Source organism: Flavobacterium sp. AC274 (genome assembly GCF_979258275.1).
This window is the reverse complement of the sequence record NZ_OZ409852.1, coordinates 5,536,458-5,594,128: the sequence shown is the minus strand read 5'-3', so window position 1 is coordinate 5,594,128 and position 57,671 is coordinate 5,536,458. Positions and strand designations below refer to the sequence as shown.

At 33.6% G+C, this 57,671-nt stretch carries 28 protein-coding genes and 7 pseudogenes (1 of these 35 only partly in view); 20 read left to right on the top strand and 15 right to left on the bottom strand.

Features of this window, described 5'->3' with window-relative positions:
- Positions 1 to 385 precede the first annotated feature (385 nt).
- Positions 386 to 6,082: an alpha-2-macroglobulin family protein gene (locus ACZZZT_RS25180; protein ID WP_463462333.1), complete on the top strand. Its 5,697-nt coding sequence runs from the start codon at positions 386 to 388 to the stop codon at positions 6,080 to 6,082.
- A gap of 133 nt (positions 6,083 to 6,215) precedes the next feature.
- Positions 6,216 to 8,590 (top strand): annotated as a pseudogene (pbpC, locus tag ACZZZT_RS25175) (penicillin-binding protein 1C).
- Positions 8,591 to 9,208: 618 nt separating this feature from the next.
- Here the strand turns inward: pbpC and ACZZZT_RS25170 are convergent.
- Positions 9,209 to 10,753 carry an Rne/Rng family ribonuclease gene (locus ACZZZT_RS25170; protein WP_463462332.1) on the bottom strand — a complete coding sequence of 515 codons (1,545 nt, stop codon included), beginning with the start codon at positions 10,751 to 10,753 and terminating at the stop codon, positions 9,209 to 9,211.
- A 405-nt stretch (positions 10,754 to 11,158) separates the two neighbouring features.
- Entirely contained in the window at positions 11,159 to 11,449 is a 291-nt protein-coding gene (locus ACZZZT_RS25165) for an HU family DNA-binding protein (protein WP_042566188.1), read from the bottom strand.
- Positions 11,450 to 11,588: 139 nt separating this feature from the next.
- Between ACZZZT_RS25165 and mutY the strand changes: the two are divergent.
- The 4 genes and pseudogenes from mutY to gldD all read left to right on the top strand — a co-directional run bounded on the left by mutY (position 11,589) and on the right by gldD (position 14,986).
- Positions 11,589 to 12,634: pseudogene (mutY, locus tag ACZZZT_RS25160) on the top strand (A/G-specific adenine glycosylase).
- 35 nt (positions 12,635 to 12,669) lie between these two features.
- Positions 12,670 to 13,109: pseudogene (locus ACZZZT_RS25155) on the top strand (single-stranded DNA-binding protein).
- A gap of 22 nt (positions 13,110 to 13,131) precedes the next feature.
- Positions 13,132 to 14,424, top strand: a pseudogene (locus ACZZZT_RS25150) (gliding motility-associated protein GldE).
- 1 nt (position 14,425) lies between these two features.
- A complete protein-coding gene (gene gldD, locus ACZZZT_RS25145; RefSeq protein ID WP_463462331.1) occupies positions 14,426 to 14,986 on the top strand; it encodes a gliding motility lipoprotein GldD in 561 nt (186 codons plus the stop codon).
- Between the two features lie 68 nt (positions 14,987 to 15,054).
- On the opposite strand, the gene ACZZZT_RS25140 is transcribed toward gldD, so the two are convergent.
- Together ACZZZT_RS25140 and ACZZZT_RS25135 are read right to left on the bottom strand one after the other, a co-directional pair.
- Entirely contained in the window at positions 15,055 to 15,516 is a 462-nt protein-coding gene (locus ACZZZT_RS25140) for a VOC family protein (RefSeq protein ID WP_463462330.1), read from the bottom strand.
- A gap of 137 nt (positions 15,517 to 15,653) precedes the next feature.
- Positions 15,654 to 16,031, bottom strand: a complete 378-nt coding sequence (locus tag ACZZZT_RS25135) for a heavy-metal-associated domain-containing protein (protein ID WP_463462329.1) — start codon at positions 16,029 to 16,031, stop codon at positions 15,654 to 15,656.
- 101 nt (positions 16,032 to 16,132) lie between these two features.
- Between ACZZZT_RS25135 and ACZZZT_RS25130 the strand changes: the two are divergent.
- Positions 16,133 to 16,998 (top strand): annotated as a pseudogene (locus ACZZZT_RS25130) (DMT family transporter).
- A 92-nt stretch (positions 16,999 to 17,090) separates the two neighbouring features.
- Here the strand turns inward: ACZZZT_RS25130 and ACZZZT_RS25125 are convergent.
- Complete coding sequence (locus ACZZZT_RS25125) at positions 17,091 to 19,139, bottom strand: insulinase family protein (RefSeq protein ID WP_463462328.1); 2,049 nt, start codon at positions 19,137 to 19,139, stop codon at positions 17,091 to 17,093.
- A 12-nt stretch (positions 19,140 to 19,151) separates the two neighbouring features.
- Positions 19,152 to 20,474: a M16 family metallopeptidase gene (locus ACZZZT_RS25120; protein WP_042566197.1), complete on the bottom strand. Its 1,323-nt coding sequence runs from the start codon at positions 20,472 to 20,474 to the stop codon at positions 19,152 to 19,154.
- A 275-nt stretch (positions 20,475 to 20,749) separates the two neighbouring features.
- On the opposite strand from ACZZZT_RS25120, the gene rplU reads away from it, so the two are divergent.
- The 3 genes from rplU (at position 20,750) to ACZZZT_RS25105 (ending at position 23,275) form a co-directional block, all read left to right on the top strand.
- Entirely contained in the window at positions 20,750 to 21,193 is a 444-nt protein-coding gene (gene rplU / locus ACZZZT_RS25115; protein WP_042566198.1) for a 50S ribosomal protein L21, read from the top strand.
- Positions 21,194 to 21,217: 24 nt separating this feature from the next.
- The gene (rpmA, locus tag ACZZZT_RS25110; RefSeq protein ID WP_017497241.1) at positions 21,218 to 21,478 is read left to right on the top strand and encodes a 50S ribosomal protein L27; all 261 of its coding nucleotides are present in this window, start codon (positions 21,218 to 21,220) and stop codon (positions 21,476 to 21,478) included.
- 510 nt (positions 21,479 to 21,988) lie between these two features.
- The gene (locus ACZZZT_RS25105; RefSeq protein ID WP_463462327.1) at positions 21,989 to 23,275 is read left to right on the top strand and encodes a hypothetical protein; all 1,287 of its coding nucleotides are present in this window, start codon (positions 21,989 to 21,991) and stop codon (positions 23,273 to 23,275) included.
- A 60-nt stretch (positions 23,276 to 23,335) separates the two neighbouring features.
- Here the strand turns inward: ACZZZT_RS25105 and ACZZZT_RS25100 are convergent, their stop codons facing one another.
- Both ACZZZT_RS25100 and ACZZZT_RS25095 read right to left on the bottom strand, forming a co-directional pair.
- On the bottom strand, positions 23,336 to 26,062 hold the full coding sequence (locus ACZZZT_RS25100) for a hypothetical protein (RefSeq protein WP_463462326.1): 2,727 nt from the start codon (positions 26,060 to 26,062) through the stop codon (positions 23,336 to 23,338).
- A gap of 51 nt (positions 26,063 to 26,113) precedes the next feature.
- Positions 26,114 to 26,695, bottom strand: coding sequence for a MiaE family protein (locus tag ACZZZT_RS25095; protein ID WP_463462501.1), 582 nt, complete (start codon positions 26,693 to 26,695; stop codon positions 26,114 to 26,116).
- Between the two features lie 113 nt (positions 26,696 to 26,808).
- Between ACZZZT_RS25095 and ACZZZT_RS25090 the strand changes: the two genes are divergently transcribed.
- Complete coding sequence (locus ACZZZT_RS25090) at positions 26,809 to 28,053, top strand: glycosyltransferase (protein WP_463462325.1); 1,245 nt, start codon at positions 26,809 to 26,811, stop codon at positions 28,051 to 28,053.
- A gap of 327 nt (positions 28,054 to 28,380) precedes the next feature.
- Here the strand turns inward: ACZZZT_RS25090 and ACZZZT_RS25085 are convergent, their stop codons facing one another.
- From ACZZZT_RS25085 to porU, 6 genes and pseudogenes are all read right to left on the bottom strand, one after another.
- On the bottom strand, positions 28,381 to 30,243 hold the full coding sequence (locus ACZZZT_RS25085) for a hydrolase/aminopeptidase (RefSeq protein ID WP_463462324.1): 1,863 nt from the start codon (positions 30,241 to 30,243) through the stop codon (positions 28,381 to 28,383).
- 90 nt (positions 30,244 to 30,333) lie between these two features.
- Complete coding sequence (locus ACZZZT_RS25080) at positions 30,334 to 31,980, bottom strand: dihydrolipoamide acetyltransferase family protein (RefSeq protein ID WP_463462323.1); 1,647 nt, start codon at positions 31,978 to 31,980, stop codon at positions 30,334 to 30,336.
- A 6-nt stretch (positions 31,981 to 31,986) separates the two neighbouring features.
- Positions 31,987 to 32,985 (bottom strand): pyruvate dehydrogenase (acetyl-transferring) E1 component subunit alpha, encoded by a 999-nt coding sequence (gene pdhA / locus ACZZZT_RS25075; protein ID WP_463462322.1) that lies wholly within the window; start codon positions 32,983 to 32,985, stop codon positions 31,987 to 31,989.
- Between the two features lie 158 nt (positions 32,986 to 33,143).
- Positions 33,144 to 33,626 carry a cytidine deaminase gene (gene cdd, locus ACZZZT_RS25070; protein ID WP_463462321.1) on the bottom strand — a complete coding sequence of 161 codons (483 nt, stop codon included), beginning with the start codon at positions 33,624 to 33,626 and terminating at the stop codon, positions 33,144 to 33,146.
- A 73-nt stretch (positions 33,627 to 33,699) separates the two neighbouring features.
- A complete protein-coding gene (gene porV / locus ACZZZT_RS25065; protein ID WP_463462320.1) occupies positions 33,700 to 34,908 on the bottom strand; it encodes a type IX secretion system outer membrane channel protein PorV in 1,209 nt (402 codons plus the stop codon).
- A 40-nt stretch (positions 34,909 to 34,948) separates the two neighbouring features.
- Positions 34,949 to 38,784: pseudogene (gene porU / locus ACZZZT_RS25060) on the bottom strand (type IX secretion system sortase PorU).
- Positions 38,785 to 38,997: 213 nt separating this feature from the next.
- Between porU and gldJ the strand changes: the two are divergent.
- Together gldJ and ACZZZT_RS25050 are read left to right on the top strand one after the other, a co-directional pair.
- A complete protein-coding gene (gene gldJ / locus ACZZZT_RS25055; RefSeq protein ID WP_073394946.1) occupies positions 38,998 to 40,680 on the top strand; it encodes a gliding motility lipoprotein GldJ in 1,683 nt (560 codons plus the stop codon).
- 119 nt (positions 40,681 to 40,799) lie between these two features.
- Entirely contained in the window at positions 40,800 to 42,083 is a 1,284-nt protein-coding gene (locus ACZZZT_RS25050) for a UDP-N-acetylmuramoyl-tripeptide--D-alanyl-D-alanine ligase (protein ID WP_463462319.1), read from the top strand.
- A 58-nt stretch (positions 42,084 to 42,141) separates the two neighbouring features.
- Here the strand turns inward: ACZZZT_RS25050 and ACZZZT_RS25045 are convergent, their stop codons facing one another.
- Positions 42,142 to 45,021: a triple tyrosine motif-containing protein gene (locus ACZZZT_RS25045; RefSeq protein WP_463462318.1), complete on the bottom strand. Its 2,880-nt coding sequence runs from the start codon at positions 45,019 to 45,021 to the stop codon at positions 42,142 to 42,144.
- A 344-nt stretch (positions 45,022 to 45,365) separates the two neighbouring features.
- Between ACZZZT_RS25045 and ACZZZT_RS25040 the strand changes: the two genes are divergently transcribed.
- From ACZZZT_RS25040 to ACZZZT_RS25010, 7 genes and pseudogenes are all read left to right on the top strand, one after another.
- Positions 45,366 to 48,488, top strand: coding sequence for a SusC/RagA family TonB-linked outer membrane protein (locus ACZZZT_RS25040; RefSeq protein WP_463462317.1), 3,123 nt, complete (start codon positions 45,366 to 45,368; stop codon positions 48,486 to 48,488).
- Between the two features lie 17 nt (positions 48,489 to 48,505).
- Complete coding sequence (locus ACZZZT_RS25035) at positions 48,506 to 50,029, top strand: RagB/SusD family nutrient uptake outer membrane protein (RefSeq protein ID WP_463462316.1); 1,524 nt, start codon at positions 48,506 to 48,508, stop codon at positions 50,027 to 50,029.
- Between the two features lie 187 nt (positions 50,030 to 50,216).
- Complete coding sequence (locus ACZZZT_RS25030; protein WP_463462315.1) at positions 50,217 to 51,677, top strand: glycoside hydrolase family 30 protein; 1,461 nt, start codon at positions 50,217 to 50,219, stop codon at positions 51,675 to 51,677.
- 36 nt (positions 51,678 to 51,713) lie between these two features.
- Complete coding sequence (locus tag ACZZZT_RS25025) at positions 51,714 to 53,168, top strand: glycoside hydrolase family 30 protein (RefSeq protein ID WP_463462314.1); 1,455 nt, start codon at positions 51,714 to 51,716, stop codon at positions 53,166 to 53,168.
- Between the two features lie 32 nt (positions 53,169 to 53,200).
- Positions 53,201 to 55,468 (top strand): glycoside hydrolase family 3 N-terminal domain-containing protein, encoded by a 2,268-nt coding sequence (locus ACZZZT_RS25020; protein ID WP_463462313.1) that lies wholly within the window; start codon positions 53,201 to 53,203, stop codon positions 55,466 to 55,468.
- A 73-nt stretch (positions 55,469 to 55,541) separates the two neighbouring features.
- Positions 55,542 to 57,299 (top strand): cellulase family glycosylhydrolase, encoded by a 1,758-nt coding sequence (locus tag ACZZZT_RS25015; RefSeq protein ID WP_463462312.1) that lies wholly within the window; start codon positions 55,542 to 55,544, stop codon positions 57,297 to 57,299.
- 143 nt (positions 57,300 to 57,442) lie between these two features.
- Positions 57,443 to 57,671 (top strand): annotated as a pseudogene (locus tag ACZZZT_RS25010) (endonuclease/exonuclease/phosphatase family protein); it runs 610 nt beyond the window's last position.

Sequence of the window (57,671 nt, the reverse complement as noted above, 5' to 3'; positions counted from 1 at the left end):
ACAAAAATAAAAACGTTGCTTTTAAACAATGGTGTGAAGGAATAAAATTTTACGGAAATTATAGTGATGATGTTATTATAATTATGAGTAATAATCAACTTTTTTATTCAGCCAATACCGAGGAGCATTTTTGTGAGATGGATGAAAATTTGTCTAAATTAGGTATAGAAATGTGAAACATTTTTTCTGCTAAAAGCTATCAATAATTCTTTCTTTTCATTTCTGAAAAATAATTCAGGCAACTGAATTTTCCTCTTAAATACTTCGGAAAATAGTATACATTTACTAGAATATAATTAGTGTTTTGTTAATATGATTTTAAGATCATCAAACCGCATTTTCTTTATATTTAACAGTATTTGTAACAATTAACTCCTTTATCAAAGTGAAAGCAAGAAAATTAGTTTACGTGTTTTTTGTGTTTTTAATTTTTCAGGCCTGTGGCAAAAAATCAGATTTCAACTCTGATTTTTCATTATTCAAAGAGTACATAACAAGTTTTACAGGCGGAATTGTCTCAGCACAATCGGATATTCGTGTTGTTCTGGCTTTCGATAAAAAAGAATGGAAAGTAAATGAGGTTTTAGACAATGATTTGTTTGATATTTCGCCAAGTGTCGACGGAAAAATAGTGGCACTTTCAAGCAATACAATTGCTTTTATTCCAGAGGAAAAACTAAAAGCAGGAACAGAATATCAGGTAACATTACACTTAGATAAGTTAATTGAACTTCCTAAAAAAACAGATGATGATAAAACAGATCTTTCTGATTTTAATTTTACTGTTAAAACTGTAAAACAGGATTTTACCATCAATACGCTGGATATTCAATCTTATAGTAAAGAATATCAATATCTGAATTGCGTTCTTAAAACTGCAGATGATATAGATTTAGAAACAGCCCAAAAATTGGTTGAAGCTTCTCAAAACGGAAATAAGGTTAAAATTAAATTTAATAAAACGCCAAATTCAGGAAAAGAATTTAAGTTTATAATTGATAGTATTCAACGATTAGATTCAGAAAGTAATCTGGAGATTGCATATGATGGAAATGATTTTGATATCGACCAAAAAGGTAAAATGGATTTTCCAATTACAGCTATTAATGATTTTAAGATTGTCAAAGTCGATATTCCGGATGATAATAATCAACAAGTATTGATCAATTTTTCTGAACCATTAGAAAAAGGTCAGGATTTTAAAGGATTGGTTTCCATACAAAATACCAATAATCTGAAGTTCTCAACTCAGGGAAATGTCCTGAAAGTATATTTCAGTAATCAAAAACCAATTGAAGAAGTTGTACACGAAGTTGAAGTTGAAGTTGAAACTGAAGCTATTGCTGTAGATTCTACTGTTGCTGTAGTTGATTCTGCGAGTGTTGCTGTAGATACTGTTGCGGTAGTAGAACCTGTTGTAGAGGAAGAAGTTGTATCAGAACCAGAGCCGGAATCAGCAGTTGTTTCAGGTGAATTATTATTGGAAGTTTTTCAGGGAATCGAGAGCCAGTACGGTCAGAAAATGAAAAACAATTATTCTGAAAAGATTTCTTTTGATCAAATAAAACCAAATGTTCGTCTTATCAAAAACGGAACAATCCTGCCAAGTTCAAGTAATTTAAAATTGAATTTTGAAGCCGTAAATTTAAGTGCTGTTGATGTAAAAGTCTATAAAATTTATAAAAATAACATTTTACAATTTCTTCAAAATAATGAACTAAACGGAACACAAAACCTAAAACGAGTTTCGCAGCCCATCGCTAAAACGAGACTTAATCTTAAAGAAAATTCATTAATAAATCCGAGTAAATGGAACACTTTTGCTTTGGATTTGTCTAAAATTATAAGTCCGGAACCCGGCGCAATTTACAGAGTTGAGTTCTCTTATAAAAAAGCCTATTCTTTATACAAATGCGAAAGTTCTGAAAGCGATGATAGTTCTTCAGAAGAAGAGGAAGAAGTCGATGAAAATGACGTAAACTACAGTGGAAACTCTTACGACGATTATTATTATGATGATTATGAATGGAGAGAAAGTCAGGATCCGTGTACAGGTTCGTATTATTACAATGCCAAGATAGGAACCAATATTTTAGCTTCAGATTTGGGAGTAATTGCCAAAAGAGGCGAAAATAAATCATATTTCTTTGCTGTAAATAATATTATTACAACCGAACCGGTTTCAAATGCAAGAGTTGATCTGTATAGTTTTCAGCAGCAAAAACTGGCAACAGCAGCAACAAGCAGTGAAGGAATTGCTTCATTTCAGTTAGATAAATTTGCCTATTTTGCCATTGTCACTTTAGGAAATCAATCGACTTACGTAAAACTTGACGACGGGAATTCACTTTCGGTAAGTAATTTTGATGTTTCCGGCGAAACTTTACAAAAAGGATTAAAAGGGTTTATTTACGGAGAACGTGGCGTTTGGCGTCCGGGCGATAATTTGTATTTATCATTTATTTTAAATGATGCTGCGAATAAATTACCCAAAGCGCATCCGATAAAATTCAGGTTAACAGATCCGAATGGAAAAGTGACGTATCAAACCGTACAAAAAACGAATGAATTAAATCATTACGCTTTTACGGTTCCAACAGATCCCGATGCGCCAACCGGAAATTGGGAAGCGATGGTAAGCGTAGGCGGAGCAAAATATTATAAAAGCATCAAAATAGAAACGATTAAACCAAATCGTTTAAAAATCAAGAACAGTTTTAGAAACCCTATTTTATCTTCAACGCATGCTAATACAAGTAATCTTGAAGTAACCTGGCTTCACGGTGCTATTGCCAAAAATTTGAATGTAGAAATGCAGGCTAAATTTTCGCAGCAAAGCACAACTTTCAAAAATTATCCTAAATATGTTTTTGATGATTTAGTACGTCAGTTTAGTACCGAAGAAGTGAATGTTTTCTCCGGAAAATTAGACGCAAACGGAAGAGCATCCGTAAATATAGATCCAAAATTACAAGGTCAGGCACCGGGAATGCTAAAAGCCGCGTTTGTTACCAAAGTTTATGAAGAAGGCGGAGATTTTAGTACAGATGTTATCTCGACAACTTATTCTCCGTATAAAACATATGTGGGAGTTAAATCGCCTGAACCAAACAAATACGGAATGCTGGAAACCAGAACGGCTAATAAATTTGATGTTGTAACAGTGGATGAAAATGGAAGACCAAAGTCTGTTAAAGATCTTGAAGTAAAAGTATACAAGGTTGAATGGCGTTGGTGGTGGGATGCCTCAAGCGATAATTTATCCAATTATAATTCATCAGAAGCAACAACATCTTATAAAACTTTTAAAGTAAACACAGATTCAAGCGGAAAAGGAAGTTTTCAATTTGCCTTGACAGATGAAGAATGGGGACGTTATTTAATTCGTGTTTCAGATGAAGCTGGCGGACATGCATCTGCATTAACTGTAAATATCGATTGGCCAATCTGGTCTGGAAAAACCAGAAATACAGATGCTTCTACTGCCAATATGCTTGTTTTTTCTACCGATAAAAAAGAATATGCTGTAGGCGAAAAAGCGCAAATTTCGTTTCCTTCGAGTGAAGGAGGACGCGCATTGGTTTCGATAGAAAACGGATCAAAAGTAGTGCAGACGCTTTGGGTTGAAACTAAAAAAGGCGAAACAAAAGTTGAAGTTCCGGTTACAGCCGCAATGGCCCCAAATGTGTATTTTAATATTACACTTTTGCAACCACACGCAACGACCAAAAACGATTCGCCAATAAGAATGTACGGAATTGTTCCGATTGAAGTTGTGGATAAAAACACGATTCTTTCTCCTAAAATTTCCATGCCGGATGTTTTAAAACCGGAACAAACATTTTCTTTAAAAGTCAATGAGCAATCCGGAAAAGAAATGACCTATACGATTGCAATTGTCGATGAAGGTTTATTAGATTTAACACGTTTTAAAACGCCAAATGCCTGGGATAGTTTTTATGTCAGAGAGGCTTTGGGTGTAAAAACCTGGGACGTTTACAATGATGTTATTGGTGCATATGGCGGAAAAGTAAATCAGATTTTCAGTATTGGTGGAGATCAGGATTTAGGTGGAGGAAAAGCTAAAAAAGCCAATCGTTTTAAACCGGTTGTGGTTTATCTGGGACCTTTTAAATTAGAAAAAGGACAAACAAAAACTCATCAGATCAAATTACCAAAATACATTGGTTCGGTAAGAACAATGGTTGTGGCGGGAGATGCCAATACAAGTGCTTACGGAAGTGTCGAAAAAGCAACTCCTGTTCGTAGTCCGTTGATGGTATTGGCTTCATTACCAAGAAAAATTTCACCATCAGAAAAAGTAACGATTCCGGTTACGGTTTTTGCAATGGAAAAAAATATTAAAAATGTTTCAGTTCAGATCAAAACCAGCAATGGATTAAAAGTAATTGGAAGTGCGACACAAAGAGTAACATTTGCACATCCAGATGAAAAGATGGCTTATTTTAATCTGGCCGTAGGCAGTTTAACCGGAATTGGAAAAGTGCAGATTGTAGCCACATCGGGAAGTGAAAAATCGGTTTATGATGTTGAGATTGATATGACGAATCCAAATCCGGTAACGAATACTTTTACAGATGTAATTTTAGAACCTAATAGCTCTAAAACAATTAGCTGGAAAACGTTTGGAGTTTCAGGAAGTAATAAAGCTAAGTTGGAAGTTTCATCAATGCCAACAATTAATTTAAACGGAAGATTACAGTTTCTTATTCAATATCCACATGGTTGCGTAGAGCAAACTACTTCCTCTGTATTTCCGCAATTATTTTTAAATGAAGTTGCTGATATTGATGGTACACGTTTACAACTGATTCAAAAGAATGTTACGGCCGGAATAAATCGATTGGGAGGTTTTCAGTTGCCAAACGGAGGACTTTCTTATTGGCAGGGAAATGCGCTTGCCGATGATTGGGGAACTTCATACGCTGGACATTTTATGATTGAGGCAGAGAAAAAAGGTTATGTTTTACCAATTAATTTTAAATCAAAATGGCTTTCATACCAACAAAAAGAAGCCAAACAATGGCGATTTGAACCTCGTTATGGAAATGATCTGGCACAAGCTTATCGTTTGTATACATTGGCTTTGGCTGGTTCTTCAGATTTATCTTCTATGAACAGATTAAGAGAAACAAAAGGAATTTCTAATGAAAGTAAATTGCGATTGGCTGCCGCTTATATTCTGGCAGGACAAAAATCAGCAAGTCAAAACCTGTTTTTACATAGTAAAATTGAAGATGAAACCAGTGATTACAATTACTATTATTATGGTTCAAGCGCCAGAAACAGAGCAATGGCTCTTGAAACGATGTTATTGTTAGGGCAAAAAGAAAAAGCATTTGCAATGGCTATAAAACTGGCTAAAAACATGGCAAGTGACCAATGGATGAGTACGCAAACAACAGCATATTGCCTATATGCAATGTCTAAATTTGCGGCAAATAATGGTGCCAAAGGAATTGATGTTCAATTTAGTAAAGATGGAAAATCTCAGGTAGTAAAAACATCAAAAACAGTTGCTGACAGAAGTTTGGTGGTAAAAACAGGATCAAACAGTATTACTTTAAAAAATAATAAAAAGAACACCATTTATGTTCGTGTATTAAACACAGGAATTTTACCAATTGGGCAGGAAAATGTTGTTCAAAATGATGTTTCGGCCGGAATTGTTTTCAAAAATCGTAAAGGCGGAACAATAGATGTTTCGAGAATTACACAAGGAACTGAATTTGTTGCAGAAGTTACGGTTAGAAATCAACGAAATGAGCATGTTGAAAATGTAGCATTGTCTCAAATTCTTCCGTCTGGGTTTGAAATCGTAAATACCCGTTTTACTGACTACGGAGATGCAACAAACAATATTGCAGATTATATTGATATTCGTGATGACAGAACAAATTTCTATTTTGGAATGAAAGCAGGTGAGACCAAAGTATTTAGAATTCTCCTGAATGCATCTTATTTAGGAAATTATTATTTACCGGGATTGCAATGCGAAGCGATGTATGATAATACGTTTTTAGCAAGAACTAAAGGATTTTGGGTTGAGGTTGTGAAGTAAATATATTGCCCACGGATAGAACGGATTAAACGGATTTACACTGGTTTTTAGTTTTGTTTTTCAGATTTAATAAAAAAATAATCTGTGTAAATCCGTTTAATCCGCACAATCAGTGGGCTAAAATGAAATTGTTTTGAAAAATAAACTTATAGCGTTCTTTCAACGCATTTTATACTGGATAAAAAGAAATAAAATAAAATCAGCAATTGTATTTTTACTCTTGCTGATTTATTATTTCTCGTTGCCACGAACTTTATTTCACGAACCTTATTCTACCGTTATCGAAAGTGAAGAAGGAGAATTATTAGGCGCAAAAATTGCTCGTGACGGGCAATGGCGTTTTCCGGAACAAGATAGCGTTCCCGATAAATTTAAAAAATGTATCGTTTATTTTGAAGATGAATATTTCTATAAGCATCCCGGTTTTAATCCTGTTGCAATGGTCAATGCTATCAAACAAAACCGAAAAGCCGGAAAAGTAGTTCGCGGTGGAAGTACATTAACACAGCAGGTAATAAGGCTTTCTCGAAAAAGAAAAAGCAGAACTTATTTCGAAAAATTCATTGAACTTATTCTGGCAACACGTTTAGAATTAGGTTATTCTAAAAACGAAATTTTAGATTTGTATGCCGCGCATGCACCTTTTGGTGGAAATGTTGTTGGACTTGAAATGGCTTCCTGGCGTTATTTCGGATTAAAATCTACTCAGCTTTCGTGGGCAGAAAGCGCAACATTAGCAGTTTTGCCAAACGCGCCAAGTTTAATTTATCCCGGAAAAAATCAGATTAAATTATTAGAAAAAGAAATAGACTTTTGTTGAAATTAAATCAGGAAGGTATAATCGATAAACAAACCTATGAACTCTCTGTTGATGAGCCATTGCCCGGAAAACCGTATAATTTGCCTCAAATTGCGCCGCATTTATTACAGCGCGTTGCTAAAGATCAGGAAGGGACAAAAGTAAAAACCACGGTTGATTATGCGTTGCAAAACAGGGTAAATCAAATTGCGAAATATTATTATAATCAATACAAACAAAACGAAGTCAATAATCTGGCAATTTTGGTCATTGATGTCAAAAACAGAAATGTAATAAGTTATGTTGGGAATGCACCAACAGATAAAGATCACCAAAAAGATGTTGATATTATTGATGCGCCAAGAAGTACCGGAAGTATTCTAAAACCTTTATTATATGCTGCAATGCTCGATGATGGTGAACTTTTGCCTAATACTTTGGTCGCAGATGTACCAACGCAAATTGCGGGTTATACGCCAGAAAATTTTAATCTAACTTTTGATGGAGCAGTGCCTGCGCATAGAGCTCTGTCCCGTTCGCTAAATATTCCGGCAGTTTTAATGCTGCAGGAATTTGGCGTAAATAAATTTTATGAAGAATTGCAAAAATTTAAATTAAGAGATATAAATAAAACACCTGATCATTACGGATTATCGCTTATTCTTGGCGGAGCCGAAAGTAATTTATGGGATTTATGCCGTTCATATGCAAACTTATCTTCGACGGTAAATTATTATACTAAAAGTCACGGAAAATACAGAACAAAAGAGTTTGCAGAACTGAATTACGAAAATAATTTTGAGGCTGATTTTGGAGACGAAACGAATCAGAAGAATATTTTAGGTGCCGGCTCAATTTGGCTGACGTATAACGCAATGGAAGAAGTAAACCGACCGGAAGGAGATGAAGCCTGGAAATTTTATGACAGTTCGTTAAAAATCGCATGGAAAACCGGAACCAGCTTTGGTAATCGAGACGCCTGGGCTATAGGAACAAATTCAAGATATGTCGTTGGTGTTTGGGTTGGAAATGCAACAGGCGAGGGAAGACCAACTTTGACAGGCGTTACAAGTGCGGCTCCTATTTTGTTTGATGTTTTTAATTTACTGCCAAGACAAAAATGGTTCGAAACGCCTTATAATGATTTAGATGAGGTAGAAGTTTGTAAATTAAGTGGTTATCTGGCAAAAGAAGGATGCCCGAAAATAAAACAATGGGTCAGTAAAAAAGGAAAAACAACAGCAATTTGTCCGTATCATAAAGTCGTGCATTTAGATCAAACAGAACAATTTCAGGTTAATAGCAGTTGTGAAAATGTTGAAAATATAGTAGTTAAAAATTGGTTTATTCTGCCTCCGGTTATGGCTTGGTATTACAAAGGCAAACATATAGAATATTTGCCATTGCCTCCTTTTAAGGAAGATTGTATGGGATCGCAAACCACCTCAATGGATTTTATTTATCCGAAAGTAAACAGTAAAATTTATCTAACGAAAGATTTTAATAGTGAAATACAGCCGGTAATTTTTAAAGTAGCTTATTCGCAAAGAGAAAATAAATTGTTTTGGTACGTTGATAATGTTTACAAAGGCGAAACAAAAGTTTTTCATGAAAAACCAATTTTGATGACAGCAGGATTTCATTATGTTACCGTAGTTGATGAATTTGGAAATGAAATAAGGAGAAAAGTTGAAATTGTGAGAGAATAAAAAACTAAAATATAATATATGAAACAAACGTGTCTGTATCTGATAATTATTTTAGGATCAGTATTTTTTAATTATCATTATGGCTTTGGATTCTTTTTTAAAAATGGAGAATTTACTATTTTATGGCTTTTCTTTTATACGCTTCTTTTACCAATTGGTTCAATGTTACATCTTTTTAATAATTACGCATCATCTTCAAACTTTCGTCAAAGTAGTTTATTTGTTTTTTTAGTTTATTTATTGAGCGTTCTTGTGTCTGCTTTTGAATATTTTGATTTTAAAAATTTCACAATATTGGGTGATGGTGAAACAAAATTTGTTATTAGTTCGATTTTAATAGTTTGCTTTATATCTGCTTATAGTTCATTTTTCTTTGCTCAAATAAAAAATATAAGTAAATAATCTTCTTATAAAAACGAGTGCCTAGCCCAGATAGAAGTGAAAATCCTTTTATTTTTTTCTTTAAAAAATAAAAGATTGTAACGGATAGCTGGAAATTGCTCCTAAAAAACAGCCACGAATTCACGAATTAGAACTTATAATAATTTGTGAATTCGTGGCTAATAAAATAAAAAGGCACAAAAAAACCGCCAATCTTTCGAGAGGCGGTTTCTTGTTTTATTCTTTGATAGCATTTCCTTTTTTGTCGTAGAAATGATATTCTAGGTACGTGTAAGCGTCACGAGGTATGATTTTCACCCATTTCTTATGTTCAAAAAACCATTTTGAACGTAATGATGGAAAACCTTTACTGAGGTATGCAGCCACAAACGGATGTACATTAAGTACAACACCCTTGTGGGTTTTTAAAATTCTTTCTAAATCAGAGGTGATTTTATCAATGATTAAAATTGGCGCTTCAATTTCGCCATGTTCATTGTTTGGATCTTCTTCTCTAGTTTTAATATTAACTTCGGGTCTTACTCGTTGTCTCGTAATTTGAACTAAACCAAATTTACTAGGCGGTAAGATTTTATGCTTTGCTTTATCGTCGCTCATTTCTTCTCGCAAGAAGTCGAACAAAACCTTCCTGTTTTCAGGATTAGACATATCGATAAAATCAACTACGATTATTCCGCCCATATCACGCAAACGAAGTTGTCTGGCAATTTCAGCGGCAGCGATCATATTTACTTCCATGGCGGTATCTTCCTGATTAGTCGCCTTATTAGAACGATTTCCACTATTTACGTCTATAACGTGAAGAGCTTCAGTATGTTCGATAATAAGATAAGCGCCTTTGCTCATTGAAACCGTTCTTCCAAATGAAGTTTTGATTTGTCTCTCTATATTGTATTTCTCAAAAATTGGAGTGTCGTTTGATTGATAAAACTTAACAATCGATTGTTTTGAAGGTGCAATCTCTTGCAGATATTCCTTCGTTTGATGGTACAACTCTTCATCATCTATTTGGATACCGCTAAAGGTATCATTAAAAACATCTCTTAATATTGAAGAAGCTCTGTTAAGCTCTCCTAATACTTTTGATGGATGATGAGCAGTTGGTAATTTTTTACACATTGCAGTCCATCTGGCAAGCAGGTTCTGCAAATCTTTTTCTAATTCGGCTACGTTTTTGCCTTCGGCTACTGTACGAACAATAACACCAAATCCTTTTGGTTTGATAGATAGAACAAGTTTTTTTAGACGATCCTTTTCTTTTTTGTCTTCTATTTTTTGTGAAATAGAAACTCGGTCAGAAAACGGAACGAGAACAATAAATCTTCCTGCCAATGAAAGCTCAGCGCTTATTCTTGGACCTTTGGTAGATATAGGTTCTTTTACAACTTGAACTAAAACAGATTGATTGGCACTTAAAATATCAGTAATGATGCCATCTTTGTCAATCTCTTTTTCAAACTGAAAGGTTTTTAGGGAGAAATCTTTTAATTTACCTGCGCTTACAAGTTTTATGAATTTCAATTGAGAAGCTAAGTTAGGTCCTAAATCGTGATAATGTAAAAAGGCATCTTTTTCGAAGCCTACATTTACAAAAGCAGCATTAAGTCCGGCAACTGGTTTTCTTATTTTGGCAATAAAAATATCACCAACCTGAAAGTTGCTTTTCTCTTCTTCTTTATGTAATTCAATTAGTTTTCCATCTTTTAATAAGGCAAAATCTACGGCTTCAGAACTAGATCTAATGATTAATTCTTTATTCACACTGTAAATTTTTATCTGTTTTTTCAGAAAATAGAATATAGAGAATAGAAAATAGATTAAAAAAATCTAAAATCTATCCCGATAGCTATCGGGACTAAAATCTAAAATCTTATCTACAGATGGATTAAACAATATTTTTAACAGGTATTGAACCCGGGGAAAAGAAGATTAGTAGAGAATAGAACAAAGGAATAGATTTTTACGTCTATTTTCTATTTTCTTTACTCTTTCATCTTTTTTTCAATTTCAATGAACGTTAAAAAGAAAAAAGTAGTTTAAAACTACTTTTTCTTTTTGTGACGGTTAGCTCTCGCTCTTTTCTTTCTTTTGTGAGTAGCTACCTTATGTCTCTTTCTTTTTTTACCACTTGGCATATCGTGTCGATTTTATAATTAATTAATAGTATTATTTTGCTTCGTTGTTTGTTTTTACTCCTTCTACAAAAACTTTTGCAGGTTTGAACGCAGGAATGTTGTGCGCTGGAATTTTGATAGTGGTGTTTTTAGAGATGTTTCTTCCAGTCTTTTCAGCTCTTGTTTTTACGATAAAACTTCCGAAACCTCTTAGGTAAACATTGTCACCAGTTTCTAATGAAATTTTAACTTCTTCCATAAAAGTTTCTACTGTTGCTTGAACATCTCCTTTTTCAAGACCTAGTTTCTCTGAAATTTTCGCTACGATATCTGCTTTCGTCATTTTCTTTCCTATTTTATTTATAAATGATGTACTATTTTTTTGAGTTTGCAAATATAGGAATTAAAAAAATAATTAATCAAGCTAATTCGTTAAATTTTAATTACATAAACATTTACTTTTGTATTCTAAGTATTTTACGATGGATTTTTCTAACATATTGATAAAATGGTATTTACAAAACAAACGTGATTTGCCTTGGCGAAAAACGACCAATCCGTACCTAATTTGGCTATCAGAAATAATGTTGCAACAGACTAGAGTTGCGCAGGGAACGCCTTATTTTTTTCTTTTTCAGAGGAATTTCCTACGGTATTTGATCTCGCAAATGCCCACGAAGAGCAAGTTTTGAAACTTTGGCAGGGTTTAGGGTATTATTCTCGCGCCCGAAATTTGCATAAAACGGCTCAATATGTGGCAAATGAGTTAAATGGAATTTTCCCTCCTTCTTATACTGAATTGTTAAAATTAAAAGGTGTTGGTGAATATACAGCCGCTGCAATTGCTTCTTTTTCTTATAATGAACCCGTTCCGGTAGTAGATGGAAATGTATTTAGAGTGCTTTCCCGTTATTTTGATATTGAATCTGATATTACATTACCGGCAACCAAAAAAGAATTTACAGAACTGGCACGTCAATTAATGCCAAAGGACGATCCTGCAATTTTCAATCAGGCAATAATGGAATTTGGTGCTTTGCAATGCGTCCCTAAAAGTCCGAACTGTTCTGTTTGTGTTTTTTCAAATAGTTGTCTGGCATTACAAAAAAAGAAAGTTGATGTTTTGCCTGTAAAGACTAAAAAGGTAAAAGTAACCAATCGATTTTTTAATTATTTAATTTTAGAAGATGTTTTGGGTAATACTTTAATCCAAAAGAGGACTGCAAAAGGGATTTGGCACAATCTATATGAGTTTCCACTTTTAGAAACTGAGGATATTGTTGATTTTGATTTTGTTTCAAAAGCAGTTCAAAATGATATATTTTCAAACTATACTGTATTAGGTATAGAAGACTGTAGCCACGCAACGATTATTCATAAACTTTCGCATCAGCATTTGCATATTCAGTTCTGGAAAATTAAAATCAAGGAAATAATTGAAAATGGAGTAGACTCAGTTAGTTTGGAAACATTTCCTTTTCCTATTGTGATTTATAATTTTATAAAAAAGCAAGAAATAAATTGCTAAAAAAATGTATCTTTGAGATAAATACCACAAAAACTATGAACGGAACATTAAATAAAGTGATGCTCATCGGCCACTTAGGCGATGATGTAAAGATGCATTATTTTGATGGAGGAAATTGTATTGGACGTTTTCAGTTGGCAACAAATGAAGTTTATATTAATAAAACGACCAATGAAAAGATAACCTCTACAGAGTGGCATAATTTAGTAGTACGCAATAAAGCGGCTGAAATTTGTGAAAAATATCTCTCTAAAGGAGATAAAATTTATATCGAGGGACGCATAAAATCGCGTCAATGGCAAGCCGAAGACGGAACTACAAAATATACAACCGAAATTCAGGTTACGGAGTTTACTTTCTTGACTACCAAAAAGAAGTAGCAAATCATAAACAAAATCACGAGTCAGAATCCGCAAAAAATGCTAACTTTGAAGCGAGTAACGAAGGCTTGCCTATAAATGATTTGCCTTTTTGATTGTTTAACTAATCTTTTTGATTTGGACCCGGAGCCCAGTTTATTTTTTCTACTAACTTAGACATCAATTTAATTATTGGTTTTGTCGGAATATTTATTTTGCTGTTCTTATCAGCAATTGTATCAGGTGCCGAAGTAGCGCTTTTTTCTTTATCTCAAAAAGACATCGAAGATACTTTACAAGAAGATACTTCAAAAGGAAAAATTATTTCCAATCTTTTAGATAAACCCAAAAAACTCTTAGCCACTTTATTGGTAGCCAATAATTTTTTCAATATCGGAGTTGTTATTTTATTCTCTTTTATTGGACAAAACATTTTTGCAAATGTTATTTCACCTGTATTTAAGTTTGTTTTAGAAGTTACTTTGGTGACAACTTTGATTTTGCTGTTTGGTGAAGTTTTACCTAAAGTTTACGCCAGCCGAAACAATGTAAAATTTGCGAAATGGGCAGCATACCCAATTTCTTTTTTAGATAAATTACTCTCGCCAATAAGTTTGCCTATGCGTCAGGTTACCTTATATTTGCAGAATAAATTAGGGAAACAGAAGAATAATTTTTCGATCAATCAGCTTTCCCAAGCTTTAGAGCTTACAGATTCTGAAGGGACATCAAGCGAAGAGCAAAAAATACTCGAAGGAATCGTATCTTTTGGAAATACGGATACAAAACAGGTAATGAGTCCAAGAATTGATATTTTTGCATTAGAGATATCAGAATCATTTGCTTCAATTTATCCAAAGATAATCGACAAAGGATTTTCACGAATTCCTGTTTATAAAGACAATATCGATCAAATAGAAGGCGTTTTGTTTGTTAAGGATTTATTGCCCCATATTGATAAAAAAGAGTTTGAATGGACATCTTTATTAAGAGAGCCTTTTTTGTTCCGGAAAATAAAAAACTGGACAATTTATTAAAGGATTTTCAAAGTCTTAAAAGCCATTTGGCCATTGTGGTTGATGAATATGGCGGAACATCCGGATTGGTTTCTTTAGAAGACGTTATAGAAGAAATTGTAGGTGATATAAGTGACGAGTTTGATGATGAAAACCTGAATTATTCTCAAATAGATGAAAAGAATTTTCTCTTTGAAGGTAAAATCAATATGAAGGATTTCTACAGAATTGTAGATGTAAATGAAGATATTTTTGAATCACATAAAGGTGAAGCCGAAACGTTAGCTGGTTTTATTCTTGAAATCCTGGGAATTTCCCTAAAAAAGACCAAAAAATAGCGTTTGAGAACTGTATTTTTACGATAGAAACAGTTGATAAAAAACGTGTAAAACAAATAAAAGTAACAATAGAATAAAATGCTTAAAAGAATAATTTCAGTAGCGACAATTTTACTAATACTAACACTTGTAAGCTGTAAAGATGATGTGATGCCAAAACCGGCAAGTTTTTTACGTTTGGATTATCCTGAAGCTACATATGCTAATTTTGAAGGTAATTGTCCGTTTTCTTTTCAAATGAATGAAGCTGCGATTATAAAAGGCGAAAAAAATTGTGGTTTTGCAATTACGTATCCCAAAATGAAAGCTACCATTTATTTAACTTATAAGCCAGTAAACGGCGATATCGAAAAATTGCTTAAAGATGCTCAGAAACTAACTTACGAGCATGTAATAAAAGCTGATGATATATTAGAACAGCCATATTTAAACCCTGAAAAAAAGGTTTACGGAATGTTTTATCAAGTTGATGGAAACGCTGCTACAAACTCTCAATTTTACGTTACAGACAGTACAAAGCATTTTATAACCGGATCGGTTTATTTTTATGCTAAACCCAATTTTGATTCGATTATGCCGGCAGCCAGTTATATAAAAAACGATATGCGACAGTTAATGGAAACATTAAAATGGAAATAATAAAAAAAGCATTCAACTGAATGCTTTTTTTATGTTTTAAAGTGATGTAATTAAAAAATTGTATTGAACTAAGAAGCTGAAAATGCATCATTCATAAACTCCTGAAGTCCTGCTTCTTCGAGTATCTCGATTGAGAATTCTCCAAAACGTTTTGGAAGCCAAATAATTCGAATTCCGCTGGGAGAATTAAGGCTTTCCAGTGATAAAGGATTTTCATTTTCATCTTCCGGCTGAACACCCTTAGATACCAATTCATCAAAAACTTTTTCAATATCCGGAGCAGAATAACAATGACGATAAATAGTTCCTTCACCTTTAGTATCTAATAGGTTTTTTAAATTTCCCGAAAAAGGCTTCACCAGCATAAATCGTTCCTGACCCATTTTCACAACAGCATATTCGACATGAAGTTCTCCTCTTTCCCAAGTGAATTTCTTTGAGATTTCGGCTCCGAGGATTTGTCTGTAATAATCACAGGCCACCTGAAGGTCTTTAACTAAAATGTCTATATGGCTAAATTTAAGGTTCATTATTTTTTATATTAATTTATTATTGCTGTGAGTGAAATCGATTAAAATAATTCAAAAAAAAACAGTAGTAATGCTGAGTTTACTACTGTTTGAAATGTATTATTTCTTTTGTTTTTAAGTACTCTATAAATCTTTTATTAAGATTTGATATTTGAAGTTTTATATGTTTTTCCATCCCCTGTTTCCTGAACCACTTTAGTTAAATTTTCAGGGTTTTGAATTGTTTTGTCGAAAGTAACCGTTGCTGTTTTTTTATCAAAATCAACGGCAGCTTTTTCAACTCCTTCAAGATTTGATAGTTCTTTTTCAATAGTTTTTGCACAACCTACTGCACAAGTCATTCCTTCGATTGTAAAACTTGCTGTTTGTACATTTTCGGGAGCAATTGCTTTATGTTCTTTAGTAACTGTTTTGTCAGCATTTATTACTGCTAAACTTTTATCTTCTTCTTTTTTACAGCTTACAAATACTAAACCTGAGATTGCTAATGCCGTGATGATTTTTGTGAATTTCATTATATTGATGTTTTAAATTAGCTACATGATGTTTACAAAATTAATAAAAAACAGAAGGTCAGTTCATAAAATAATTACAAATTTGCAGTAAAACACTATTTATGGATGCAAAACAATTAAAATGGTTTTATTTATTCTTGCTTTCGTTAATTTGGGGAAGTTCTTTTATTTTAATTAAAAGAGGATTAGTTGGTTTAACAGCGATTCAGGTAGGTTCACTCCGAATTATTTTTGCCGCTTTGTTTTTACTTATCGTGGGATTTTCGAGTTTAAAAAAATCTCCCGCCGTCAATGGAAATTTGTGGCGCTAACTTCTGTTTTCGGAACATTTATTCCTGCTTTCTTTTTTGCTATTGCCGAAACTCAGGTCGATAGTTCGATTGTTGCTATTTTAAATTCGCTTACACCTTTAAATACATTGGTTTTAGGAATAATTGCTTTCGGAATACAATTTCAAAAACGTCAGGTTTTAGGAGTTTTCGTTGGTCTAATTGGGTGTTTATTGCTGGTTTTAAGTGGCGCTTCTGCGCATCCGGGACAAAATTATTATTATGTTCTTTTGGTCGTAATTGCAACGATTTGTTACGCCATAAATGTAAATCTAATCAAGAAGTATTTACCGGATTTGAATTCATTAAGCATCACAACCGGAAATTTTACGGTCTTACTTATTCCTGCATTAATTATTTTAAGTACAACCGATTTTACACAAAGAATAAATCTCGAAGCAACACAGCATTCTATTTTATTTGTAATGATTTTGGGTGTTTTAGGTACCGGAATTGCAAATGTTTTATTCTTTAAATTAATTCAAATGTCATCGCCTGTCTTTGCAACATCAGTAACGTATTTAATTCCGATAGTTGCTTTTTTCTGGGGATTATTAGATAATGAAATGCTAACGCCAGTTCAGTTTTTTGGTGCTTTTATTATTTTGATCGGAGTTTATTTGTCGGCTAAGAAATAAAAAAAGCTTTGTCAAAGTTTTAAACTTTGACAAAGCTCTTAAAAAATCTTAGTCCCGAAGCTTCGGGATAGCAACTTAATGCCAGAACCTTTTTAAAGAAAATCTGCTTCAGAAACTCCTTCGTTGATTTTAATGTCAGACATTTTTATATCCAATTCAAAACCTGCATTTTGTATTAGATTAAAAGGAACTTTTACGCCTTTAACTTCTTTATAATCATTAAAGTAAGTTGTTTGTGTTGTCGATTGTCCGCCTTGTTCTTTTATTTTGGTTTCAGCTACTTTTAATCCTGATTTTACATCGTAATAATAAATAGTTTTTCCATCTTTTATAGAATAAGCGTCGTTGCCGTTTATTGGTTCTATTCCTTCAACTTTTAAACCAGTTTTTTTGCTTAATAGCAATTCCTCAAAAGGAGCTGCGTTTGCTTTCATTTCGGCTAAATCTGCGCCTTCAAGGTTTTTACGTTGTCCTTGTTGTTCTATATAAGCACCTTTGTCGTTTACAACTTGCTTCATCAAAGCCATAGTTCCCATAGAAAGTGAAACCATCATTTTTCCTTTTGAATCTAATTTTGAAGTAAAAGTTAAAGGAGTCGGTGCTTGCGGAATTGTCGTAGAACCTTTCATGGAAAGTGTTTTTGCTGCAGAAACCGCTTTTTCGCCACCAATCGCTTTGATGTAATTCTCAAACACAGTTTTTGCAGTGATTTCAGCCGGAGCTTCTTTTTTGCTTACCGGTTTTTCAACAGGGTTTCCGTATTTGTCAAAATAATAAATCGGAATTTGAAGTTTTTCTAAACCGCCTAGTACTTCAGAACCTTTTCCTACTATAACAATTCGCATATTATCAAGAGGGAAATATTTGTTGGCAACACGATAAATATCATCCGGAGTAACATTGTTAATAGTTTGAATGTATTTTTCATAGAAATCAGCCGGAAGCTTTTCTGTTTCGATATTTAAAGCGTAACGAGCAACAGCCTGAGGTTTTTCAACCTGCATTACAAATCTTCCGATATAACCTGCTTTTACGTTTTTTAATACATCATCAGAAACTTTTTCTGTTCTGATTCTTTTAATTTCTTTTACAAATTCTGTAACGGCACTATCGGTAACCGCATTTCGAACTGCAGATGTTGCTTTGAATTTTGTTACATATTTTCCGCTTCCAATATTTGAATTTGCGCCGTATGTCCAGGCGTGTTGTTCGCGCAGATTCATGTTTAAATAACTGTTGAAATCACCACCCAAAATTTGATTTGCAATTACAGCAGGGAAAAAATCAGGATCACTCATTTTTAAATTCACGGTATTTACCAATGAAATTTCAGATTGAACCGCGTTTGGAACATCAACAAAATCAATTTGAAGTTTTGATACATTTTGCGGATCTGCGTAAGTATTTTTTGGAGCGTTTTGTTTTTTCCATCCGCCAAAAAGTTTTTCTACAGCTGCTTTTGTTTCTTTAAATTTAATATCTCCAATTACAACCAAATAAGCATTTTCGGGCACAAAATAAGTAGCGTAATTTGCCTGAACATCTGCAAGAGTAACATTTTTCAACGTTTCTTCAGAAATAAATTCTCCAGCTGGATGATTTTTTCCAAAAGCTAAAACGTCAACAACGCGATTGGCAATTGCCGGAACGCTTTTTTCATCGGCTTTAAGGCCTTCCAATAATTTTGCTTTTTCCTTATCAAATTCTTCCTGAGTGAAATTTGGCTGTAAAGCGCCTTCGGCTAAAAGCTCCAGAACTCGTCCGGAATATTTAGAAAGTGAACTTGCATAAGCTCCGGATGAAGTAAAATTGATGCTTGCGCCATAAAAATCAATTTCTTCATTAAAAGCTTCTTTTTTTGTTTTTTTAGAGCCGTTTCCAATTAAACTGCTGGTTAATTCGTCAACGCCTTTTTTATTTCCTTCGGTAAAAGGAGCGTTGTCAAGAGTTAGGTTAAAACTTACTCTTGGTAATTTATGATTTTCAACCACTAAAACTTTCATACCGTTTGCCAAAACAAAAGTTTGTGGTTTTTTGATGTTGACTACTGGTGCGTTACCTGGTTTAGGTTGTGTGCGATCTTGTGCTTGCATAATTCCCGTTAGGAATAAAAGGATTAAAATTGTATGTATTTTTTTCATGATTTGAGACTCTTAGTTTTCAACTTTTTTTGAAGGAACATAATCTAAAATTAAACGCTGATTAGGGTTTAAATACTTTTTAGCGACATCTCTAATTTCTTCTCTTGTTATAGAGTGGTAGAGGTCGATTTCGGTATTTATAAGATTTACATCTCCATAAAGTAAATAATAAGAAGCTAAATTTTCTGCAATTCCTTCGACACTTGCGTTTGCGTTGACAAAATTATTATCAAATTTATTTTGTAATTTTTGGTAGTCTTTTTCAGAAATCAAATCGGTTTGTATTTTAACAATTTCCTCATCCATCTCTTTTAAAATGTCTGCGGTTGTATTAGGCTGCATTGGCAAACCGTATAAAATGTACATTCCGTAATCTTCCTGGCTAAAACCTACCGCACCAATTTGAAGCGCCATTTTTTTATCATCAACTATTTTTTTGTACAATTTTGAGCTTTTTCCATCACTTAAATAAGAAGAGATTAAGTCTAAAACCCGGGCATCTCTTGTTTTCATTGAGGGAGTTCTGTACGAAGCAACGACCATCGGAATCTGAATATTCGGATCTTCGTAAGTTGCTTTTATTGTTTGATTAATTGGTTCTTCTGTAAAAGTTTGTTTTTTTACAACTTCCCCTTTTGGAATTGGACCAAAATATTTCTGAATCCATTCTTTGGTTTTTGTTTTGTCAAAATCGCCTGCAACAACTAAAACGGCATTATTTGGTGTATAGAATTTTTTATTAAAAGCCTGAAATTCTTCAAGAGTTGCAGCATCCAGATCTTTCATGGAGCCAATCGTTGTCCAGCGATATGGATGATTTTTGAACATGTTTTTCTTTACCTCAGGCAAAATATTTCCATAAGGCTGATTGTCGTAACGCATTCTCTTTTCTTCTTTTACGACTTCATTTTGCGTGTCAACTCCAATTTTGTTGATAATTGGGTGCATCAATCTTTCAGATTCCATCCATAAACCAAGTTCTAAACTATTTGACGGGAAAACTTCATAATAATAAGTTCTGTCATCAGATGTATTGGCATTGTTTACTCCGCCATTTGCGGTAACAATTTTCATCCATTCACCGCGTTTTATGTTTTGGGTTCCTTCAAATAACAAATGTTCAAAAAAGTGAGCAAAACCTGTACGATCAGGGCGTTCATCTTTAGATCCCACATGATACATAACAGAAGTTACAACAACTGGTGCCGAAGGATCGTTGTGCAAAATAACATGCATGCCGTTGTCTAAATTATATTCTTCAAAAGCTACTTTTTGAGCATGAGCTACTCCGCCAAGCATTAATGCAGCACTTAACATCATTATCGAATTTTTCATAAAGATTAATAATTTTTATTACCTAATATTATAGTAGGTAGTCAAGAGGTAATTATAGTTACATCAAAAATAAGTTTTTTTAATGATGATTTTAATATTAGCCGATATTTTGATGCTACTTTAACAGTACTTTACATCGGGATATGTTTTTTAAAGCCATAAAACACCTTGAAAAACAGACTTTAATGCGAGGAAAATATTTTTGAAATAAGAGATTGCACAGTAAATTATTAATTGTATATTTGCAACCTTAAAAATCAATAAATCAATTTGGTATGTATGCAATCGTAGAGATAGCAGGGCAACAATTCAAAGTAAGCAAAGACTTAAAGGTTTATGTTCACCGTTTGGCTAATGAAGAAGGTTCAAAAGTTTCTTTTGACAAAGTTCTTTTATTAGACGATAATGGAAACGTAACTTTAGGCGCCCCAGCTATAGAAGGTGCTTCAGTAGAAGCTAAAGTGTTACAACACTTAAAAGGAGATAAAGTTATCGTTTTCAAAAAGAAAAGAAGAAAAGGATACAAAAAGAGAAATGGTCACAGACAATATCTTACTCAAATTGTAATTGAAGGTATTACTGCAGCAGGTGGAACTAAAAAAGCAGCAGCTAAAAAAGCAGTTGTAGCAGAAGAAGCTCCGGCTACTGAAGTTGAAGCAGCTCCAAAAGCAAAAAAAGCAGCAGCTCCAAAAGCAAAAAAAGAAGCTACTAAAGAATAATAACAATATTTAAACTCATACGTCATGGCTCACAAGAAAGGTGTCGGTAGTTCGAAGAATGGTAGAGAATCAGAATCAAAACGTTTAGGCGTTAAGATTTTTGGTGGTCAAGCTGCTATTGCTGGGAACATCATCGTTAGACAAAGAGGTTCAAAACATAATCCAGGTGAAAACGTTTACATCAGTAAAGATCACACACTACACGCAAGAGTAGCTGGAGTTGTTAAGTTCCAAAAGAAAAAAGATAACAAATCTTATGTATCTATCCTTCCATTCGAAGCATAATCATAAAATTACTTATTAAAAAAACCCGTTCTGAAAAGAGCGGGTTTTTTCTTTTTCTGTAAATTGAAATTGGCTATCGGCGTATACATAATATAAATAAAACGGTAAATTTTATTGTTTTATTATAGAAAGCATCATATAATCAGCGTTATGTGGTTTTTTCTTAGTTGAAATTAACACAGAAACTGAGTTTGAATTCGTCCTAAAACCGGTGCAGAGACAAATAAAAATTTGCCACAGAGAACGCAAAGTTTTTTAAATATGTCAAGTTTAGTAAAAACACAAAGGTCACAAAGCTTTGCGGACTTAGATTGTGTATACACAACTTAGATCTTAGTGAACTCTGCGGAAAATCTTTGCGTTCTCTGCGGTAAAAAATAATTGAGGAGTATGGGAATTTTAATGTTTCTCCACAATATTTGGCGTTGATCCATGTTTTTTTATTATCTGAATTGAAATTTTTTTGTATCGTATTATTTGTATTTTTGACTGGACTAAACCACTCAAATTTTGAAAAAAATATTTTTTCTTTTATTTCTTTTCTCTACAAGCCTGTTTGCAAAAGAAATTCAATCTGCCGAACAAATCGTGTTATTAAACGATACTCAAAAAAAGATTTTATATGAATTTGCTGTTTTACAAAAAAGCGGTTCTGATGCCAATACCTATTGGTTGAAACATAAAAATCAGTTTTCTGTACTCAATGATTCGGTAAGAAATCAATTAGCAAATGAAATTTACGTCAACTCTCATGTAGTTTATATTCCGGTAAAAGATTCTGCAGTTCAAATTTGGATGCAAACGCAATCACTCACGAATTGGATGTTGTATTTGGCCGCTTTTATTGCAATTTGTGCCATAATTGGGTTATTACGCAATTATTGGAATTTCCTAATAGGTGTTCTTATAAAACAATTTGCACCGTTATTCAGACTTTTGTTTTCGGCAATTTTGCTTACGTATGAGTTGTTATTGATAGGCGTTGCATGCATTATTGGCGGATGCTATTTGGAAGAAATGACACTGAGAACAGTAGTAATTCATACAGGTCTGTTTTTATTGTGGAGTCAGTCAACTGCCATTTTTACCCAAAAATATCTGGTTCAGAAGTATGTTTTTCAAATAAAGGACAATTTCTGGGGAAACAATAAATGGGAAACGGTAAAAACAATTTGTCTTCCTGCTATTATTGTGACTGTGGCTCTTTTATATGTGTTGTATAAAGTTCCCGGAGACACATTGTATAATTACGAAATTGTTGTGTCTGGTATGGCGGCTATTTGTGCTTTACCTTTTTGGCGTGTTTTAGAGAAATATATATCACCAATTCTAATACCTTTTAAAGATACTTCGATCGAGAGAAGTATTTATTCACTTGCTGCCTGCATGGTTTTAGCTTTGCTTATAGATGGCTTTTTTATAGGACAGCAGAATCCGCTTTTTTCCTATGTCATAATTGCGTTGACTAGTTTGCTGGTTATTTCCTTTTTATTATTGTCACTTAAGGATAATTTTAAGTACAATTATAAAAATTACTATTATTTGCAATTTATTACCATTCTTTTTCTTTCGGCTGTTTTATTGTATAGTTTTTATATTCATTCCGGAGAAATGATTTGGGCGTCCTTAATAGGAACAAGCCTTTATGTTATTATAAAATATTGGGAGATTCCAACATTTTTTGTAAGCTGGAAAAGAAGCAAAACGGCTACTTGGGGATTTTTAGGAATGGCGGTATTATTGTGGTTGCTGGCCAAAGGTATTTTATATGTTTCGGGCGTGTTGTATGTGGTTTAAGTTATAATTGTTTTGTCGGGAATTGGAATTTGGAATTTTTAAATTGAGATTTAAATTTATCTACTCCGTATCCTTTGTTTCTTCTAAATCCTCAGTTTTACGGCCAACTTTTACTTTAGGACTATCTTGAGTTCCTGTAACAGTTAACGGAATTCCGAAAATACCTAATGGCGGTAATCCCAAACGCATTTTTAGATTTAATTTTCCGTCTAAGCTTGTAGTTCCTTCAATTCTTGGTCTAAAGCCGGCAAACTTAAATTTAAAGCGTTCAACTGTCATGATATTATTCTTGATCTTACTTTTTATTTCAACTTTTGAAAGATCAGGGTTTTTCATAGATTCAGAATTGGTTTGTTTGCTTACGGCATTAAACATTTTCAAACCTCTTACTTTTACGTCTTTTACAGAAAGTGTTCCGCCGCCAACAAGGGATGGATAAACCGGTTTCATGTTTTCGTTTAATCTCCCTTTTAACTGATAATCAAGCGATACAATTCCCTGTGCTTTTTCGGCTGCACTAGCCATTTTTCTAAAAACTTCAACTTCATTGTAGGCTCTTTTAATATCAAAATCAGAAGCTTTAATACTGTAGTCAAAATTTGCTTTTTGAGGCGTCACAGCCTGATAATTGCCATTCATAGCAACATTACAGCCAATTAAATTGAAGCCTGTATTTTGCATGCTCAGTTTGCCTTGGTTCATCTTTAAATTTCCGCTGGCATTTTGAAGATTTAATTTGTCAAAATAAACTTTTTGGGCATGCGCCATTAATTGCAAATTTAAATTGGTTGGAATAATAATAACTCCAGTTTGTTTGGTTTCTGTTTGAGAAGCTGTATTTGTATCTGTTTCAGACATAAATTCATCAACATTAATATATCTCGCCGAAACCGTAAAAGAACCTTTTAAAACTCCTGTATTTGTTGTTATATAATTAAAAACGTTCTGCAAATATCCGTTCATCTTAAAATCTGATTGTCCGTAAGCAGCCAAAAAGTTATTGAAAGACATTTTATCCTGATTGATTTTGAAAATACCTTCCTTAATAATAAATTTTTTAGGCAGATATTCTGATGCAACTCCAATGTTTCTAAGTTCAAGTGTTCCTTTGTTGTAAAGTTTGCTGTAATTTCCTTTTTCGGCGTCGCTTTGTTTGCCTTTTAAAACCAAATCAGCTTTTATAAAACCATCTAAATCCAAGCCTTTTTGAGAAAATACTTTGTATATTTTATTTACATCAAGTTCACCATTTGCTTTAATGTCATAATTTAAATCATCAAAATCGCTTAAAGCTGCAGAAACAAAAACAGGTTTTCCTTCAAAAGTAAACTGAGCTGGTTTTAAATTCACTTTCAAATCCTGAAAAGTCCCTTTTTGATTGCTGATATTAGATTTAACGACAATATTGGTAATTGCATTTGGATAATATTTTGTTTTGATATAGCCGTTTTCTAAATCAATATTTCCTTTTGTAACAGGAAAAAGTTTGTTTTTTTGATCGAATTTCCCCTTTGCTTTTACATCTCCAGCCAAAGTTCCTTTTAATTCTAAATCAGGAATTCCAAGGGCTTTATTTAATTTGGCAAGATCCATTTTGGCTTTAAAATCGGCATCAATATTTGGAGTGCTTAAGCCTTCCATATATAATTTTGATTTTAAATAATCTTTATTGATTTTCAATGATATATTTTTGGCATCAACAATTAAAAGTTCAGGATCTAATGACGGAACTTTTGTTTTTACCTCTACATTAAGGTCTGAAACCGGAAAAGCACTTTTGTTATAATTCACAAATCCGTTGTCAATTTTTACATCTAAATTAAGATCCGGAGCTTTTTTTTGCGAAGCAATATAGTCTCCTTTTACTGTTAAAAGTAAATTAGTATTTCCCTTTAATTCTGTTTTAGAAAGCCAGGTGATGTATTTTGGTGGAAAAGCAGTGAAAACATCGTACAAGTCGCTGTTTTCTGATTTTATTGCCAAGTCCATATTATAGCCGTCTTTCAGAAAATTGAAATTTCCTTTAAAATCGACTATCAGCTGATTGATTTTTAAATTGTTTTGTTGAAAAAAGAAGGATAACGAGTTGATATTTACCTTCGTAATCAAATCGGCATCAATTTTTTTGTTCATTAAATAAGGCTCATTGTCATAGACAATATTTAGTTTTTCGACTTTTGCTTTTGAATATAAATCAAAAACAGATTTGTTTAAATCTCCTTTTCCTAAATAATTAAAACCAAGAGCATCAAAATGTACTTTTGTAGATTGATCATCATAAATAATTTTACTGTTGATGATTTCAATTCGCTCCAATTTTAAAGCTGTATCTGAGCTGTCTTTTTGTGTGGTTGCCTGAGCCGTAGATTTATAAATGTTGTAATTGGCTTCACCGTTTTTATTGACTTTTACATTTATAAACGAATCAGACAAATAAATCTGGTCGATTTTTACAGATCGCCCAAAAACCAAACTCGCAACGTTTATTCCAAACGAAACCTCTTTTGCAGTAATAAATTTTTCAGATTTATAAGGTGCAGAACCATTAAGACTTAAATCATTTAGTGTTAAGGTTAAAGAAGGGAAATGATGAAAAAAGGATACAGAAACATCAGAATAATTCAATTCGGCACTTAGCCTTTCATTCGCCGTTTTTTTGATTTGATCTTTAATTTGATCTTCAAAAATGATAGGCGTTAAAAACAATAACCCAAGTATAACAGCAAAAGTTATCACCAGGTATTTTCCTGTTTTTAATAAGGCCGATTTAAATTTATTAGTTGGCATTTAAAATTGTGATATGATTTATATTTGAATTAGGATTGGATAACAGTTTTTTTATCCGTGAACGGTTTCGCTTTTTCCGTAATTGGTTATGATCGAACCTTCATATTCAATCCATTCTTTCCAGCGTTTCTCGATGTCTATATTGTCTGTATATTTTCTGGCAAAGCCTAAAAAAGTAGTATAATGTCCTGCTTCAGAAATCATCAAATCACGATAAAATTTGGCTAATTCTTCGTCTTTTATATTTTCAGAAAGTACTTTAAAGCGCTCACAACTCCTGGCTTCGATCATTGCCGAAAACAATAAACGATCGCAAAGCGCGTCTTTACGGCTTCCATCTTTCTTCATAAATTTAAAAAGTTCATTTACATAATGATCTTTTCTTTCGCGGCCCAAAGTCAGGCCTCTTTTTTTAATTATGTCGTGAACCATCTGCAAATGTTCTAGTTCTTCTCTTGCAATTACAAGCATTTCGGTTACTAATTCTTCCAATTCAGAATTGTAAGTTACTAAACTAATGGCGTTTGAAGCTGCTTTTTGCTCGCACCACGCATGATCCGTTAAAATTTCTTCGATATTCGATTCGACGATATTTACCCAACGAGGGTCTGTGGCTAATTTTAATCCTAACATAATTTTATAGAAAAAAGTGTTTTGCAAAATTAGTGTTTTTTATCACCGAAAGTCAGGAAATATGGTGCAAATCCGCGTAAAATAGTATTATTTTGTAACTTGAAACAAATCAAATGAATCACGCAAAAAAACTCTTAATTATTGGTTTTGTCTGGCCGGAGCCAAATTCGTCTGCAGCGGGTGGAAGAATGATGCAGCTGATTTCTATTTTTAAACAAAATGGATTTGAAATTACATTTGCAAGCCCGGCATTAGACAGTGATTTTATGGTTGATTTGAAAGCTTTTGGAGTTGAAAAAAGAACCATAGAATTGAATAATTCCAGTTTTGATGATTTTATTATGGCATTAAATCCGGATGTTGTTTTATTTGATCGTTTTATGATTGAAGAACAATTTGGATGGCGAGTTTCAGAAAACTGTCCAAAAGCAATTCGTTTACTGGATACTGAAGATTTACATTGTTTGAGAACAGCGAGACAAAAAGCTTTTAAAGAAAATCGAACTTTTGAAGTTCATGATTTGTTATCTGAGGAAGTTGCAAAACGTGAAATCGCAAGTATTTTAAGATGTGACTTATCTTTTATTATTTCAGAATTTGAAATGGATCTCCTAAAAGATATTTTTAAAATTGATTCCAATCTGCTTCATTATTTACCTTTTTTAGTTGATAAAATGTCTGAGGAAAATCTTAAGAAATTACCTTCTTTTGAAGAACGCAAGAATTTTGTTTTCATCGGAAATTTTCTTCATGAACCAAATTGGAATACAGTTCAGTATTTAAAAGAAACGATTTGGACTTTAATTAGAAAACAGTTTCCCGAAGCTATTTTACAAGTTTATGGCGCATATCCATCACAAAAAGTACTGCAATTGCATCAGCCTAAAAGCGGTTTTTTTATTATGGGAAGGGCAGAGGATGCCAATGAAATTGTAAAAAACGCCAGAATTGTTTTGGCTCCAATTCGTTTTGGTGCAGGTTTAAAAGGAAAATTGTTAGAAGCAATGCAATGCGGAACGCCAAGTGCAACCACAACAATTGGTTCGGAAGCAATGCATGGCAATTTACCGTGGAATGGTTTTATTACTGATGATATTCAGGAATTTGCCAAAAAAGCAGTTGAGCTATATAGTGATGAAAATCTTTGGAAACAATCTCAAAAAAACGGAATTGCGATTGTGAATGAATACTATCAAAAAAATAAATATTCAGACGAATTAATTAAATCAATTAATTCCTTGTTGAATGATTTTGAAAATCATCGTCTGCATAATTTTATGGGAAGTTTGCTGCAGCATCATACTTTAAAAAGTACCAAATACATGGCAAAATGGATTGAAGCGAAGAATAAAAATTAAGGTTTTTAATTGCTAATATTTAGGGGAATGTACTGTATGTGGTGGACAATTTTCCTGTATATATAAAATTGAATAGTTATATCCCGTAGGGATTATATATTGGTAGAAAGAAAATATCCATTTTGATTATTTGTCCCGTTAGGGACTACACAATATGTAATATATGTAGTCCCTAACGGGACAATGATTGTAATACTTGGATTTTTTCTACCAATATATAATCCCTATGGGATATAAAAAATCCCCAATTATCAATTATCTTGATATTGGGGATGTAAACTTTTAAATTTAAAACTGTTTACTGTCACTTTTTGCTGTGACTGAAAACTATTTCAATAAACCTTCAACAGCCTGAACAGTTGTGGCATGATAACCAGATTTTGCTTTTTCAAAAATTTGTTTTGCCCAGGTTTTTCCTTCCGGAGTTTTAACCAATTCTTTATAAAGTGTCATTAACGATCCTGTTCTGCTCGTTGCAATCATGAATTGCTCAATTGCAGGGTAGGCAGGTTTATATTGATGTATTATTGCCTGTGCAAACCACTGACGTTTAATAACGAAGTTTCCGTTTTTAGTAAAACTGAATTCATTATCAATTGCTGTCATTTCTTCGGCTGTAATATCTGCAGGTAAATAGTCGATAAAATGCTGTTTTTCTGTAGTTGATTTTATCTTTTTGCTTAATCCTTTAACACCAGTTTTTCTCCAGTTTTTCTGAATATTATTTATTGCAGTAAAATCTTCAGAAGAAGGAGTGGTTATATTTGATGGAACGCCTGGTTTATAAATCCAGTCGTCTAATTTGATTTTATCAGCCAGGGCTTTGTCTCCTTTAATAAGATTCTCTTTTAGGTATTTTACGAAGTCTTCTGTTGTTATAGATTGAAAAGCATGAGCATCAAAATAGTTTTTAATAAACGGGTCGAATTTTTCACGACCAACAGCTGCTTCAATTACTTTCAGGAAGTTATAGCCTTTTACATAAGGAATCTGACTAATTCCGTCATCTGGGTTTCTGTTGGTAAGACTTACTTTTAATCTTGTATCAGGATTGGTAGCGCCATATTCAGCAATATTGTCATCTAAATCTTTACGAGTTAGAACGTCTTGCATTTCAGCTTCTTTTTTACCGAAAATTTCTTCGCCAATTCTGTGTTCAACATAAGTAGTGAAACCTTCGTTCAACCAAATATCATCCCAGGTTGCGTTGGTTACTAAGTTTCCGCTCCAACTGTGGCCTAATTCGTGCGCCAATAAACTTGTTAAAGAACGATCGCCGGCAATAACGCCCGGAGTCAGGAAAGTTAAGTTTGGATTTTCCATTCCGCCATAAGGAAAACTTGGAGGTAAAACCAAAACATCATAACGTCCCCAACGATATGGTCCGTAAAGTTTTTCTGCAGCGCCAACCATTTTTCCTAGCTCAGCAAATTCCCATGCAGCTTTTTTTAATATAGAAGGTTCAGCATAAACTCCGGTTCTGTTGTCAATTGATTGAAAAGCAATGTCTCCAACAGCAATTGCCATTAAGTAAGATGGAATCGCTTTATCTTGTTTGAAAGTATAAACCCCCGTATCATTTTTTTGTTGCGGATTTACAGAGGCGCTCATTACAGCCAACAAATCTTTAGGAACCGTAACTTTAGCATTATAAGTAAAGCGTATTCCCGGTGAATCCTGACACGGAATCCAGGTACGAGACCAGATACTTTCTCCCTGAGAGAAAACAAATGGTTTCTTTTTATCTGCAGTTTGTTGCGGATTTAGCCATTGCAATGCAACAGCATCTTTGGTTGTACTATAATAGATGTTAACTTTTGTAGTGTTTGGTTCAATAGTAATATGAAGTGGTTTTCCGTGAAATTCAACTGCTGCACCGAGTTCGAATTTAGTTTCTTTTTCTTCGTCGCCTAAAGTTACTTTGGTAATATTTAGCGTGTTTTCATCAAAGATAATTTCGTTTCCTTTGCTAATATTATCAATTTGCCAGGAAGCTTTTCCTGAGATTGTTTGTGTATCAAAGTCAACTTTGATATCAAGATCTAAGTGTTTTACAACAGCAAGATCTGCTTTAGAAAAAGTGTGTTCGTCTTTAATAGTAGCTTTAGCAGTGGTTGTTTTTTCTGTCTGATCTTTTTTCTGACACGCAAAAGCTGCTAAAAATAAGGTTACTAAGAATATTTTTTTCATATTTATGAAGTATTGAAATTGAGAAACTAAATTAAATAAAAAATCCCGTTCTGATTACTCAAAACGGGATTTAAATATGTAAACAATCGATTATGCCAACATTGTAACCGGGCTTTCGATGTATTGTTTTAACGTTTGTAAAAATTGAGCTCCGGTTGCACCGTCAATTGTTCTGTGGTCGCAAGCTAATGATAACATCATTGTGTTTCCAACTACAATCTGACCGTTTTTAACTACTGGTTTCTCAACAATTGCACCTACAGAAAGGATAGCAGAGTTTGGCTGGTTGATAATTGAATTAAATTCAGTAATACCAAACATTCCAAGGTTAGATACTGTAAAAGTACTTCCTTCCATTTCTTGTGGTCCTAATTTTTTGTTTTTTGCTCTTCCTGCAAGATCTCTTACACTAGCACCAATTTGAGATAAACTCATAGCATCTGTAAATTTCAATACAGGAACTACTAATCCGTCTTCAACAGCAACAGCAACACCAATATTAACGTGGTGGTTGATGATGATAGCATCTTCTTTCCACTGAGAGTTAATTTTTGGATGTTTTTTCAATGCCAAAGCACAAGCTTTAATCACCATATCATTGAACGATACTTTTGTATCAGGAACAGTATTGATAGTTGCTCTTGCGCCCATTGCTTCGTCCATGCTTACTTCGATCACTAAGTTGTAGTGAGGTGCTGTAAATAAAGATTCTGCTAAACGTTTTGCGATAATTTTACGCATTTGAGAGTTTTTAATCTCTTCTGTGTAAACTTCTCCTGCAGGAACAAATACTTTTGGTGCAGATGGTGCAGTAGTTTCTGATTTAGCGTCAGCACTTGCAGCAGGTTTTGCTTGTGTAGATGGAGTAAAGTTTTCGATATCGCTTTTTACGATACGTCCGTTTTCTCCAGAACCTTTAACCTGAGTTAATTGGATTCCTTTATCAGAAGCAATTTTCTTCGCTAATGGAGAAGCTAAAATTCTTCCTCCGTTTGAATTATCGGAAACAGCTTCTGTAGCTTTTTCAGCAGTAGGAGCAGCAGCTTTTTCTTCTGTTGCAGGAGCACTTGCAGTTGCAGCGCCTCCGGCAGTATAATTTTCAGCAATTCCGGCAATGTCAGTTCCTGCTGGTCCAATGATAGCTAATAAGCTATCAACAGGCGCAGTATTTCCTTCCTGAATACCGATGTATAATAATGTTCCGGCATTGAAAGACTCAAACTCCATTGTAGCTTTGTCTGTTTCAATTTCTGCTAAAATATCTCCTTCAGCAACAGTATCGCCTACTTTTTTCAACCAGGTTGCTACAGTTCCTTCTGTCATTGTATCACTCAAACGTGGCATAGTTACTACTATAACACCTTTTGGTAATTCAGTTGCAGCTTTTGCAGGAGCAGCAGTTTCTGTTTTTGCTTCAGCAGCAGGAGCTTCTTTACTTTCTGCTTTTGGAGCTTCGGCAGGAGCATCTCCACCAGCTAAAAGTGCTGAAATGTCTTCTCCTTCTTTTCCAATAATTGCTAATAATGAATCAACCGGAGCAGTTTCTCCAGCCTGAATTCCAATATGTAAAAGAGTTCCTTCGTTAAAAGATTCGAACTCCATTGTTGCTTTGTCTGTTTCAATTTCAGCTAAGATATCTCCTTCGCTAATTTTGTCGCCTACTTTTTTAAGCCAAGTCGCTACCGTTCCTTCCGTCATAGTATCGCTCAAACGAGGCATTGTTACTTTAATAGCCATAATTAATTATAGTTTATGAGGTGTAAATGGATAGTCTTCTTGTGCGTATACTACATCGTATAATTGTTGCAATTCAGGATATGGAGATTCTTCTGCAAATTTCTGGCATTCTTCAACTAAATTCTTAACTCTTTGGTCAATTGCTTCAATTTCTTCTTCTGTAGCGTATTTTTGATCCATAATTACATCTAAAACCTGAGTAATTGGGTCAATTTTTCTGTATTCTTCAACCTCTTCTTTAGAACGGTATAATTGTGCATCAGACATTGAGTGTCCTCTGTAACGATACGTTTTCATTTCAAGGAAAGTTGGTCCGTCTCCACGACGTGCTCTTTCGATAGCTTCGTGCATTGCTTCAGCAACTTTTACAGGATTCATTCCGTCAACAGGTCCGCAAGGCATTTCGTATCCTAAACCAAGTTTCCAGATATCAGTATGGTTTGCAGTTCTTTCTACAGATGTTCCCATTGCGTATCCGTTGTTTTCAACGATAAATACAACTGGTAATTTCCATAACATAGCCATGTTGAAAGCTTCGTGTAATGAACCTTGTCTTGCAGCTCCGTCACCAAAATAAGTCATGGTAACACCGCCGGTATTGAAATATTTATCAGCAAAAGCCAAACCAGCTCCTACCGGAATTTGTCCACCTACAATACCGTGACCTCCGTAAAAACGGTGCTCTTTAGAGAAAATGTGCATAGAACCTCCCATACCTTTAGAAGTTCCTGTTACTTTTCCTAAAAGTTCAGCCATTACGTTTCTGGGATCAACTCCCATACCAATTGGCTGCACGTGGTTTCTGTAAGCAGTAATCATTTTATCTTTAGTCAGGTCCATAGCGTGCAACGCGCCTGCTAATACAGCTTCCTGACCATTATATAAGTGTAGAAAACCTCTAACTTTTTGTTGAATGTATAATGCTGCAAGTTTGTCTTCAAACTTTCTCCAAAGCAGCATGTCTTCGTACCACTTTAAATATACTTCTTTTGTAACTTCTTTCATCTGAATTCTTTCTTTTGCTAAAGTTTGTTTGTGTTATCAATTGTTGCCTATAACGCAAAATAGTTTCCTCCCACAAATTTGCGCCCGAAAGGTCGGGATGCAAAAATAAGACATTACATTTAAGAACTAAAATTTAAACGCTACTTTTTGGCTTTTTTTTACAAGAACTTTTTATCAAACATAAAAGGGAGCAAATTTTTAAGGGATGTTGATTGGTAAACTTCTCCAATTTCACCCATAAAATAGATTTCTATAGGGGTTTCCTGTTTAATTTCGTATTCTGCTATTGATTGACGGCATGAGCCACATGGTGGAATCGGAGCTTTTGTCTGATTGGTGTCTGACGCTGCTGTAATTGCCATTTTTAAGATTTTGGCCTCCGGATAAACACTTCCGGCGTGAAAAATAGCCACACGTTCTGCGCATAATCCTGAAGGATAAGCAGCGTTTTCCTGATTTGATCCTAAAACTATTTTTCCATTATCTAAAAGTAAAGCAGCACCAACTCTAAATTTTGAGTAGGGCGCATATGCTTTTTTTCGAATTTCAATTGCCTGTTCCATTAAGTCCTGAACTTCATTTGAAAGTTCTTTTATTGAATCATAAACTAAAAATGATGATGTAACGCTTATTTCTTTCATTCTTTTTAAGGGAAAAAAATCCAAATTTCTAAAATCAGAAATTTGGATTGTTATATTGTTTTAATTTTTTTGTTTAGTATTGCTCGTATTTGTCGCCAAAGTTAAACGTTAAAGAAAAACGAAGTGTGTTTTCTAAAGGATTTTTAACTTTTGATGACGAAAATAAGTAAGATACGTCAATTTTTACTGCGCTATACTTGAATCCTGCTCCTAAAGAGAAAAATTGTCTGGCTCCTTTTTCAGGGCTTTCGTGAAAATATCCGGCTCTTACTGCGAATGAATCCTGATACATATATTCTGCACCAACACTATATGTGATTTCTTTTAGTTCCTCGCTAAATCCTCCCGGAGCGTCTCCAAAAGATTTAAATATTCCCGAAACCCAGCCAATATCATTGTAAGCATTATAATTTGCGGCATCGGCATCTGCCTGAGAAATGTCTCCGGCATCTGTAAAGTCCCCATCTCCGTTTGCATCAACTGCAGTTCCAGGTCCTGGAGGAGTTGGTACTAAAAGTTTTGTAAATTCTACACTTACGCCAACTTTATTGTAGTCGTCTAAAATAAAATCAAAACCTCCACCCAATCTTAGGTTTGCAGGCAAGAAGTTTGCACTTATATCATCATTATCATAGCTTATTTTTGGCCCTAAATTTTGCATATTAAAACCTGCTCTCCATCTTCCGTTAAAATCAGCATAAGCGATTTCATCAGATTGATAAAAACCAGCGATGTCTACTGCAAAAGAACTTGCAGCTGATGCATCAATGTCGGTTGAAGGGATTTTTAAGTTTGAACGGATGTATCTTGCGCCAACGGCCATAGAAAATTTATCGCTTAATTTTAATGAATAAGATCCGTCTAGGGCAAATTCATTAGGATTTACTTCTCTTGTAGGCTCATTTGGATCTCCGGTTTCTCTTAGTTCAATTCCTCCAAAACCAAAGAAACGAAAGCTTGTTGCAAAAGCACTTCGTTCGTTAATTTTATTGTAATAGGTAAGTTGTCCTAAAGAAATGTCGTTAGCCAAATCTGTCAAATAAGGAGTATAGCTTATTGAAAGCCCTTGTGCTTCTACTGCAAATGCATATTTTGCAGGATTCCATTGTTGAGAATAAGCGTCTGTTGCTGTTGCTACACCCTGGTCTGCCAAACCTGCTGCTCTTGCATCTGCGGCAACCAATAAGAAAGGTACTCCGGTAGTAATGGGACGTTCAATGTCTTGGGCTTTTGCGTACGAAATAATTAATAAACAAATTAATAGTAGAGATATTTTTTTCATTTATAGATTTAAGGTTTTTATGGTAAAAATATATATATATTTATAATATGACAAGTTTTTCGTACTTTTCTGCTCTTTTATTTGTTAAATTTGATCTAACAGTGAGTTTGTAGATGTAAACGCCTTTCCCAATGCGGTCTCCAAAATCATCTTTGCCGTCCCAGGTTATCTCTCTTGATAAAAAACCTTCGGTTGTAATAACCTGATTTTTTGTCCATACCACTTTTCCGGTAATTGTCATCACCTGAACCTGAACATCTAAAGGTTCATAAGGTCTGTTATGTGAAAACCAGAATTGAGTGTAGGTCGAAAATGGATTAGGATAATTAAGAACGTGTGTCAGGGTTAGCGATTCATCTCCAACAACTATAAACTGTATTTCGCTTGTTACGGGATTGTTATAAACATCCCAGGCTGTAAAGCTTATAGTATGCAGTCCCGCTTCTAAATTTCTTAGCGGAAAACGTAAATTTCCATTTGTGTAATCGTCTAATTTAGTTTGATAATAATCGTTTAGTATATAAGGATTACTTACATCTCCGTCTAAAATCGCAACAATATCATGACCAATTCCGCTAGCGGTATTTATCCCGTTTTCATCTTCTAAAAAAGCCAATAAAAATGGGGAACTATTTGTGATTCCGCCAGAAACAAAAGTTTCGTCGTTCATATATAACTTCACTTTCGGATTTATATTGTCCGCAGGTGCATTTTCATTTATTCCGCCTATTTTAATGGTAGTATTATAGCCTGATTGGTTCTCTAAAAGTGCCGTTTTCTTTGCATAAAAGCTAATTCGGCCATAGTCTACCGGAATTCTAATGTCTCTTGGAACAACAAAACTAAATTCAAACTGACCATTGGTTACTGATGCATTTCCTCTAAAAATAGTTTCTCCCAAAGTTTTGAAAGACATTGCAGGGCTATAACCATCATTGTTTAAAGTTGTGGTTGTAATTAATTTATCAAATATAGCAGTGGCTAATTCGCCATTATAATTACTTAAAACAGTATTGTTCTCGTCTGTAATTTCTCCTGTAATTTTAATTTTTGCTAAAGATTTAAAATCAGCAATAGGCTGTGAGATAACAATATCATTTACTTTTGTTAAATTAATTCTGGGTTTGGGAATAGCCAGCATCAAAGCGGGATCTCCAATATAAAAAATTACATTACTGGATGAGCTTGGATTATCATTTTTAGAAATCCGAAGTGCTTCTGAGATTGCAGTATATTGGTTTGTGCCATAAGAAAGCAGGTTTTTTGTAAGGTTGTCATTAAAATTTTCTGCATTATATTGACCTATAGCACGAATGGTTGTAAGCATTGCAATCGCTCCTCCTTTTGGATTCCAAAATGTGTATTCGCCCGCTGTTGGCCTTGTTGGGTCATCAAATCTTGAAAATTCGCAGGTAATAGTTATAAATAAGGGATATTTGTATTGATTGTTTAAATTTTGACCGTCAGATTTCTCCCAGATTCTTTCGGCTGCCAATCCATCTTCACCGCCATGTCCCAGATAATTAAAAACCAAAGCTCCTTTTTCAAAAGCATCAAAAAAGTCAGTTCTTGCTTTTGGATATCTCGATCCTCCGGCAGAAGCTTCCTGAGTATATGAGTCCAGAATAATTTTGTCAATATTAAAAAAAGGTTTTTCGGTTGAAATAAGATCTGCCAATGCATTTTGACGGGATTGCAAAGAAGCATCAGAACTCTGGTCGGCATCGTCGCTTACTAAAACAAAATTATTTCTCCAGTTTCCGTACGATTTAGTATCGTGATATTCTAAAACCTTATTGACCATTTCTTCAGCCTGAGCATTGTCTGAGATTAACATTCTTCCAACTGCGATATCAATTCCTCCAAAAAAAGAAATCACATTTCCTTCGTCAGCATCCATGAGGGCGTAAAAGTCATCTGATGCAAATGAAGATTCTCCAACGGTATTACTATTTAAGGAATGATATATAGGTACAATATTCGTGTTATTTGAAATTCTGTTTTTATAATCGAATGATGCATCGCCAAACAAATTCACGTATTTAATTCTTTTTTCTGCGGAAGAAGCATTGTCATAAATATATCGAATGCAGTTTCTAATGGCCGAAATATCTTGTTTTCCGGAAGAAAATTCCTGATAGATGTTTTCTAGTGAAATTACCTTTACATTTAAATTAGAATTAGTGCGATGAAAATTGGCTAGTTTTTCTGCTTGGGAAATTAAAATTTTAGGAGTTATAATTACATAATCAATATCCTGAAACGCATTTTGATTGTTTTTAAAAAGTGTTCCTTTCAAATTCTGGTTTGCAATTTTGGGCTGACTATCTTTTAAAGGAGTATAAAAATCTGAAGCATCAATTGCAATGTATTTTCGAATTTCTCCTAAAGAAGCTTTAAAGCTAAAAGTGGCCAAATTTGCATTTTCTATTTTTGATACATTATATAGGTCTGTAACATCCCAAATCTGACTAATGCCTGAAGCGTTGCCAATAGTATAATTCACAATTCCCGAAGTTGAACCTGCCAGATCATATTGAAACTTAAATTGTTTTCCGGTGCCCTGCAGTTTTCGTTTTGCAATTAGGTTGATATAATCCAGATATCCTTTTGATCCGGGTACACCATTATTATTATAGGTAAGTTTTATTTTGATATTGTCTGCACCTGTAAAAGTGCTGTTAGAAGGGAGTTTTACCGAGTAATATCTAACATCAGAACCTGTAACTAATGAATTAAATGAAATGTTGCCAATGTTTTGCCCGTTGGCAGAAACTGCAAAAGAAGTAGGAGTGTAGGCGGCCGAAGCTGCGTTTACTTCTATTTTTACAGGAATTGTTGTTTCCAGATTTGGGAAATTGAACTCAAATTCCTGTTCTGCATTAATATCAAACGCTTCTCCTAGCCATTGACGCCCTAAATGGGCAACATTGGTAAGGTCGGTTTCATGAAATTGATAGTCATCAAACGTGTTTAAGTTCAGTGTGGCGCTGCCTGTTGGCTGATTTGCGGTAGAAATTCTTTTTCCATCGCTGCCGGTTGCTGTAATATAATAGTATGATTTGGTGTCGTATAAATTAATATTGGTCTGGCTTTCATTATTCCAGTTGTCAACTCCTTCTGCATAAAAAAGAATATAATCTTCATTATTAAAAGTACCGTCATTTTCTCCTATAATTTGAATACTGTTTTCCATTAAGTCATCAGGATAATAAGTATTGTTTGCTAATGGAAGCATTTTTCCACCATTTCCATAAATTTTAATTCTTCTCGGATCAACTTTGCCGGCATCAAATCCTAAACTCTGTAAAAAAGACTTTGAAATTTTATAAGCACCTGATTTTTCGACATAAAAGCGATACCAGTCACCAGAAGCCAAAACAGAATTAGAAACTAAGGCCGTTTTTTGATAAGAAGAAGAATTACTGCTTTTTGCTGTACTATTATTTATTGAATACGAAAATGACTTGATTCGTTTATAGTTATTTCCTTCCTTAATAATTGGGTAAAGAGATAGAAAAGTTTGTTTCTTATCTCTTGCTGAGACGTTTTTTAACGTTTCATTTGGTCTGTCCGGAATGTTTTGAAGTGTTAAATCTCCTAAATCCGTAATTGAAATTGTTTCGTATATGACGTTAGTTAACGAAACAGAATTGCTGTTTGAAGAGCTCGATTCGGCAAGTTTAAGAAGCAGTGTTATGCTTTTTTTGTAGTATCGAACCTAAAACTGTTTCCTGTGAAGTAAGGTATGATTATTTTGTATTCGCCAAAACTCATCTCTTTTTTATTTTGCCAATCTAATGTGAGGCCGCCATTTATCTGAGAAAATGAGACAAAAGGAATCAAAAAAAGATATAGAATTATGGCTTGTTTCATAGGTTGAAAATACTAGTTTGAAATTAAAATATTTTAGTAAGTAAAAATATAGTATTTCATGTTATAGTAAATAATAAAAAGTATATTTTTGCGTTCGTAACTATAGGTTATTTTCTGGTAAAAAACAGCTAAATAAAATTATTAGAACAGATGTTGCTAATTAAATGTTAATTATTATATTGCAGCACCTAAATTTATCACCTAAGAATGAGTATGAAAGTAAACAAAATTGTAGTCTTGCAATTAATGATGTCAATGGTATTGATGTTGGGCACGGCTAGTTGTAGCAAAAAATCGAGTTCAAGCCACGCTTCTAGAGCAACAGGTTGGGATGTAGATAGTCAGAATGGAACTGCTGCTAGAAATGCAGGGAAAAAACAACAGGCTGGTCCTGGGTTAGTTTTTGTTGAAGGAGGTACATTTACAATGGGTAAAGTACAGGATGATGTTATGCACGATTGGAATAACACACCAACTCAACAACACGTTCAATCATTCTACATGGATGAAACTGAAGTTACGAATGGTATGTACTTAGAGTACCTGGAGTGGCTTAAAAAAGTTTTCCCTCCAACAGAAGAAAATTACAAGAATATTTATGAAGGAGCGTCTCCTGATACTTTGGTATGGAGAAATCGTTTAGGGTATAACGAAACGATGACTAATAATTACTTAAGACACCCTTCTTATGCTAACTACCCAGTAGTAGGTGTAAACTGGATTCAAGCTGTTGAATTTAGTAAATGGAGAACAGACCGTGTAAACGAAGCTGTTTTAGAAAAAGACGGATATCTTAAAAAAGGTGCTAAAACTACAGACGTAAGTGCTGAAAGTTTATTTAATACTGAAGCTTACCTTGCTTCACCTTCTACTACTTATGGTGGTAACGAAGAATTAGTATTAAAGAAAAATCCAAACGGAAGAAGACCAAAAGCAAATAAAGATGGTGTAGTAGAAGAAAAAAATGTGTACGCACAACGTTCTTCCGGAGTTATCTTGCCAGAATACAGACTTCCTACAGAAGCTGAATGGGAATATGCTGCTGCAGCTGATGTTGGACAAAGAGAGTACAATATATATAAAGGACAAAAGAAATATCCTTGGTCTGGAGATTATACTCGTTCAGCAAAACGTAAAAATAAAGGAGATCAATTGGCTAACTTTAAACAAGGAAACGGTGATTACGGTGGAATTGCAGGATGGTCAGATGATGGAGCAGATATTACAAACTCTGTAAAAAGCTACGCGCCAAATGATTTCGGATTATACGATATGGCAGGTAACGTTGCAGAATGGGTTGCTGACGTTTACAGACCTATTATTGATAATGAAGCAAATGATTTTAACTACTATAGAGGAAATCAATATGCTAAAAACAAAATTGGTAAAGACGGTAAACTTGAAATCATTACTAAAGAAAACATCAAATATGATACTTTAAGTAACGGTAAAGTTGTAGCTAGAAATCTTCCGGGAGAAATTGCTCAGGTACCAGTTGACGAAAACGAAACTTATTTGAGAACAAATTTCAGTACAAGTGACAATATCAATTATAGAGATGGTGACAAACAATCATCTAAATATTTTGACTTTGGAGATTCAGAATCTGGAACAAAAGCTGATCAAACAATGTACAACTCTCCTAAACATAATATCACTACAGATAGTTTAGGTAAGATGATGAGAAAATATGACAACTCTAGTAAACGTACTACTTTAATCGATGATAAAGTAAGAGTTTACAAAGGAGGTTCTTGGAGAGATAGAGCTTATTGGTTAGATCCGGCTCAAAGAAGATATTTCCCTCAGGATATGGCAACTGATTATATAGGTTTCAGATGTGCAATGTCTAGAGTAGGTTCTAAAGCTGAAAGAAGAAAGTCGCCTAGAAACTAAGTTTTAGAAATTTCAAAATAAATGATTCCAAATTCCAAGTGCTGAATATTCAGTTTGGAATTTGGAATTTTTTTATGATAACTTTTCTATTTTTACAATTCATAAAAAATGTTTTATAAATGAATATTCAGGAAATTCACAATTTGTTTTTGCAATGTAAATCTGTTTCAATTGATACAAGAAAAATTGAAAAAGGTTCTATGTTTTTTGCTATTAAAGGAGAAAATTTTGATGCTAATACTTTTGCTAAGCAAGCACTTGATTTAGGTGCTTTGTTTGTTGTTATTGACAACGAATCTTATTTAATAGATGAAAGAACTATTCTGGTTCAAAATAGTTTAGAAACATTACAGGAATTATCAAAATTTCACAGAACATATTTAAAATTGCCAATTATTGCCTTAACAGGGAGCAATGGTAAAACAACAACCAAAGAATTGATTAATGTTGTTCTGGCTAAAAAATTCAACACAAAAGCAACAATTGGAAATTTAAATAATCATATCGGAGTTCCGTTAACCTTATTGTCTTTTACTGGAGAAACTCAAATAGGTATTGTTGAAATGGGGGCAAATCATAAAAAAGAGATTGAATTTTTATGTGAAATTGCGCAACCTGATTATGGTTACATAACCAATTTTGGCAAAGCTCATTTAGAAGGTTTTGGTGGTGTTGAAGGTGTAATTGAAGGAAAAAGTGAGATGTATCAATATCTTGCCAAAAATAAGAAAACGGCTTTTGTAAATCTGGAAGATCCAATTCAGATTGAAAAATCAAACGCTATAGATTCATTTACATTTGGAATTAAAAAAGAGAAAGCTGATTTGGAAATTAATAGTATTGAAGCTAATCCATTTGTAGAAATTGAGTATAATGATTTTACTGTAAAGTCTAATTTAATTGGCCTTTATAATGCTAATAATATTAATGCAGCTGTTGCTATAGGAACATATTTTAAAGTTGATACAAAAGATATAAAGGCGGCTATTGAAGGATATGTTCCGGATAATAACAGGTCTCAATTATTAAAAAAAGGCACAAATCAAATTATTTTGGATGCTTATAACGCAAATCCAAGTAGTATGGCGGTGGCTATTGCCAATTTTGTACAATTAGACAATCCAAAAAAAGTTATGATTTTGGGAGATATGTTCGAATTAGGGAATGAAAGCCTTCAAGAACATAGAATCATTGTTGATTCAGTTTCCAGTCAAAGAGAATCTGCTTGTTATTTCATTGGAAAAGCATTTTATGAGAATAGAGTTTCAAAAGAAAATATCTGGTTTTTCGAAACTTTTGATGCTTTTGCGGAATACCTTAAAACCATATATTTTAATGAAAATATTATTTTAATTAAAGGTTCGAGAGGAATGGCTCTTGAACGAAGTTTAGAATATATTTAATTTTTATAGCAAAAACAAAACAGCCATTTATCATAATAAATGGCTGTTTTGTTTTTAATTAAATACTCATCAAAAAACCAATTAAATTCTCTTTTTTATTTAGTCCGAGTTTTTTTCTTAATCGATATCTGGCAAGTTCAACGCCGCCGCTTGAAATATTCATGATTTCAGCTATTTCCTTTGTTGACATATTCATTAATAAATAGGTAGACAAATCGAGTTCGCGTGGAGAAATCGTCGGATATTTTTCTTTTAGACGTTTTAAGAATTCAAAATGAACATTTTTAATGTGCTTTTCCAAGTCCTTCCAGCTTTTGTCTGTATTAACCTCTTTTACGATACTTTTATGTAATTTATTGAACTCAAATTTCGTTGAGTCGTCGAGGATATTAGTATCAATGTCTTTGAGCTTGTGAATTATTCCATTCAAAATTTTATTCTTCTTTACAACCTGCAGGGAATTATTTACGAGTTCTTTGTCTTTTGCTAAAATTTTAATTTGAAGCTTGTCACTTTTAAGTTTTTCGATTTCTTTTTCAAGTTCGTGTTGTTCATGTCTTATTCTGGATTCTTTTTCAAGATACAATCTTCGTTGTTCTATAGTTTCGTAATATTTGTTTTTTCTAATTTTTGATTGAATTCTATTCGAAATAATATAGATGCCTGCTAAAACAAATACAAAATAAATAAGATAAGCCAGAAAATGCCTGTACCAAGGCGGAGATATAGTGAAATTTACTTCATTAACATCAGAGACAACACCATAGCTGTTTTTAGCCCTAATTTTCATTGTATAATTGCCTTCTCTCAGATTAGTGTATTCTTTAATTGCTACTGTAGACCAATTTCGCCAACTATCGTCAAAAGGTTCCAGTTTATATGAATACAGTAAGTTTTCCTGATTCTCATAAGTTGGTGACGAAAATGTAAATTTAACATGATTTGAGTTATAAGGCAGTTTAAATTCTTTTTCCGGTATTTCAAGATTTCCTATAAGAATGGTATCGTCAGTAAATGAAAAACTTTCAATAAATGTGTTTGGTTTAGTTATAAAACTGTTCGATATTTTTGAATCATAATGCGTTAAACCATCCGTTAGACCAATAAAAATATTGCCGGGATCAATAGTATTTACAGAAATGTAATTATTAACGAGGTTTCCGGTAAGGTTAGAAAACGGAGCCTCTTTTTTTGTGAAACTACCATTTTTGTTTTTTGTTAATACGCCCAGCGATTCATTATATGAATACCATAAATTTCCATAATTATCCTCTATTAAAGTGTTTATTGTAGGTATGCCCTGAAATAACCTTGTAATTTTTTTATCTTCAAAAAAGGCTTCCTGTTCTTTTGAAAATCTGTAAAAATGATTTTTAGTTTGAAAATAGATTTTTTTATTCAGCACTTGTAAGCTTCCAATTCCTTTATAGTCTGACGAAAGCTGAGTATGCTTTTTTATGTTGTCAAATCTTTTTAAATCATCAGACAATACCATTTGATATAAATAGGGTTCTTTTTTTAGCCATAAAAAATTTCCATCTAATGCTATTTCAAATGTATTTGTAGTTTCGTCAAATCCTTCAACCTGATTTATATATTCGATGCCATTTGCACCCTTTTTAAAAATCGAAAAACCATTATAACTTTCGCCAATTATATAGTTTTCGTGATTTGGAATTGCTTTAAATCCGAAATAACCTTTTGTATCTAATACTTTGGACACCCTGTTTTGATCAATCACTAATGCTCCGCTATTACTGGCGCATAATAGTGTGTTGTTTATTACCTGTACGTTCCAGGCCTGTGCAATTGTACCTTCAACCCTGCTAAAGGGTTCATCTTTAAATGATTTGTTCCAGGAATGATAGAATAATCCCTGATTTGTTGCAACATATAAATATCCATTAAAAAGCAGAGATGAGTAAACGGTTCCGATATTATAACTATAATCAAAAAAGGTGAAAGGCGAATTCTCGTTTATAAAAGTGATTCCATTATCCAATCCTAGCCAGAGATTGTTCTTGCTGTCTACAAATGAAGTTAATATAGTATTGTTTTGAAGCCCTTTTTGACGATTAAGATGTTGGATTATTTTCCCGTTTAAATCGCAAACAATGAATCCATTTAAGACAGAATTGAGAACGATAAACTTATTCTTTATTATGCAGCCACCAAGAGATGTGTTTTTTTTAATAAATTCATTGGCCTCAGTTTCCCATGGTTTAACTGAATTTCCGTCGGTAACAAAAAGTCCTTTTTCCAGAGTTGCCAAAAGTAACCTGTTATTTGGTAAAGGAAAAACGGACCAGATTTCTTTATCATTAAAAACCGTTGAACCTTTAAGTGGAATTAATTTTCCATTTTTATATTCCAGAATTCCCAAAACTTTATCTTGAAAATAGAGTTTTTTATTAACTAAAAATGAAAATTGAAACTTATTTGGGGCGTCAATAAATCGTAGTTTTTCATTTTTAAAGAAAAATACTTTGGTAAATGATTGAAAAATTATTTCTCCTTTATATAGATGGATTCTCCAGATAAGATTGATGTTTTTGTTTGCTTTTTTATCAATTAATTTTGAAAGTGAAAAGTATTTTAGAACTCCTTTTTCGTTGCTTTTAAAATATCCAAATTCATCATTTCCTCCTACAAATATTCTTCCCGAATTATCAATTTTCACGCTCCTTATTGCCGTTCCGTTTGGCAAAGAATATTTATGCCATGTAGATCCGTCAAACTGAATTAAACCACTATTATTGGCAAAGTACATATTCCCCTTTTTATCCTGATCTATACTCCAGTTTTGGGTTCCTCCTTTATATTCTGTTCTTTTATAGTTCTTAACCTGAGGTAAACCGACACTTTTTACTTGCGCAAAAAACGAAAAAGGTAAGATAAAAATTACAAACAATGTTAAAAGTGAATTTATGAATTTCATAATTTTTAAGATCTATTTTTATGAGTAATGTTTTATATTTTGATTTAAAATCGAATATCGTGATTATGATTCTATAGTTTTACTTAATTATTTTCAATAAAAGCGAAAATAATTGTTTTTCCATAAATGTAGTGTTTATTTTTATAATTAACATTTCGATAACATCTAATAATTTATGATTAAATGATTAAAAATCAATTTTTTATAAAAAAAATGATGTGTTTTTGTAATGTAATAAAATTTACTTTGATGTGTTTTTGTAATGAATTTTAATTATAAATAGTAAAAATTTAACTTTATTATTGCATCAAATTACTAATTAATTAACCAAAATTTTTAGAAAAATGAAATTAACAAAATTACTTATGTTTTGTATTTCATCTCTATTGTTCTCAGTTATCGCAATAGCACAGGATGTTACGGTAAATGGAACTATTAATGATGAAAGTGGGTTACCCGTCCCAGGGGCAACTATCTCAGTTAAAGGAACAAATAAAGCAACAGCTTCTGACTTTGATGGGAAATTCCAAATTAGCGTTCCTTCAAACGGAACATTAACAGTTACTTTTGTAGGTTACGTTACTGTACAGGAAGCAGTAAATGGAAGAACAAAACTGGATATTAAATTAACACCAGAATCTCAAAACTTAAATGAAGTTGTTGTAGTAGGATATGGTACACAAAAGAAAAGTGTCGTAACAGGATCAATTTCTAGTGTTAAGGCAAAAGATTTAGAAAGTTTACCAATTACCAGAATCGAGCAATCTTTGCAAGGTAGAGTTTCGGGAGTTTCTATTGCTGCAAATGCAGGTCAGCCAGGATCTGCTTCTACGATTCGTATTCGTGGTTTTACAACTTTAAACAACAACGATCCTTTATGGGTAGTTGATGGTGTAATTATCGATAATGGCGGAATTGGTTACTTGAACCAATCAGATATTGAGTCTATCGAGGTGCTTAAGGATGGTGCATCAGGTGCAATCTATGGTTCTCGTGCTGCTGCAGGGGTTATTCTTGTAACAACTAAAAAAGGTAAAGCAGGTAAAATTTCAGTAAACTATACTGGTTTTTCTGGTGTTTCACAAGCAGCAAAAAAATTGGATTTGTTAAATGCAGATCAGTATGTTACGATCATGAACGAAGCATATACTAATGGCGGAAAAGATGCACCTTATCCTACTACAACAAGTTATGGTAAAGGGACTAACTGGCAAGATGCTATTTTTAACAATAATGCTCAACGTACTTCTCATGAATTGAGTTTTAGCGGAGGTAATGATGTTTCTACATTTTATATGTCTTTTGGTATATTAGATCAGGAAGGTATTGTTACCTCTGAAATTTCTAATTATACAAGAAAAAACATTCGTTTAAACTCTACACATAAATTAGGAAAATATTTCAAAATTGGTCAGACTTTAGGTTATTCTAACGAAAAAACTATTGGTGTTGGTAATACTAATGATGAGTTTGGAGGGCCATTGTCTTCTGCAATCAACTTAGATCCTTTAACTCCAATAATCGAAACAAACCCCAATCAGCCTATTTATACGAATAATCCAAATGCTCTAAAAGATGCAAATGGAAATTATTACGGAATCTCGACTATTGTAACTCAGGAAAATACAAACCCTTTAGCTTACACTCAAACGAGATTGGGTAACAATGATTTTGCTGATAATTTCGTTGGTAATATTTTTATTGAAGCTGAAATTTTGCCTGGTTTAAAATTTAAATCTGCAGCAGGGGCTAAGTTAGCTTTTTACGGATCAGACAATTTTACTCCTGTATATTTCTTAAACGGAGCTACAAAAAGAGATAAAAATGAATTATTCAGATCATACAAAAAATCTTTCAGCTGGAACTGGGAAAACACTTTAAATTATACTAAGAAATTTGGTGATCATAATCTTGGTGCTTTAATTGGTAAAGGTACTTATGTTGATAATATTACTTCAGGAAATGACGTAACATATCAAGGTGTTCCTGCAACTACTCATGATGAAGCTTCATTTAATGTTGAAATTCCTATTGCAGATAAAATTGCTAACGCGTATGATTCGCAAGCTTATGAGCATAGAGTAGAATCTTTATTTGCAAGATTAAATTACGATTACAAAGAAAAATACATTTTTACAGGAATTATTCGTCGTGATGGTTCTACCAGATTTGGACCAAACCACAAATACGGAACTTTCCCTTCTGCATCTTTAGGATGGGTACCTTCAAAAGAAGGATTCTGGAAAGAAAATAATGTTGTAAACTCTTTAAAAATTAGAGGAGGTTATGGAGTAACAGGAAACGACTCTTCTCCGGATTTCTTATACATTTCGACTATCGGAATTCGTAGAAATTATACTATTGGCGGAACTCCAATTCCTGGACAAAGCCCGAATGCAATACCTAACCCTGATTTGAAATGGGAAGAAACAAAACAAGCAAACATTGGTTTTGAAACAACTTTATTCCATGATTTCTCTTTAACATTTGATTTGTTTAAAAAGAAAACAGACGGTATTATTATGAAAGTTCCTAACCCGGGCTATGTAGGATCTACAGGAGATACTTATGCAAACTTGGCGAGTATGGAAAATAGAGGATTTGACCTTGAGTTAGGTTACCGTAAAAAAATCGGAGCTTTAAATCTTTCTGTAAATGGTAACTTCTCTTATATCGAAAATGAAATTACTTACCTTGATAAAGGAGTTAATTTTATTGCAGGTAATGAAACTGTTCAATCAAGTTCTTACGAAATTAACAGAACACAGGTTGGTCAGGCTTATAACTCTTTCTACGGATTTAAAACAAATGGAATTTTCCAAACTGTTGAAGAAGTTAATGCATACAGAAATGCTTCAGGAGGTTTAATTCAGCCAAATGCTAAACCAGGTGATTTCCGTTGGCAGGATCTTAACGGAGATGGTCAGATTGGTGGTGAAGACAGAACATTCTTAGGAACATCATTGCCTAAATATACTTATGGATTCACGTTAAATTTAGATTATAAAGGAATTGACTTATTGGTTTTTGGTCAGGGTGCCGGAGGAAATAAAATTTACCAGGGTTTAAGAAGATTAGATATCATAAATGCGAATTACCAAACTGATGTTTTAAACCGTTGGACAGCACCGGGATCAACTAACAGTTATCCAAGAGTTACTACTGATGACACAAACAAAAACTTCAGTAATCCATCAGATTTTAACTTAGAAAAAGGAGACTTCTTCAGATTTAAAACAATTCAGGTAGGATATTCTCTTCCTTCAGATTTAATCAACAAAATTTCTTTGACAAAAGTTAGATTGTATGTAACAGGAGAGAACCTTTTCACAATCACAAATTACAGTGGTTTTGATCCGGAAATTGGTGGACCAACTGCATCTGGAATGGATAATGTGCAAGGTGTTGACAGAGGTTACTATCCTCAGGCAAAATCATACATGTTAGGAGTTAATTTGCAATTTTAATTAAAAAATAAAAAATTATGAAACTTATAAGTTTTAAATATTCATTTATCGCCTTTGGAGTGCTACTTACTCTTAATGCATGCGATACCGATGAAAAATTAGAGGTAAAAGGTAATGGAGTTGTACTTGAACAAGATTTTTACAGAAACGAAACAGAAGCATATTCAGGTTTAGTTGCTGCTTATGATAAATTAGGAAAGTTTGCCGGCGCAATGGAAAATGCACCTTTATTGTTCTTAAACTCAGCTTCTGATGATTTTTATGCAGGTGGAGGTAACTCTGGTGACCAACCAGGACTTCAGGTCGCATCCAATTATACAATAAGTCCTTTTAATATACCGCCAGCAATTTGGGCAGATTATTATAAAGGTGTTTCAAGATGTAATGTTATGATTCAAAAGCTTCCTGGAATTCCTATGGATGCTGGTAAAAAAGCAAGATTCATGGCAGAAGTAAAAGCCTTACGTGCTTATTACTATTTTGATCTTGTAAGGATGTTTAAAAAAATTCCGTTGATATTGGCACCGCTAACTAAAGATGAAATCCCGTTAGTAGAACAAGTTGCTCCTACAGCAGTTTATGCTCAAATTGAAAAAGATTTAAATGAGGCCATTAATGATTTGCCTATTACAATTCCTTCAAGTGAATCAGGACGTTTTTCGCAAGGAGCTGCAATTGCACTTTTAGGTAAGGTATATTTATATGATAATAAAAAAGCTGAAGCTGCAGAACAATTGGCTAAAGTAAATGGTACTCCGGGCGGAACTAGTAGTTATGGTTATAAATTGATGGATGATTTTGCTCAATTATGGGATCATTTACATGAATTTAACTCAGAATCTATTCTTGAAATTAGTTATTCAGATAAATCAAACGCTGACTGGGGTAATTTTGAAAGAGGTGATGATGAAGGAAACGTTGCGGCTCAATTAATGGGTATGAGAGATTACTCTAGAACAGATGCCGGAAAAACGGCAGGTTTACCAGACTATATTAACGGTTGGGGATTTATGGTTGTTACTACCGATTTAGCAAATGCTTTAAAACCAGATCCACGTTTTGCTTCTACAATTTTTGATGCAAAAGCAGAACAAACGGCAAAAAATATGACATACACAGATAGTTATAATGAAACGGGTTACCATTTTATTAAATATGCTCCTGTAAATGCAGATATTAAAGCAGCAAATCCTTTCCTGAACTTTGCTATTAATACATATGTTATTCGTTTAGCTGATACTTATTTGCTGGAAGCCGAGGCTTTAGGCGGAACAGGAGCCAGAGCACAAGCACTTTTAGATGCTGTTAGAGATAGAGTAAACTTAGCACCAGTTCCAGTTTCATTAGATGCTATTTATGCAGAAAGAAGATTAGAACTTGCAGGTGAAGGCCACCGTTGGTTTGATTTAGTAAGAACAGGTCAGGCAGCAGCCAAATTAGCTTTCAAAGGATTTACACCTGTTAAAAATGAAGCTTTCCCAATTCCATACAGTGAATTCAACAACACTAAGATGGTTCAAAATGATCTTTATCCTAACTAGAATAAATTAAAAAATAATAACATCATAAGAGAATTAATAATTTCAAATATGATGTTAGTTTGAGTTAAGTTTAAGTTTGGTTGTCAGAATAGCCCATATTCTTTATTGATTATGGGCTATTTTTTAATCAAGTTGGCTAAGTTCAAAACGAGATTTGTACAAAAGTCTTACTACTAAAACATATACAATGAAAAAAATTACATTCATTATTACTACTTGTTTATGTTTTTCTTTATCTGTTTTTTCACAAAAGAGCCAAAAACCGGTACAGAAATTTACAACAACCAACAAAAAAATCACAGTATATACTACTGCCGATAATACAAAATTAAGGTTAACCCCTACAGATAATTTAAGTTTTACACCATCAAAACAACCTATTGAAACAGAGGTTTCGGTTTTTGTAGAACCTTCAAAAAAGTTTCAAACCTTTATGGGAATTGGCGGTGCCGTTACAGACGCAAGTGCCGAAATCTTCGCCAAATTATCTAAAGAAAAACAACAAGAATTTTTAAATGCCTATTACGATGCCCAAAAAGGAATTGGATATTCATTGCTAAGAACAACTATTCAGAGTTCTGATTTTAGCAGTGGCAGCTATTCTTACATCGAAGAAGGTGATAAAGAGCTTAAAACTTTTTCGATAGACCACGATAGAAAATACCGTATTCCGCTAATTAAAGATGCGATCAAAACATCTGGAGGAAAATTGGTTACTTATGCAACGCCTTGGTCTCCAAATGCTTTTATGAAAAGCAATAAAGACGTACTAAAAGGCGGAAAATTATTGCCTGAATTTTTTCAGCCTTGGGCAAATTTCTATGCCAAATTTATAAAAGCTTACAACAAAGAAGGAATTCCAATTTGGGGAACATCGGTACAAAATGAACCAATGGCAACTCAAACCTGGGAATCTTGTTTGTATACTGCAGAAGAAGAAAGAGATTTTCTTAAAAATTATCTTGGACCAACATTAAAAAAAGAAGGTTTAGGAGATGTAAAAATTATTGCCTGGGATCACAATCGTGATTTAATGGTACAAAGAGCCAACGTTATTTATTCAGATCCCGAAGCTTCAAAATACGTTTGGGGAATGGGTTTTCACTGGTATGAAACCTGGACAGGCGCTCAGCCAATGTTCGACAACGTAGCAAGAGTACACGAAGCATATCCGGATAAAAAACTAATGTTTACAGAAGGATGCGTAGAAAGATTCGACGACACAAAATATCAGTTTTGGCCAAATGCCGAAAGATACGGAACCTCAATGATTAACGATTTTAACAATGGAACCGTTGCCTGGACAGACTGGAATATTCTTCTGGACGAACGTGGCGGACCAAATCATGTGGGTAATTTTTGTTTTGCGCCTATTCATGCCGATACAAATACAGGTCAGTTAATTTATACACCATCATATTATTACATCGGACATTTTTCAAAATTCATTCGTCCAAATGCAGTTCGAGTAAGTAGTGCAGTAAGCAGAAGCTATTTGTTAAGTACTTCATTTTTAAATACTGATGGCAAAATGGCGACGATTGTAATGAATCATACTGATAATGAAATTACATACAATTTTATTATTGGGACAGAAAAATCAATTGTCAAAATTCCTGCGCATGCTATACAAACGCTTGTTTATTAGTTATTTGCATAAAAATTAAAAGAGCTTTTGAAACATATGAAATCAATCAGCAGCATATTTATAACAGCATTAATAATTCTGCAAGCCAATTATTCTTCATCGCAAAATGCAGGATCTTCCGGAGTTTCATCATCAAAATCAAATAAAAAAATCCAGATATATACAACAGCCGAAAATTCAGATTTAAGGCTGTCGTTGTCTAATAATTTTATTTCGAATGAAAAAGCGACGGTTTTTATTGAAGTTGATGCTTCTAAAACATTTCAGACTTTTTTGGGAATTGGCGGTGCAATAACGGATGCCAGTGCTGAAGTTTTTGCTAAACTTTCTCCGGAAAAGCAACAGGAATTTCTAACTGCTTATTACGATAAAAACAAAGGAATTGGTTATTCATTAGCCAGAACAAACATTCATAGCTGTGATTTTAGCAGCGAAAGTTATACTTATATAGCTGAAGGTGACAAAGATTTGAAAACTTTCAATATTGATCACGATCGAAAATTCAGGATTCCATTACTCAAAAGAGCAATTAAAACTGCCGGCGGAAAATTAACTTTATTTGTTAGTCCGTGGAGTCCCCCAGCTTTCATGAAAGACAATAATGATATATTACACGGCGGCGTTTTATTGCCTGAATTTGCACAATCATGGGCAAATTATTATGCAAAATTTATAAAAGAGTACCAAAAAGAAGGAATTCCAATTTGGGGATTGACCATTCAAAATGAACCAATGGCGACCCAGCGTTGGGAATCTTGTATTTATACTCCCGAAGCCGAAAGAGATTTTCTAAAAAACTTCCTCGGACCCACTTTAGAAAAAGAAGGTTTAGGAGATAAAAAAATAATTATCTGGGATCATAACCGTGGAGACATGCTGGAAAAAAGAGCACAGCTTGTTTTTTCAGATCCTGAAGTTTCAAAATATGCATGGGGAATTGGATTTCACTGGTACGAAACCTGGAACGGCGGAACACCAAAATTCGAATCGGTTGGCAATGTTCACAAAGCTTTTCCAAATAAAAATTTACTATTTACAGAAGGCTGCATCGAAAAGTTTGACGCCACAAAATTTCAGTTTTGGGGAAATGCAGAACGTTACGGTCTTAACATGATCAACGATTTTAATAATGGAACCGTTGGCTGGACAGACTGGAATATTCTCTTAGACCAAAACGGCGGGCCAAATCATGTGGGCAATTTTTGTTTTGCACCCATTCATGCCGATACAAATACTGGACAATTAATTTATACACCAATGTATTATTATATCGGACATCTTTCAAAATTCGTTCGTCCCGATGCTAAAAGAATAAGTGAAACTGTAAGTGATAAAGTTTTGCTTTCAACCTCATTTAAAAATGCAGATGGAAAAATAGCCACAATCGTTATGAATCAATCAGACAAAAATGTGGTGTATACAATTACAGTTAAATCTCAAAAAAATACAATTACAATACCGGCACACGCGATGCAAACGCTTGTGTATTAGTTTTTAATAAGATATTAATTAAAAAAAATAAAATGAAAAATTCAGTTTTGCTATTGTCTTTGTTTCTTATTTGTGGAGCAGGATGGAGCCAGCAATCAAAAAATAATAAAGCAGCTATTGATGCTAAAGTTTCAGAGTTATTATCAAAAATGACACTGGAAGAAAAAGTGGGACAAATGACTCAAATCACGGTCACCATTTTTGAAGACACAAAAAAACCAGGTTATTTTGATGCTGCAAAATTAAAGCAGGGAATTCAGGATTATCATATTGGTTCTATTTTGAATGTGCCAAATCCGGGTGCGCCAACTGTAAAAAGATGGCAGGAAACCATGACCGCGATTACAAATGAAGCCAATAAAACAAGATTGAAAATTCCGGTTTTATACGGAATCGACGCCATACACGGCGCAAGTTATACTGCCGGAGCAACCTTATTTCCACAGCAAATAGGTTTGGCGGCAACTTTTAATACCGCTTTAGTAAAACGCGGAGCTGAAATTTCGGCTTACGAAACAAGAGCTTCATCAATTCCATGGGTTTTTTCTCCGGATTTAGATTTTCCTAGAAATCCTGCGTGGTCAAGAATGTGGGAATCTTTTGGAGAAGATGCTTATTTATCTTCAAAAATGGCAGTCGCTTTAGTAGATGGTTTTGAAGGAAATAACAATGTAGGTTCTAAATACAGCGTTGCTTCGTGTATGAAACATTACATAGGTTACGGAAGCACAACAACCGGAAAAGACAGAACACCAAGTATTATACCGGAACGTATTTTAAGACAATATGATTTAACAATCTATCAGGCAGCAATAAAAGCAGGTGCAAAAAGCGTAATGGTAAGTTCTGGAGAAATCAACGGAACTCCGGTTCACGCCAGCAAACATTTAATTACCGATATTCTTAAAAACGAACTAGGTTTTCAGGGCGTTGTTGTAACCGACTGGAAAGATATTATCTACTTAAATACCAGACATAAAGTTGCCGAAACCAAAAGAGATGCCGTGCGTATCGCTGTAATGGCAGGAATTGATATGAGCATGGTTCCGGAAGAATTTTCTTTTTATACAGATTTAGTTGATTTGGTAAAAAAAGGTGAAGTGCCAATGTCCAGAATTGACGATGCCGTAACGAGAATTTTGAGAATGAAATACGAATTGAACTTGTTCCAAAATACAGTAGCTGATTTAAAAGATTATCCAAAATTTGGCTCAGCGGAACACATTCAGGAAGCGTATAATACGGCAGCAGAATCGATTACTTTATTGAAAAATAAGGATGCTGTTTTACCTTTAAACAAAACAGAAAAAATTCTGGTTACAGGTCCAACTGCAAATAGCATGAAATACCTTAACGGAGGCTGGTCATACAATTGGCAAGGTGAAAATTCAGATACTTATGCCGCAGATAAATCAACAATACTGGAAGCTTTTCAAAATAAATTAGGCAAAGAAAATGTATTATATACAGCCGGAGCCGATTTGGAAAAAGAAGACGATACCGAAATTCAGAAAGCCGTTGATTTAGCAAAAAATGCATCAAAAATAGTATTGTGTTTAGGAGAGAAAAATTATACAGAAACTCCGGGAGACATCAGCGATATTTATATTAGTAAATCTCAAATAAAATTAGCGTTGGCCTTATCAAAACTAAACAAGCCAATTATTTTAGTTTTAAACGAAGGAAGACCAAGATTAATTAGCGATTTTGAAGATAAAATGAGTGCCATTGTTCAGTGTTATTTGCCAGGAAATGAAGGCGGAAGAGCATTAGTAGACATTCTTTACGGAGATGTAAACCCAAGCGGAAGATTGCCTTATAATTATCCAAGATATCCAAACTCATTAGAAAAATACAATAGAAAATATACCGAAAGTATTTCTGAAGGAGAACAAAATAACGATGCAACTTACGAGAAAAGTTATTTACCACAATTCGAATTTGGAACCGGATTATCGTACACGACTTTTTCGTATTCAAATTTAAAAATTGATAAAACAGAGATCAATAATACAGATGAAGTCAATGTTTCTGTTGATGTTACAAATTCAGGAAAAAGAGCCGGAAAAGAAGCTGTTTTATTATACCTGTCAGACAATTTTGCTTCGATTACACCGGAATTTAAATCCTTAAAAAGATTTGAAAAAATCAGTTTAGAACCAAACGAAACCAAAACGGTAAAATTCACTTTAAACCAAAAAGATTTGCAATTTGTAAACGAAGACCTAAAATGGATTTCGGAAAAAGGAACTTTTACAATTCAAATAGCAAATCAAAAAACAGATTTTCTATTAAAATAAATTAGTCATAACTATTCCTGCAAGGTTTTCAAAACCTTGTAGGTATTTTAAGTTTTAGATGTAAAAAGAAAGCATGAAAAATTTAATTATAACATTACAATTGTTGTTTTCAATTGGCATTTCTGCGCAAGGATTTCTACACAGAGACGGGCAAAATATTGTAGACGGCAACGGCAAAAATGTAATATTAAGAGGTTTGGGCGTTGGCGGCTGGATGGTGCAGGAAGGATATATGTTGCAGACACAGCCTTTTGCAAGTCCGCAATATATGATTAAACAAAAAATTCAGGAAGTTATTGGCGAAGAAGGGACAAAAGAATTTTATGCTGCTTATAAAGCAAACGGAATAACCAAAAGAGATGTTGATTCGCTGGCAAAATGGGGATTCAATTCCATTCGACTTCCAATGCATTACAACCTATACACACCTCCAATTGAGCAGGAAAAGAACGGCGAAATTACCTGGATCGACGAAGGTTTTACCATGACAGATAATTTGGTAAAATGGTGTGCCGAGAATAAAATGTATCTTATTTTAGACTTACACGCTGCGCCGGGCGGACAAGGAAATGATGCCGCAATTTCAGATTACGATACTATAAAACCATCTTTATGGCAAAGTGAAGACAATCAGAAAAAAATGATTGCTTTATGGAAAAAGCTCGCTTCACGTTACAGAGATAATCCGTGGATTGGTGCTTACGACATTATCAACGAACCCAACTGGAATTTTACCGGAACCAATAAAAATGGCTGCGACGAAAACTCAAACGGGCCTTTAAGAGATTTAATGGTTCGCGTTACAAAAGCGATTCGTGAAGTCGATACCAATCATTTAATTTTTATTGAAGGAAATTGTTGGGGAAATAATTACAACGGAATTTTCCCTTTATGGGATGAAAATATGGCGTTGAGTTTTCACAAATACTGGAATTACAATACGACGGCTTCTATCCAGAAAATGCTCGATTACAGAAAACAATACAACGTTCCGATTTGGTTAGGCGAAAGCGGAGAAAACTCAAATGTTTGGTTTAAAGACGTGCTGACATTAGTAGAAACAAATAATATTGGATGGGCATTTTGGCCAATGAAAAAAATCGAAAATATTGCCGGAGTTACTTCTGTAACCAAAATTCCGGAATACGATGTTTTGCTAAAATACTGGAAAGACGGAGGAGAAAAACCATCGGCAGATTTTGCTAAAAAAACATTGATGAAAATGGCAGATAATTACAAAATGGAAAACCTAACTGTAAAACCGGATGTAATTGATGCAATGTTCAGGCAAGTACAAACCAATGATACAAAACCATACAAAAAACATATTATTCCCGGAAAAATTGCGGCAACACTTTATGATTTGGGAACGAATGGAAAAGCTTATTCAGACACAGATTTTGTGAATTACAGAGTCGAAACTGGAAATTTTGAAGAATGGAATAAAGGCAACTCAATGCGAAATGACGGCGTCGATATTTTGCCTTGCAAAGATTCAGGTTCAAACGGTTATCAGGTTTCCTTTATCGAAGATGGAGAATGGTTACAATATACCGTTGAAGTTTCAAAGTCGAGTGTTTACAATGTATCAATTCGTTATTCGAGGGAAAATTTAGAAGGGAAACTTCATTTAGAAATAGAAAACGGGAAAAAATCAGAACCAATTACGCTTGCTCCAACAGGAGGAAATGACAAATTTAAAACTGTGATTTTATCAGGAATTGAATTAAAAAAAGGTGCAAATAAAATCAAAGTATTTTTTGATAACGGAGGTTTTAATCTGAATTATTTAGATTTTTCTAAAGCTAAAAAAAGTAAGCCTAAAAAATAAGCTAATATTCCTTTCGAATAAATGTTGGTACAATAGATTAAGAAAAAGCAACATTTAAGAAAGTTAATTAACATAATTTTTAAATGAGTTTTTCTCTTTAAGACTACGGAAACACTAGTTTTACAGATTAAAATTTTTTAAATATGAAAAAGTTAAATAAAATTGTTTTAGTCGTATTCGTACTTTTTGTGAGTTTGTCATTTTATGGTCAAAATTTAAAAATGATGACCTATAATATTCGGTTAGATAATCCTTCAGATGGAGAAAATGCATGGCCTAATCGAAAAGAATATTTTACGTCGCAAATACAATTTTACAGTCCTGATATTTTTGGAGTTCAGGAGGCTTTGCCAAATCAGGTTAACTATATAG

Excerpts from the sequence above, each read along its gene's own strand:
- ACZZZT_RS25165 (WP_042566188.1), bottom strand. The coding sequence starts at position 11,449 with ATGACGAAAGCAGATATCGTAGCGAAAATTTCAGAGAAACTAGGTCTT.
- gldD (WP_463462331.1), top strand. The coding sequence starts at position 14,426 with ATGCTTAAAAGAATAATTTCAGTAGCGACAATTTTACTAATACTAACA.
- ACZZZT_RS25140 (WP_463462330.1), bottom strand. The coding sequence starts at position 15,516 with ATGAACCTTAAATTTAGCCATATAGACATTTTAGTTAAAGACCTTCAG.
- ACZZZT_RS25135 (WP_463462329.1), bottom strand. The coding sequence starts at position 16,031 with ATGAAATTCACAAAAATCATCACGGCATTAGCAATCTCAGGTTTAGTA.
- ACZZZT_RS25125 (WP_463462328.1), bottom strand. The coding sequence starts at position 19,139 with ATGAAAAAAATACATACAATTTTAATCCTTTTATTCCTAACGGGAATT.
- ACZZZT_RS25120 (WP_042566197.1), bottom strand. The coding sequence starts at position 20,474 with ATGAAAAATTCGATAATGATGTTAAGTGCTGCATTAATGCTTGGCGGA.
- rplU (WP_042566198.1), top strand. The coding sequence starts at position 20,750 with ATGTATGCAATCGTAGAGATAGCAGGGCAACAATTCAAAGTAAGCAAA.
- rpmA (WP_017497241.1), top strand. The coding sequence starts at position 21,218 with ATGGCTCACAAGAAAGGTGTCGGTAGTTCGAAGAATGGTAGAGAATCA.
- ACZZZT_RS25100 (WP_463462326.1), bottom strand. The coding sequence starts at position 26,062 with ATGCCAACTAATAAATTTAAATCGGCCTTATTAAAAACAGGAAAATAC.
- ACZZZT_RS25095 (WP_463462501.1), bottom strand. The coding sequence starts at position 26,695 with ATGTTAGGATTAAAATTAGCCACAGACCCTCGTTGGGTAAATATCGTC.
- ACZZZT_RS25090 (WP_463462325.1), top strand. The coding sequence starts at position 26,809 with ATGAATCACGCAAAAAAACTCTTAATTATTGGTTTTGTCTGGCCGGAG.
- ACZZZT_RS25085 (WP_463462324.1), bottom strand. The coding sequence starts at position 30,243 with ATGAAAAAAATATTCTTAGTAACCTTATTTTTAGCAGCTTTTGCGTGT.
- ACZZZT_RS25080 (WP_463462323.1), bottom strand. The coding sequence starts at position 31,980 with ATGGCTATTAAAGTAACAATGCCTCGTTTGAGCGATACTATGACGGAA.
- pdhA (WP_463462322.1), bottom strand. The coding sequence starts at position 32,985 with ATGAAAGAAGTTACAAAAGAAGTATATTTAAAGTGGTACGAAGACATG.
- cdd (WP_463462321.1), bottom strand. The coding sequence starts at position 33,626 with ATGAAAGAAATAAGCGTTACATCATCATTTTTAGTTTATGATTCAATA.
- porV (WP_463462320.1), bottom strand. The coding sequence starts at position 34,908 with ATGAAAAAAATATCTCTACTATTAATTTGTTTATTAATTATTTCGTAC.
- gldJ (WP_073394946.1), top strand. The coding sequence starts at position 38,998 with ATGAAAGTAAACAAAATTGTAGTCTTGCAATTAATGATGTCAATGGTA.
- ACZZZT_RS25050 (WP_463462319.1), top strand. The coding sequence starts at position 40,800 with ATGAATATTCAGGAAATTCACAATTTGTTTTTGCAATGTAAATCTGTT.
- ACZZZT_RS25045 (WP_463462318.1), bottom strand. The coding sequence starts at position 45,021 with ATGAAATTCATAAATTCACTTTTAACATTGTTTGTAATTTTTATCTTA.
- ACZZZT_RS25040 (WP_463462317.1), top strand. The coding sequence starts at position 45,366 with ATGAAATTAACAAAATTACTTATGTTTTGTATTTCATCTCTATTGTTC.
- ACZZZT_RS25035 (WP_463462316.1), top strand. The coding sequence starts at position 48,506 with ATGAAACTTATAAGTTTTAAATATTCATTTATCGCCTTTGGAGTGCTA.
- ACZZZT_RS25030 (WP_463462315.1), top strand. The coding sequence starts at position 50,217 with ATGAAAAAAATTACATTCATTATTACTACTTGTTTATGTTTTTCTTTA.
- ACZZZT_RS25025 (WP_463462314.1), top strand. The coding sequence starts at position 51,714 with ATGAAATCAATCAGCAGCATATTTATAACAGCATTAATAATTCTGCAA.
- ACZZZT_RS25020 (WP_463462313.1), top strand. The coding sequence starts at position 53,201 with ATGAAAAATTCAGTTTTGCTATTGTCTTTGTTTCTTATTTGTGGAGCA.
- ACZZZT_RS25015 (WP_463462312.1), top strand. The coding sequence starts at position 55,542 with ATGAAAAATTTAATTATAACATTACAATTGTTGTTTTCAATTGGCATT.